Origin of the sequence: Amycolatopsis bartoniae, assembly GCF_014191255.1 — a bacterium.
Lineage (GTDB): Bacteria > Actinomycetota > Actinomycetes > Mycobacteriales > Pseudonocardiaceae > Amycolatopsis_E > Amycolatopsis_E bartoniae.
The window spans coordinates 170,662-225,210 of the sequence record NZ_JACHWH010000007.1 but is presented as its reverse complement, the minus strand read 5'-3'; the positions used below and the strand labels follow the sequence as shown (position 1 = coordinate 225,210).

58 protein-coding genes and 1 pseudogene (2 of these 59 cut by a window edge) are annotated in these 54,549 nt (G+C 71.6%); 23 read left to right on the top strand and 36 right to left on the bottom strand.

Annotation, left to right across the window (positions count from 1 at the left end; translation table 11 throughout):
• From aepX to FHX82_RS28030, 3 genes are all read right to left on the bottom strand, one after another.
• A protein-coding gene (aepX, locus tag FHX82_RS28035) for a phosphoenolpyruvate mutase (protein WP_221216630.1) crosses the window boundary here: on the bottom strand, positions 1-162 show its 5' portion. It extends 735 nt beyond the left edge of the window; only the first 162 of its 897 coding nucleotides appear in the window; its start codon is at positions 160-162; the stop codon falls past the left edge of the window.
• A gap of 587 nt (positions 163-749) precedes the next feature.
• A complete protein-coding gene (locus FHX82_RS37345) occupies positions 750-896 on the bottom strand; it encodes a hypothetical protein (RefSeq protein ID WP_229881118.1) in 147 nt (48 codons plus the stop codon).
• Positions 893-1,726, bottom strand: a complete 834-nt coding sequence (locus tag FHX82_RS28030; protein ID WP_229881120.1) for an Lrp/AsnC family transcriptional regulator — start codon at positions 1,724-1,726, stop codon at positions 893-895. Before FHX82_RS28030 ends, FHX82_RS37345 begins: the two co-directional genes overlap by 4 nt.
• An 83-nt stretch (positions 1,727-1,809) precedes the next feature.
• Here FHX82_RS28030 and FHX82_RS28025 point away from each other — a divergent pair, with 83 nt between their 5' ends.
• The gene (locus FHX82_RS28025; RefSeq protein ID WP_145934438.1) at positions 1,810-3,327 is read left to right on the top strand and encodes an FAD-dependent monooxygenase; all 1,518 of its coding nucleotides are present in this window, start codon (positions 1,810-1,812) and stop codon (positions 3,325-3,327) included.
• 9 nt (positions 3,328-3,336) lie between these two features.
• On the top strand, positions 3,337-4,437 hold the full coding sequence (locus FHX82_RS28020; RefSeq protein ID WP_145934439.1) for a DNA glycosylase AlkZ-like family protein: 1,101 nt from the start codon (positions 3,337-3,339) through the stop codon (positions 4,435-4,437).
• Between the two features lie 75 nt (positions 4,438-4,512).
• Here FHX82_RS28020 and FHX82_RS28015 read toward each other — a convergent pair whose 3' ends face one another.
• From FHX82_RS28015 to FHX82_RS27990, 6 genes are read right to left on the bottom strand one after another with little or no spacing between them, the layout of a single operon-like run.
• Positions 4,513-5,445 (bottom strand): 1-phosphofructokinase family hexose kinase, encoded by a 933-nt coding sequence (locus FHX82_RS28015; RefSeq protein WP_145934440.1) that lies wholly within the window; start codon positions 5,443-5,445, stop codon positions 4,513-4,515.
• A complete protein-coding gene (locus tag FHX82_RS28010; RefSeq protein WP_145934441.1) occupies positions 5,442-6,248 on the bottom strand; it encodes a DeoR/GlpR family DNA-binding transcription regulator in 807 nt (268 codons plus the stop codon). The genes FHX82_RS28015 and FHX82_RS28010 overlap by 4 nt, the downstream gene beginning before the upstream one ends.
• Positions 6,249-6,276: 28 nt before the next feature.
• Positions 6,277-7,257, bottom strand: a complete 981-nt coding sequence (locus FHX82_RS28005; RefSeq protein WP_145934442.1) for an ABC transporter substrate-binding protein — start codon at positions 7,255-7,257, stop codon at positions 6,277-6,279.
• Positions 7,258-7,287: 30 nt separating this feature from the next.
• Positions 7,288-8,304: an ABC transporter permease gene (locus tag FHX82_RS28000; protein ID WP_183176877.1), complete on the bottom strand. Its 1,017-nt coding sequence runs from the start codon at positions 8,302-8,304 to the stop codon at positions 7,288-7,290.
• Positions 8,301-9,062 carry an ATP-binding cassette domain-containing protein gene (locus tag FHX82_RS27995; protein WP_145934443.1) on the bottom strand — a complete coding sequence of 254 codons (762 nt, stop codon included), beginning with the start codon at positions 9,060-9,062 and terminating at the stop codon, positions 8,301-8,303. The genes FHX82_RS28000 and FHX82_RS27995 overlap by 4 nt, the downstream gene beginning before the upstream one ends.
• Complete coding sequence (locus FHX82_RS27990; protein WP_183176876.1) at positions 9,055-10,416, bottom strand: FGGY-family carbohydrate kinase; 1,362 nt, start codon at positions 10,414-10,416, stop codon at positions 9,055-9,057. The genes FHX82_RS27995 and FHX82_RS27990 overlap by 8 nt, the downstream gene beginning before the upstream one ends.
• Before the next feature lie 87 nt (positions 10,417-10,503).
• Between FHX82_RS27990 and FHX82_RS27985 the strand changes: the two genes are divergently transcribed.
• The gene (locus tag FHX82_RS27985; protein ID WP_145934445.1) at positions 10,504-11,349 is read left to right on the top strand and encodes a class II fructose-bisphosphate aldolase; all 846 of its coding nucleotides are present in this window, start codon (positions 10,504-10,506) and stop codon (positions 11,347-11,349) included.
• On the opposite strand, the gene FHX82_RS27980 is transcribed toward FHX82_RS27985, so the two are convergent.
• The 9 genes from FHX82_RS27980 to FHX82_RS27940 form a co-directional block, all read right to left on the bottom strand.
• On the bottom strand, positions 11,350-11,571 hold the full coding sequence (locus tag FHX82_RS27980; RefSeq protein ID WP_229881121.1) for an FAD-dependent oxidoreductase: 222 nt from the start codon (positions 11,569-11,571) through the stop codon (positions 11,350-11,352).
• 113 nt (positions 11,572-11,684) lie between these two features.
• Positions 11,685-12,416, bottom strand: a complete 732-nt coding sequence (locus tag FHX82_RS27975) for an SDR family NAD(P)-dependent oxidoreductase (protein WP_221216654.1) — start codon at positions 12,414-12,416, stop codon at positions 11,685-11,687.
• A 2-nt stretch (positions 12,417-12,418) separates the two neighbouring features.
• The gene (locus FHX82_RS27970; RefSeq protein ID WP_145934448.1) at positions 12,419-13,930 is read right to left on the bottom strand and encodes an acyl-CoA synthetase; all 1,512 of its coding nucleotides are present in this window, start codon (positions 13,928-13,930) and stop codon (positions 12,419-12,421) included.
• Positions 13,930-14,703, bottom strand: coding sequence for an SDR family NAD(P)-dependent oxidoreductase (locus FHX82_RS27965; protein WP_145934449.1), 774 nt, complete (start codon positions 14,701-14,703; stop codon positions 13,930-13,932). The genes FHX82_RS27970 and FHX82_RS27965 overlap by 1 nt, the downstream gene beginning before the upstream one ends.
• 11 nt (positions 14,704-14,714) lie before the next feature.
• Positions 14,715-15,458: an SDR family NAD(P)-dependent oxidoreductase gene (locus FHX82_RS27960; RefSeq protein ID WP_229881123.1), complete on the bottom strand. Its 744-nt coding sequence runs from the start codon at positions 15,456-15,458 to the stop codon at positions 14,715-14,717.
• Complete coding sequence (locus FHX82_RS27955; protein ID WP_145934450.1) at positions 15,455-15,856, bottom strand: carboxymuconolactone decarboxylase family protein; 402 nt, start codon at positions 15,854-15,856, stop codon at positions 15,455-15,457. The genes FHX82_RS27960 and FHX82_RS27955 overlap by 4 nt, the downstream gene beginning before the upstream one ends.
• Positions 15,857-15,867: 11 nt before the next feature.
• Positions 15,868-17,799, bottom strand: a complete 1,932-nt coding sequence (locus tag FHX82_RS27950; protein WP_145934451.1) for a hydantoinase B/oxoprolinase family protein — start codon at positions 17,797-17,799, stop codon at positions 15,868-15,870.
• Between the two features lie 11 nt (positions 17,800-17,810).
• The gene (locus tag FHX82_RS27945; RefSeq protein WP_145934452.1) at positions 17,811-19,841 is read right to left on the bottom strand and encodes a hydantoinase/oxoprolinase family protein; all 2,031 of its coding nucleotides are present in this window, start codon (positions 19,839-19,841) and stop codon (positions 17,811-17,813) included.
• A gap of 16 nt (positions 19,842-19,857) precedes the next feature.
• Entirely contained in the window at positions 19,858-20,085 is a 228-nt protein-coding gene (locus FHX82_RS27940; RefSeq protein WP_145934453.1) for a hypothetical protein, read from the bottom strand.
• Between the two features lie 232 nt (positions 20,086-20,317).
• Between FHX82_RS27940 and FHX82_RS27935 the strand changes: the two genes are divergently transcribed.
• On the top strand, positions 20,318-20,977 hold the full coding sequence (locus FHX82_RS27935; RefSeq protein ID WP_145934454.1) for a TetR/AcrR family transcriptional regulator: 660 nt from the start codon (positions 20,318-20,320) through the stop codon (positions 20,975-20,977).
• A gap of 5 nt (positions 20,978-20,982) precedes the next feature.
• On the opposite strand, the gene FHX82_RS27930 is transcribed toward FHX82_RS27935, so the two are convergent.
• Positions 20,983-22,953: an alpha-ketoacid dehydrogenase subunit alpha/beta gene (locus FHX82_RS27930; protein ID WP_145934455.1), complete on the bottom strand. Its 1,971-nt coding sequence runs from the start codon at positions 22,951-22,953 to the stop codon at positions 20,983-20,985.
• A 116-nt stretch (positions 22,954-23,069) separates the two neighbouring features.
• Between FHX82_RS27930 and FHX82_RS27925 the strand changes: the two genes are divergently transcribed.
• The 3 genes from FHX82_RS27925 to FHX82_RS27915 are packed head-to-tail and all read left to right on the top strand — an operon-like array spanning position 23,070 to position 26,054.
• Positions 23,070-24,122: a 2,3-butanediol dehydrogenase gene (locus FHX82_RS27925; RefSeq protein WP_221216629.1), complete on the top strand. Its 1,053-nt coding sequence runs from the start codon at positions 23,070-23,072 to the stop codon at positions 24,120-24,122.
• A gap of 1 nt (position 24,123) precedes the next feature.
• Positions 24,124-25,293 carry an acyl-CoA dehydrogenase family protein gene (locus FHX82_RS27920; protein WP_145934457.1) on the top strand — a complete coding sequence of 390 codons (1,170 nt, stop codon included), beginning with the start codon at positions 24,124-24,126 and terminating at the stop codon, positions 25,291-25,293.
• Positions 25,290-26,054, top strand: coding sequence for a crotonase/enoyl-CoA hydratase family protein (locus tag FHX82_RS27915; RefSeq protein WP_145934458.1), 765 nt, complete (start codon positions 25,290-25,292; stop codon positions 26,052-26,054). Before FHX82_RS27920 ends, FHX82_RS27915 begins: the two co-directional genes overlap by 4 nt.
• A gap of 29 nt (positions 26,055-26,083) precedes the next feature.
• Here FHX82_RS27915 and FHX82_RS27910 read toward each other — a convergent pair whose 3' ends face one another.
• From FHX82_RS27910 to FHX82_RS27895, 4 genes are all read right to left on the bottom strand, one after another.
• On the bottom strand, positions 26,084-27,010 hold the full coding sequence (locus tag FHX82_RS27910) for an aminoglycoside phosphotransferase family protein (protein WP_145934459.1): 927 nt from the start codon (positions 27,008-27,010) through the stop codon (positions 26,084-26,086).
• Positions 27,011-27,113: 103 nt separating this feature from the next.
• Positions 27,114-28,307, bottom strand: coding sequence for an amidohydrolase family protein (locus FHX82_RS27905; RefSeq protein WP_145934460.1), 1,194 nt, complete (start codon positions 28,305-28,307; stop codon positions 27,114-27,116).
• Positions 28,308-28,381: 74 nt separating this feature from the next.
• Positions 28,382-28,924 carry a DUF3455 domain-containing protein gene (locus FHX82_RS27900; RefSeq protein ID WP_145934461.1) on the bottom strand — a complete coding sequence of 181 codons (543 nt, stop codon included), beginning with the start codon at positions 28,922-28,924 and terminating at the stop codon, positions 28,382-28,384.
• Positions 28,925-29,062: 138 nt separating this feature from the next.
• A complete protein-coding gene (locus tag FHX82_RS27895) occupies positions 29,063-29,938 on the bottom strand; it encodes a LysR family transcriptional regulator (protein WP_145934462.1) in 876 nt (291 codons plus the stop codon).
• Between the two features lie 110 nt (positions 29,939-30,048).
• Between FHX82_RS27895 and FHX82_RS27890 the strand changes: the two genes are divergently transcribed.
• Positions 30,049-31,086 (top strand): amidohydrolase family protein, encoded by a 1,038-nt coding sequence (locus tag FHX82_RS27890; RefSeq protein WP_145934463.1) that lies wholly within the window; start codon positions 30,049-30,051, stop codon positions 31,084-31,086.
• 25 nt (positions 31,087-31,111) lie between these two features.
• A complete protein-coding gene (locus FHX82_RS27885; RefSeq protein ID WP_229881125.1) occupies positions 31,112-32,617 on the top strand; it encodes an alpha/beta hydrolase in 1,506 nt (501 codons plus the stop codon).
• 140 nt (positions 32,618-32,757) lie between these two features.
• On the opposite strand, the gene FHX82_RS27880 is transcribed toward FHX82_RS27885, so the two are convergent.
• Positions 32,758-33,783: an MFS transporter gene (locus tag FHX82_RS27880; RefSeq protein ID WP_183176875.1), complete on the bottom strand. Its 1,026-nt coding sequence runs from the start codon at positions 33,781-33,783 to the stop codon at positions 32,758-32,760.
• Positions 33,784-33,978: 195 nt separating this feature from the next.
• Between FHX82_RS27880 and FHX82_RS27875 the strand changes: the two genes are divergently transcribed.
• A complete protein-coding gene (locus FHX82_RS27875) occupies positions 33,979-34,575 on the top strand; it encodes a TetR/AcrR family transcriptional regulator (protein WP_145933315.1) in 597 nt (198 codons plus the stop codon).
• Here the strand turns inward: FHX82_RS27875 and FHX82_RS27870 are convergent.
• From FHX82_RS27870 to FHX82_RS27850, 6 genes and pseudogenes are all read right to left on the bottom strand, one after another.
• Positions 34,559-35,146, bottom strand: a complete 588-nt coding sequence (locus tag FHX82_RS27870; RefSeq protein ID WP_229881127.1) for an aromatic-ring hydroxylase C-terminal domain-containing protein — start codon at positions 35,144-35,146, stop codon at positions 34,559-34,561. The genes FHX82_RS27875 and FHX82_RS27870 overlap by 17 nt on opposite strands.
• 260 nt (positions 35,147-35,406) lie before the next feature.
• Positions 35,407-35,457: pseudogene (locus FHX82_RS37865) on the bottom strand (hypothetical protein); the annotation flags it as partial.
• Between the two features lie 96 nt (positions 35,458-35,553).
• Positions 35,554-36,756, bottom strand: a complete 1,203-nt coding sequence (locus tag FHX82_RS27865; RefSeq protein ID WP_145933316.1) for a cytochrome P450 — start codon at positions 36,754-36,756, stop codon at positions 35,554-35,556.
• Positions 36,753-37,967, bottom strand: a complete 1,215-nt coding sequence (locus FHX82_RS27860; RefSeq protein ID WP_183176874.1) for an NAD(P)/FAD-dependent oxidoreductase — start codon at positions 37,965-37,967, stop codon at positions 36,753-36,755. Before FHX82_RS27860 ends, FHX82_RS27865 begins: the two co-directional genes overlap by 4 nt.
• Positions 37,964-38,158, bottom strand: coding sequence for a ferredoxin (locus FHX82_RS27855; RefSeq protein ID WP_145933318.1), 195 nt, complete (start codon positions 38,156-38,158; stop codon positions 37,964-37,966). Before FHX82_RS27855 ends, FHX82_RS27860 begins: the two co-directional genes overlap by 4 nt.
• Positions 38,155-38,805: a VC0807 family protein gene (locus FHX82_RS27850; RefSeq protein ID WP_145933319.1), complete on the bottom strand. Its 651-nt coding sequence runs from the start codon at positions 38,803-38,805 to the stop codon at positions 38,155-38,157. The genes FHX82_RS27855 and FHX82_RS27850 overlap by 4 nt, the downstream gene beginning before the upstream one ends.
• 156 nt (positions 38,806-38,961) lie before the next feature.
• Here FHX82_RS27850 and FHX82_RS27845 point away from each other — a divergent pair, with 156 nt between their 5' ends.
• Together FHX82_RS27845 and FHX82_RS27840 are read left to right on the top strand one after the other, a co-directional pair.
• On the top strand, positions 38,962-40,038 hold the full coding sequence (locus FHX82_RS27845) for a sensor histidine kinase (RefSeq protein ID WP_229881129.1): 1,077 nt from the start codon (positions 38,962-38,964) through the stop codon (positions 40,036-40,038).
• Positions 40,035-40,673, top strand: a complete 639-nt coding sequence (locus FHX82_RS27840; protein ID WP_145933320.1) for a response regulator — start codon at positions 40,035-40,037, stop codon at positions 40,671-40,673. Before FHX82_RS27845 ends, FHX82_RS27840 begins: the two co-directional genes overlap by 4 nt.
• Positions 40,674-40,690: 17 nt before the next feature.
• Here the strand turns inward: FHX82_RS27840 and FHX82_RS27835 are convergent, their stop codons facing one another.
• Both FHX82_RS27835 and FHX82_RS27830 read right to left on the bottom strand, forming a co-directional pair.
• Entirely contained in the window at positions 40,691-42,142 is a 1,452-nt protein-coding gene (locus tag FHX82_RS27835) for a carboxylesterase/lipase family protein (protein ID WP_145933321.1), read from the bottom strand.
• 3 nt (positions 42,143-42,145) lie between these two features.
• Entirely contained in the window at positions 42,146-43,594 is a 1,449-nt protein-coding gene (locus FHX82_RS27830) for an MFS transporter (protein ID WP_145933322.1), read from the bottom strand.
• A 142-nt stretch (positions 43,595-43,736) separates the two neighbouring features.
• Between FHX82_RS27830 and FHX82_RS27825 the strand changes: the two genes are divergently transcribed.
• Together FHX82_RS27825 and FHX82_RS27820 are read left to right on the top strand one after the other, a co-directional pair.
• Positions 43,737-44,297, top strand: a complete 561-nt coding sequence (locus tag FHX82_RS27825; RefSeq protein ID WP_145933323.1) for a TetR/AcrR family transcriptional regulator — start codon at positions 43,737-43,739, stop codon at positions 44,295-44,297.
• Positions 44,298-44,358: 61 nt separating this feature from the next.
• Positions 44,359-44,994 carry a DUF6461 domain-containing protein gene (locus FHX82_RS27820; protein ID WP_145933324.1) on the top strand — a complete coding sequence of 212 codons (636 nt, stop codon included), beginning with the start codon at positions 44,359-44,361 and terminating at the stop codon, positions 44,992-44,994.
• A 32-nt stretch (positions 44,995-45,026) separates the two neighbouring features.
• Here FHX82_RS27820 and FHX82_RS27815 read toward each other — a convergent pair whose 3' ends face one another.
• Positions 45,027-45,920 carry an SDR family oxidoreductase gene (locus tag FHX82_RS27815; protein ID WP_145933325.1) on the bottom strand — a complete coding sequence of 298 codons (894 nt, stop codon included), beginning with the start codon at positions 45,918-45,920 and terminating at the stop codon, positions 45,027-45,029.
• Between the two features lie 79 nt (positions 45,921-45,999).
• Here FHX82_RS27815 and FHX82_RS27810 point away from each other — a divergent pair, with 79 nt between their 5' ends.
• Entirely contained in the window at positions 46,000-46,599 is a 600-nt protein-coding gene (locus FHX82_RS27810) for a TetR/AcrR family transcriptional regulator (protein ID WP_145933326.1), read from the top strand.
• A gap of 46 nt (positions 46,600-46,645) precedes the next feature.
• On the opposite strand, the gene FHX82_RS27805 is transcribed toward FHX82_RS27810, so the two are convergent.
• Positions 46,646-47,263, bottom strand: coding sequence for a TetR/AcrR family transcriptional regulator (locus FHX82_RS27805; protein WP_145933327.1), 618 nt, complete (start codon positions 47,261-47,263; stop codon positions 46,646-46,648).
• 94 nt (positions 47,264-47,357) lie between these two features.
• Between FHX82_RS27805 and FHX82_RS27800 the strand changes: the two genes are divergently transcribed.
• From FHX82_RS27800 to FHX82_RS27775, 6 genes are all read left to right on the top strand, one after another.
• The gene (locus FHX82_RS27800) at positions 47,358-48,350 is read left to right on the top strand and encodes a substrate-binding domain-containing protein (RefSeq protein WP_145933328.1); all 993 of its coding nucleotides are present in this window, start codon (positions 47,358-47,360) and stop codon (positions 48,348-48,350) included.
• A gap of 15 nt (positions 48,351-48,365) precedes the next feature.
• Entirely contained in the window at positions 48,366-48,953 is a 588-nt protein-coding gene (locus tag FHX82_RS27795) for a TetR/AcrR family transcriptional regulator (RefSeq protein ID WP_145933329.1), read from the top strand.
• Between the two features lie 17 nt (positions 48,954-48,970).
• The gene (locus FHX82_RS27790; protein ID WP_229881132.1) at positions 48,971-50,098 is read left to right on the top strand and encodes an epoxide hydrolase family protein; all 1,128 of its coding nucleotides are present in this window, start codon (positions 48,971-48,973) and stop codon (positions 50,096-50,098) included.
• A 123-nt stretch (positions 50,099-50,221) separates the two neighbouring features.
• Positions 50,222-50,413 carry a hypothetical protein gene (locus tag FHX82_RS27785; RefSeq protein ID WP_145933330.1) on the top strand — a complete coding sequence of 64 codons (192 nt, stop codon included), beginning with the start codon at positions 50,222-50,224 and terminating at the stop codon, positions 50,411-50,413.
• Position 50,414: 1 nt separating this feature from the next.
• Positions 50,415-51,452, top strand: coding sequence for an MvdC/MvdD family ATP grasp protein (locus tag FHX82_RS27780; RefSeq protein ID WP_145933331.1), 1,038 nt, complete (start codon positions 50,415-50,417; stop codon positions 51,450-51,452).
• Positions 51,355-51,948 carry a hypothetical protein gene (locus FHX82_RS27775; protein ID WP_145933332.1) on the top strand — a complete coding sequence of 198 codons (594 nt, stop codon included), beginning with the start codon at positions 51,355-51,357 and terminating at the stop codon, positions 51,946-51,948. The genes FHX82_RS27780 and FHX82_RS27775 overlap by 98 nt, the downstream gene beginning before the upstream one ends.
• Positions 51,949-51,982: 34 nt before the next feature.
• Here FHX82_RS27775 and FHX82_RS27770 read toward each other — a convergent pair whose 3' ends face one another.
• A complete protein-coding gene (locus FHX82_RS27770) occupies positions 51,983-52,585 on the bottom strand; it encodes a TetR/AcrR family transcriptional regulator (protein WP_145933333.1) in 603 nt (200 codons plus the stop codon).
• 91 nt (positions 52,586-52,676) lie between these two features.
• Here FHX82_RS27770 and FHX82_RS27765 point away from each other — a divergent pair, with 91 nt between their 5' ends.
• Positions 52,677-53,816 (top strand): alpha/beta hydrolase family protein, encoded by a 1,140-nt coding sequence (locus FHX82_RS27765; RefSeq protein ID WP_145933334.1) that lies wholly within the window; start codon positions 52,677-52,679, stop codon positions 53,814-53,816.
• Between the two features lie 12 nt (positions 53,817-53,828).
• On the opposite strand, the gene FHX82_RS27760 is transcribed toward FHX82_RS27765, so the two are convergent.
• Positions 53,829-54,380 (bottom strand): TetR/AcrR family transcriptional regulator, encoded by a 552-nt coding sequence (locus FHX82_RS27760; protein ID WP_145933335.1) that lies wholly within the window; start codon positions 54,378-54,380, stop codon positions 53,829-53,831.
• A gap of 91 nt (positions 54,381-54,471) precedes the next feature.
• Here FHX82_RS27760 and FHX82_RS27755 point away from each other — a divergent pair, with 91 nt between their 5' ends.
• Positions 54,472-54,549, top strand: partial view of an NADP-dependent oxidoreductase gene (locus FHX82_RS27755; RefSeq protein WP_229881134.1) — the beginning only. Its footprint extends 936 nt past the window's final position; 78 of the gene's 1,014 nt are visible here — the first part of the coding sequence; it begins with the start codon at positions 54,472-54,474; its stop codon lies beyond the right edge, outside the window.

Genomic DNA, 54,549 nt, shown 5'->3' with positions numbered 1-54,549 from the left:
CCAGAAGCCGTCGAACTCCAGGCTGCGCGAGGAATCCTGGTCCAGCGCGTTCGCGTACTCCGCGATGATCGCGGAAACCGGGTTGTGCACCTCGATGAGCCGGAGCCGCCGGCCTGCCGCAAGAAGCTCACGCAGTCTTCCCCTGCGGAATTCGTTGGACACGGCATTAGTCCACACGCGGCCTCCTCTAATTGGGATGGGGCGGCTTTCCGGGAAATACCGAAAAATGCGCAGAACTCGCAGTGCGAGTGTTCGCCCCAGTTTCCTGTGTGAGTGCCGAGATCAACGTAATGTGGCTGTTGATCTCATGAGGAACGATTCAATCAGCCGCAGTTTCCGGTGTCAAGACGCGGCGGTGCGAGAAACAACCATCACTCGGATGGACCATGTCGATTATTCACGGGGGAAGTGTCCGGTTTCGTCCCTTGCCGGTGCGCTCGCATTGTCGCGGAGATCTTCGAAGGCGTCCGCGTACTGGGCTGTGTTGCGAACCCGTCGCAACTGTCACGAATTGACGATTCGGGTCGTCGATCTTGTTCCGGCCCGTCGATAAGGGGCTCATGATTCGTTCCGAGCTACGTTCCGTGGCCGTTTTTGATCTTTTCCCCTGAATGGAGTCGCGGAACTGGCGGTTGTGCGAAAAAGCGAACAACGAGAAATATGAGCAAAAGTGGAGGTGCGTGCGCCGTCTTTGCCAGTCGATCGCGGCGGCGATTTCCCCTGTCTTCGGCGTGGCGTGGCGTTGCGGTTCAGCGGGCCGGTTCTGGAATGCGGATTCCGGGCGGCCCTTTGACGGTGTGCACGACCAGCGAGCTTTCCAGATCCTGCACGTCCGGGAGCGTGGCGAGCTTTTCGGTCAGGTAGGCGTAGAGCCCGGCGACGCCGGGCGTGATCACCGACGCGTACAGGTTGCGGTTGCCCGTGATCGCCGCGCGAAGGCCACCTCCGGGTGCGTGGCCAGTGCGGTGCCGGTGGCCTGGAGCCGTGCGGGTGTGGCGGTCAGCCAGAGCAGCGTGCGGATGTGCAGGCCGAGCCGGGCACGTTCGGTGTCGACGTCGAAGTAGAGCACGCCGGTGTCGCGCAGCTCCGTGATCCGGCGTTGCACCGTGGAGTGCGAAACCCCGGCCTCGGCGGCGAGCCGCGCGATCGGGGCCCGGCCGTCGGCACGCAGCCGGGCGAGGATGCGGCGGTCGACGTCGTCCAGCTCGACCGGTTGTGCCCGGTCAGGGGCGGGCGGTCGCAGCTGCGCGACCTGGTGCGGGGACAGCGCGGCCAGTTTGGTGACCACGCCCCCGGCACGGCCGCAGAACGCGTGCAGCAGGCAGTGCGCGGTGACGTCGAGGATGCGCGCGTTGCGGGGCAACGACTTCAGCAGCAGCTCGTCGGCCGGGGTGGGGGCCTGGGTGACGCAGACCAGTTCGGTGCCGCCGGAGGTCCGGCTGATCCACGAGGTGTCCGTCCGCCGGGCCAGGGCGGCCGCCACGCCGGCGGCGGAGTCCGGGGTGCACCGGATGCGCACCACCCATTCCATGTGGCCCAGCCGGGCCGGGTCGACCAGTCCCCAGATGCGCAGCGACCCCTCGCTTCGCAGGCGGGTGTAGCGCCGGGCGACGGTCTGGTCGGAGACGCCGATGGTGGACGCGATCCGGGCGAACGGCGCCCGTGCGTCCAGGTGGAGGGCGTGGAGGATCTGAAGATCGGTGGCGTCGTACCGGGCAGATTCCATCACAGCACCTCGACTCGTGTCGGATTTACGCGGTCCAGGATGCCTGAGCGGATCCAGTCCCGGTCGGCGGACACGATCGTGCCATGAACGTCGAACACACTCCGGTGCTGATCGTCGGCGGCAGCATCGTGGGCGCGTCCGCCGCGCTGTTCCTCGCCGCCCGTGGCATCACCCCCGTCCTGGTCGAGAAGCACCCTGTGGTTTCCACCAGGTTGCGCGCCAAGCTGTTCTACCCGCGGACCATGGAGGCCTACCGGGCCGTCGGAGCGGATCGGGACGTCTACGCCCTGCAGCGCAGCCTTCCGCCGGCCGACCAAGCCGCGGTCGTCGACTCGCTCGCCGGGCGGGAACTCCGGCGTTGGCGGTTGCCGGCCGCCGAGGACTTCGGCGAAGTCTCGCCGTGTCCCAGCGCTCTGGTCAAACAAGCCGACCTGGAGGAGATCGTGCGGAAGCACGCCCGCGCCGCCGGTGCCGATCTGCGGTTCGGCCACCGTTTCCTCGACCTGACCCAGTCCGGCGACCGGGTGGTGGCCCGGGTGCTCGACGCGAACGGCGAACCGTACACAGTGGAGGGTGACTACCTGCTGGCCGCCGACGGGAACGGCAGCACCATCAGGGAGGGGCTGAGGATCGGCCGCGCCGGCGAGGAGGTGCTCTCGCACGTGCGGGAGATCGACTTCGAGGCCGACCTGCGCCCGGTCCTCGACGGCCGTCGGCTCGCGATGGCATGGGCGGGGGAGGTGTTCATCTCGTGGCACACCGCACGGACTCGCGGAGCCGTGTCCTTTCCCTGCGACCCCGGCACGACCATGAACGCCGAGGAGTCCCGGGAGCTGGTCTGCCAGGCGCTGGGACTGCCCGCGACCGGCGTCGCGATCACCGGGAGCCGGGCGTGGCGGATGAGCGGCTGGGTGGCCGACTCCTACCGTGCCGACCGGGTTTTCCTGCTCGGGGACGCCGCGCACGTCACTCCGCCGGTGGGCGGATTCGGTGCCAACCTCGGCATCCAGGACGCCTGGAACCTCACGGCCAAACTGGTGTCCGTCCTGCGCGGCGACGCTCATCCGCGGCTGCTGGACTCCTACGAGCCCGAACGCCGTGCGGTCGGTGAGCTGACGGTGGACCAAGCGGTGCTCCGTGTCCGCGACCGCGCGGGGGCCCGCCCGCGGCTCAGCGAGGCGGCCGTGGCCATCGGCTACCGCTACCCCGCGGGCAACCACGATTCCGGCCACCCGGTGGCCGACGAGCCGAGCCGCTGGCACGGCGAACCGGGAACCCGGCTGCCGCACCTGGGGCTCCTCGGGATCTCGACCCTCGACCTGGTCCGCGACGGCCGCTACCTGCTGCTCACCGGCCCCGGCGGAAATGCCTGGACGCGGGCCGCACGCGAAGTCGATCCCGCGGGCGCCTTCCTCGACGTAGCAGTCCTTCCCGGCCGGACCGATCACTACGGCATCGGCGAGCACGGCGCCCTGCTGGTCCGGCCCGACCACGTCATCGCCTGGCGTGCCACCCACCCCACCCCGCACGCCCTGGCCGATGCGGTAGCCCGGGCGACTGCCCGGACGGTTCCGGCTGACGCACCGGGCGGTGTCGGCTAGCGTCGGGCGATGGGCGTTCACGAGCTTTCCCGGGTTGATGCGCGGCGGATCGCGGTACGCGCGCAGCTGCTCGATCGCGTGCGCCCGGCGGGACTGCTCGATGTGGTGAGCGGGTTGACGTTGCTGCAGATCGACCCGACCGCGGCGGTGGCGCCCAGCGCTGACTTGGTGGCCTGGAGCCGGCTCGGTGCGGCGTACACGCCCGCCCAGCTGGTCACCGCTCTGGAGGAGCGCTCGCTGATCGAGCTGCGGGCGATGATCCGGCCGGCTGCGGACGTCAAGCTCTACCGCGCGGACATGGCGGCCTGGCCCTGGTGTGGTGAGTTCCGGAAGTGGCGGGTGGCCTACGACGAGTGGGTCAAGGCCAACGACGTGTGCCGGCGGCACATCCTGCGGGTGCTCGGCGACGAGGGGCCGTCGCGGTCGCGGGAGCTGCCCGACAGGTGTGTGGTGCCGTGGGGGTCGACGGGCTGGACCAACAACCGCAATGTGACGCAGCTGCTGGAGATCATGGTGCTGCGCGGGGAGGTGGCGGTCGCCGGGCGGCGCGGGCGCGACCGGCTGTGGGACCTGGCGGAACGGGTGTATCCGGACGAGCCCGCGGTGCCCGCCGACCAGGCGCGGCGCGTCCGTGACGAGCGGCGGCTGTGCGCGCTGGGCATCGCCAGGGCACGGGGACCGGAGTACCCGGTGGAGCCGGCGGACGTCGGCGAGGCGGGCGAGCCGGCCGTGGTGGCGGGTGTGAAGGGCGAGTGGCGGGTTGATCCCGCCGCGCTGGGCCAGCCGTTCTCCGGGCGCGCGGCGTTGTTGTCGCCCTTCGACCGGCTGGTCCACGACCGGGCGCGCACCGCCGAGCTCTTCCAATTCGATTATCAGCTGGAAATCTACAAACCGGCGGCGAAACGGCGATGGGGGTATTACGCGCTGCCCATCCTCTACGGCGACCGGCTGGTGGGAAAGCTGGACGCCACTGCCGACCGCAAGGCCGGTGTGTTCCGGGTCGCCGCGATCCACCGGGACACCGAATTCACCAAGACGATGAGCGCCGCCGTCGACCGGGAGATCAGAGACCTGAGCCGCTGGCTGGAGCTGGACTTGGTGCTGCCTTAGGCTTTCGGGGCAGGCATGCGGCGTCACCGGTGTGTCCAGCTGCGCTCTGTCAATACATTGATCGGGCCCGGGGGTTCAGTCCGCCAGCCGCCGGTGGACGTCGACCTCATCGTGCAGGACCACCGGGCTGTCGCCACCGGTCGCGGTCAGCAGGGTTCCGGCGTGCTGCACGGAGGCCGCCGCCCAGCGGAGGCCTTCCGCGAGCGCCTCCCGCCCCGCCCCGCCGGCGGCCAGGAAGCCGGCCAGCAGCGCGTCTCCCGCCCCGACGGCGGACACCGCCTGCTCGACGGGCGCTTCTCCGTGCACGGCACCGTTGTCGTCCACCAGGACGGCGCCGTCCGGCCCGAGACTTGCCAGCACCGACCGCGCGCCCCGCTCACGCAGCTGGCCGGCAGCGGCGAGGACGTCGCCGAGCGTGGTGAGTTTCCGCCCGATCGCCTCGGCGAGCTCCTCCCGGTTGGGCTTGACGACGTCCGGTCCGGCCTCGATCGCCCAGCGCAGGGCGATCCCGGACGTGTCGACCGCGACCCGCAGGCCGAGCCGGCGGGCTTCGCCCAGCAGCTCGATGTAGAACCGTTCGTCCAGCCCTTCCGGCAGGCTGCCGCAGGCGGCGAGCCACCGGGCGCCCCGGCCCGCGGCCAGCGTCGCCTCACGCAGCGCCCGCACCTCGTCCCGGCTCAGCGCCGGACCGTGCTCGTTGATCTTGGTGACGGTGCCGTCCGGTTCGGCGAGGCTGACGTTGCTGCGCGTGGTGCCGTGGATGGGCACCTCCCGGAACGACAGGCCGGTGCCGGTCAGCATGCGCGACAGGTCGGTTCCGGTCGCGCCGCCGAGCGGGAGCACCGCGGTGGTCGGGCACCGGTGTGCCTGGAGCGCGAGGCTGACGTTGACGCCCTTGCCGCTGGGTTCGGACAGGGTGCGTTTCGCACGCGTGACCGCGCCCCGGGTGAGGGCGTCGACGAAGAGCGTGCGGTCCACGCTGGGGTTGGGGGTGACGGTGACGATCACACTTGCTCCACGGTCAGGCCGGCGGAGCGGAGCGCCGTTGCATCCGCCCGGGAGATACCGGTGTCGGTGATGAGATGGTCGATGTCGCCGAGTTCGGCGTGGCGGCACAGGCTGACCCGGCCGATCTTGCTGCTGTCGGCGAGCAGGACGCGCCGCTGCGCACTGGTCGTCATGAGCCGTTTGACGGCCGCTTCGGCCGGGTCCGGGGTGGTCAGCCCGCGTTCCAGGGAGATCCCGTTGGTGCCCAGGAACGCGACGTCCGCGTTCACCTCGCCCAGCGCGCGGGCGGCCCAGCCCTCCACGGTGGCCAGCGTCCGGCCGCGCAGGCGGCCGCCGAGCGTGTACACCGTGAGGTTCGGCCGGGTGATCAGCGTGAGCGCGATCGGCAGGGCGTTGGTGAACACCGTGAGCTCGCGGTCGGCCGGGAACACCTCCGCGAGCTTGGCGGTGGTGGACCCGGCGTCGAGCAGGACCGAGCCGCCCATCGGCAGGTGTGCCAGCGCCGCGCGGGCGATGCGGGTCTTCTCCTGCGCGTAGTCCAGGCGCGCGCCGACCTCCGGCTCGAACGACAGGCCCTCCACCGGCAGCGCGCCGCCGTGGACGCGCCGCAGCAGGCCCTGCCGTTCGAGCACGATGAGGTCCTTGCGGATCGTTTCCCCGGTGACGTCGAGCTCCTCGGCGAGGCCGGCCGCCGTGACCTCCCCGGTCGACCGGAGCAGCTGCAGGATCGCCTGCTGGCGCTGCGCGGCGTAGCGGAAGCGGCCCTGGCCGGCGCGCGCCTCCTCCGGGTTGTGGGTGCTCATGGCGACGTCCCCCTCGTGTCGGGCCGGGTCAGCAGGTCGTTTTGTACAGGGCCTGCTGGCTGGCCGGCTGCGCGAGGGTGTCGCGGGTGATGGTGACGGTGCCGCTCGGGATGGTCTTGGTGACCGGCTTCCCGGTGAGCCCGTTCGCGATCTGGTCGACCGCGCTGACCCCGATCTGGTAGGGCTGCTGGGCGATCAGCGCCTGCACCGCGCCCTGCTGCAGCTGCTCGACCTGCACGGGGCCCGCGTCGAATCCGACGACCTGTACGGCGCCGACCTTGCCGGAGTTGCGCAGCCCGGTCGCGGCCCCCTGCGCCGCGAACTGGTTGGTGGCGAAGATCCCGGCGAGGTCGGGGTGCGCGGCCAGCGTCGCGCTGACGATCGAGGCCGCCTTGGCCGGGTCGTTGTTGTTGATCTGCGCGCCCACGTCCACGATCCCGGGGTACTTCTTGATCTGCTCCTCGAACCCGTGCTGGCGCTGGTCCGAAGTGGACGCTCCGGCCTGGAAGGCGATCACCAGCACCTTGCCCTTCTCCCCGATCAGCTTGGCCAGCGCGTCGGCCGCGGCCGCACCCGCCGCGGTGTTGTCGGTGGACACGGCCGTCGTCGCGATCGAGGTGTCCTGCAGCGTCGTGTCGACGAGGCCGATCGCGCTGCCGGCCTGCTTCGCCCGCAGCAGCGGCGGGAGCATGGCGGTCGCGTCGGTCGGCGCGACGAGGATCGCGTCCGGGCGCTTCGCGGCGGCGGCGTTGACGATCGGGGTCTGCAGCGAGGGGTCGAACGACTGCGGGGCCTGGGTGTCGACGGTCATCCCGAGTTTCCGGGCCTCGTCCTGGATCCCGCACTGCATGGTGATGTAGAAGCTGTCGCCGGACACCCCGGGGATGAAGGTGATCTTCTTGCCGGAGACGGTGTCCGAGACCGGGGTGGTGCCGGTGCCCGCGGTGCTGCAGGCCGCCAGGACCGCGGTCGCCGCGACCAGCGCGGCGGCGAGGGAGGTGGTGCGCATGGTGCTGCCTTTCGGGGGAGGAGGGGTTTTTCAGCCGCGGTCGCGGGCGCGACGGCGGAGCTGGTCGAGGAAGACGGCGACGATCAGCACGGCGCCGACGGCGACCTGCTGCCAGAACGGCTGGACCCCGAGGACCACGAAGCCGTTCTGCAGGACGCTCGGGATGAACACCCCGATCACCGAGCCGACGATCGTGCCGACCCCGCCGAACAGGCTGGTGCCGCCGATCACGACCGCCGCGATGGTCTGCAGGTTGTCGGTCGCGTGCCCGTTGAGGGTCGTCGTGGCGAACTGCGCGACCGACAGGTAACCCGCGAGCCCGGACAGCAGCCCGGCCAGCGCGTACACCTTGACCAGGTGCCGGTCGGTGTTGATGCCCGCGCGCCGCAGGGCTTCCTTGTTGGACCCGGCGGCGTAGGTGTGCCTGCCGAACCGGGTCATGGCGAGCACGACGCCACCGACGATCGCCACGCACGCGGAGATCACCACCAGCACCGGGACCCCGGCGATGCGCCCGGAACCCACGTACAGCGCGAGGTCGAGCGGGACCTCCCGGACGTCGACGCCACCGGTCACCAGCAGGGCACCTCCGAGGGACATGCCCATGGTGCCGAGCGTGACGATCAGCGCGGGAATGCGGGCCTTCGCGACGAGGACCCCGTTGAGCAGGCCCCACACCAGACCGGTCAGCACGGCCACGACCAGGCCGAGCAGGAGCGCCCACACCCCGGCGCCGGCCAGGTGCGCCATCACCTCGGCGGACACGACGCTGGAGAACACCAGCACACCGCCGACGGACAGGTCGATCCCGGCCGTGATGATCACGAACGTGCTGCCCACGGCGAGCACGAGCAGGATCGACGCGTCGTTGGCGATGTTGCCCAGGTTCGCGCCGGTGAGGAAGCTGTCCGGGGCGAGCGCGGTGAACACCACCAGCAACAGCAGCAGGACGCCGAAGATGCGGGTGGCCGGTGCGGCGAGCAGCCGGCGCGCGGGCGGGCGGCGGATCGCGGGCTTCGGCTGCACGGGGGTCGAGGTGGTCGTCACTGGTGCTCCTTCACGGTCCCGCCGGTCATGGCGGCGACGAGGTCTTCGACGGAGGTGCCCGCCGTGTCCAGCCGCGCCACCCTGGCTCCCAGGCGGAGCACCTCGACGCGGTCGCAGATCTGGAGCACCTGCTGCATGTTGTGGCTGATCAGCACGACGGTGATGCCCTGGTCGCGCACCCGGCGGATCAGGTCGAGCACCCCGCGCTGCTGCACGACGCCCAGCGCGGCGGTCGGCTCGTCCATGAAGATCACCTTCTGGGCCCACATCGCCGCCCGGGCGACCGCCACGCTCTGCCGCTGGCCGCCGGACAGGTCGGCGACCACAGCGGCATCGTCCTTAAGCGACACTCCCAAGCGGACGATCGCCTCGCTCGCCTCGCGCGCCATCGCCTTCTTGTCGAGGAAACCCAGCCGGCCCCAGAAGCCGCCACGCAGGATTTCCCTGCCCAGGAACAGGTTCGCGGACGGATCGAGGTCCGCGGCGAGCGCGAGGTCCTGGTACACGGTTTCGATGCCGTGTTCGCGGGCGACGTGCGGGGAGTCCAACCGGACCGGTTCGCCGTCGAGCAGGATCTGGCCCTCGTCGGGCTGGTCCGCACCCGAGAGGATCTTCACGAGCGTGCTCTTGCCGGCGCCGTTGTCGCCGATGAGCCCGACGATCTCGCCGGGGTAGGCGGTGAAGTCCGCGCCGCGCAACGCTTCGACGTGACCGAAGCGCCGCACGACACCGCGGGCTTCGAGCAGGGGTTCAGGCATGGGAGGCCTCCGAGGGGGACAGGAGTTCCGGGCCGGGCAGTTCGCCGGGTCCGGCGTAGTGGCCGGCGGCGATTCCGGCCAGCAGCGCGGCGCCGCGGGCACCGGCCTCGCCGACGTCGGGCCGGTGCACGGGCCCGAGCAGGCGGGTCTTCACGGCGAGCAGGGCTTGGCTGCGGGCCCAGCCACCGGTCACGACGAGCCGGGAGTGCGCACCGCTGAGGCGGCTCATCGCCTCGTGCAGTTCCGCGACCTGGCCGGTGACCGCTTCGAGCGCGGCTCGCCACACCGCGGCGGGCCCGATGTCGCCGTCGAAACCGCGCAGGGCGAACCCGTCCTGCTCCACCGTCATCCGCAGCGGATCCGGCGCCAGGCCGGCGACCTCGCGGTCGAGCCGCGGGACCGCGGTGCCGTCCAGGCCGAGCATCCGCAGGACCCGTTCCAGGACGAGACCTCCCTGGGTGGCGCCGAGCAGGCACCACCGGCCCGCCAGCACGTGCCAGCCGACCGTGACGCCCGCTTCGGCCAGCGACAGCACCGCCTCGGGCGGCAGCCCGGCCGGCACCGTGCGGACGAGCGCCTCGGCGGTGCCGCACGAGTCGAGCTGGTCGCCGTCGCCCGCCGCGCCGGCGCCGACCGCCGCCGCCTGGTGGTCCTGCCCGGCCAGCGTGAGCACCGCGCCCCGCAACCGGTCCGGAACGTCCACTCGCGACACCCTGCCCACCGGCTCGCCACCGGTGACCAGCGGCGGGAGCAGCGAGGGCCGGAGCCCGGACCACTCCAGCGCCTCCGGCCACCACTGCCGGGTCGCCACCTCCAGCCAGCCGGTGCGCGAGGCGAGGGACTGGTCGCTCGCCTCCTCACCGCCCAGCTCCCGGACGAGCCACTCGGCCAAGTTGAACCGGCGCACCGCCGAGCGGGCCGCGGGCAGGTTCCGGTCGAGCCAGCGGTGTTTGGTCAGCGACCACTGACCGCGCAGGGGCAGACCGGTGCGGGTCGAGAACTCCGCCGCTCCGAGGTCTTCGGCGAGCTCCCGCACCTGGCGGTCGTCCCGGGTGTCGTGCCAGGCGATGACCGGCGCGACGGGGGTGCCGTGCCCGTCGAGCAGCACGCCCGACTCGCCGATGCCGGTGATGCCGAGGCCGAGCACGGGCCCTTCCGGGGCGCCGGCGAGCGCTTCGCGCAGGGCGCGCAGCACCGCGTCGAGCAGGAGAGCCGGGTCGAGGTCCGTGCCCTGCGGGCCGGTCCGCCACGGGGTCGCGGCCCTGCCCGTGGCGAGCTCGCGCCCGTCCACGGTGAAGACCGCGGCCTTGCTCGCCGTCGTGCCCACGTCCAGGCCGGCCAGGAGAGGTTGCACCGTTGCGCACCTTGCTTTCAATCTTGGACTTGGTTGGTTATCGTGGGACATCGTTGGAGTTCTGTCAAGCTCGATCAAGGAGGCCGGATGCCGCTCGCCGCTACCGGAGAGCTCGTGGGACAGGCGCGAGAACGCCGCACGGGCATCGCCGCGTTCAACGTCATCACGCTGGAGCACGCGGAGGGCGTCGTCAGGGGTGCCGAATCCGTCGCGGCGCCGGTGATCCTGCAGATCAGCCAGAACGCGGTGAAGTTCCACAATGGACACCTGGCCCCGCTGGCGGCGGCCTGCGCGGCGATCGCCCGCACGGCGGGCGTGCCGGTGGCGCTGCACCTGGACCACGTGGAGGACACCGGTCTGCTGCACGAGGCGGCTCACACCGACCTGTCCTCGGCGATGTTCGACGCGTCGGCGCTGGACTACGACAGCAACGTGGCCGCCACCCGCGCGGCCGCCCGCTGGGCGCACGACCACGGACTGTGGCTCGAAGCCGAACTCGGCGCCGTCGGCGGCAAGGAAGGCGCGCACGCGCCGGGGGTGCGGACCGATCCCGCCGAGGCGGCGGCCTTCGTGGCGGCGACGGAGGTCGACGCGCTCGCGGTCGCCGTCGGCAGCACGCACGCCATGACCACCCCCACCGCGCGCCTGGACCACGACCTCATCGCACGCCTCGCCGGGGCGGTGCCGGTCCCCCTCGTCCTGCACGGTTCCTCGGGGGTGGCCCGGGACGAGCTGGGACTGGCGGTGACCCGGGGCATGGTGAAGATCAACATCGGCACCGCACTCAACGTGGCGCTCACCGGCGAGGTCCGCGAATGGCTCGCCGCCAACCCCGCCGCGGTCGACCCGCGCAAGTACCTCGCCCCCGCCAGGGACCGGATCGCCGAAGTCACCTCGGCCCTGCTGACCGCGATCACCACCCCGTCCCGCTGATCACCTCCGGCCGCGACGTGGTCCGCGGGCCGGTTGACCGACGCGACCGAGCCGTGCCACCGCCCTGGTCGAGGTGCGACGCGTCGGAGCGGAGACCCACCGCGGCAGCAGCCGAGGAGCCGCCTCGATGACGGTGACGCGCGTGCCACCCGCCGCTGCGACCGCGGCGAACTCGAGACCGATGAGGCCGCCGCCGATCCATCGGACGACGCAGAAGGTCACGATGCCGCGCCCGGGTGGTCGAGCACGCGGTCGGCGAGTACGTGCGGGATGCCGCGCTCGGCGAGCCGGCCACGGACCGCGTCCGCGTCTCTTTCCCGCCGGCCGGCCGGATTTCAATGCGCGGTCCACCCGCCGTCCACGCGCAGGGTGGCGCCGGTCATGTACGACGACGCGTCGCTGGCCAGGAAGACCACCGCGCCGGCCAGTTCGCTCGCGGCACCGATGCGCCGCTGCGGCACGGTGTTGACGATGACCTCGCCCCAGCGGCTGTTCACCAGGCCGTCGGACAGGTCCGTCGCGAAGTACCCGGGCGCGAGCGCGTTCACCCGCACGCCGCGGTCGGCCCACTCGACCGCGAGTACCCGCGTGAGGGCCTCCACCCCGCCCTTGCTCGCGGCGTAGGCGGCGATCCGCGGGAAACCGGTGGCGGCGTGCACCGAGGACACGTTGACGATGCTGCCCGACCCCTGTTCGAGCATGCGGCGGCCCGCGGCGCGGCAACAGAAGTACGTGCCGTCGAGGTTGACCCGCAGCACCCGGTGCCAGTCTTCGTCGCCCAACGACTCGCTGCGCGTGAAGACCGGGCTGATCCCGGCGCAGTTGACCAGGACGTCGACACGTCCGAGGCGCCGCACGCAGTCCTCGGCGAATCCGGGCTCGTCCACGGATCCCGGCAGCACCACCGTGTCCGGCCCGGCCTCCTCCGACAGCGTGCGCAGATCCTGCTCGGTCCGGGAGGTCACGGCGAGCCGCGCACCCGCCCGCGCCAGCGCCAGGGACATCGCGCGGCCGAGACCCTTGCCCGCCCCCGTCACCCACGCCGTCTTCCCCGTGAGGTCGAACATGGTCACGCGATCACCGGCAGGGACCGCAGGTCGCGCTTGAGCACCTTGCCCGAAGGGGTGCGCGGGAGCTCGTCGAGGAACTGGATCTCCGCGGGCACCTTGAACTTCGCGAGGCGTTCCCGGCAGAACGCGACGAGCCCGGCGGCGTCCACGGCGGCGCCCGGCCGCAGCACCACGAAGGCTTTCGGCACCTCGCCCCACCGCTCGTGGGACATGCCCACGACCGCGGCCTCCACGACCTCGGGATGCTCGTAGAGGACCCGCTCCACCTCGGGCGTGGCGATGTTCTCCCCGCCCGAGACGATCATGTCCTTCTTGCGGTCCTCCACGTAGAGGTAGCCGTCCTGGTCGACCCGGCCGATGTCGCCGGTGTGGAACCAGCCGTCGCGCAGGGCCTTGGCCGTCGCCTCCGGGTCGCGCCAGTACCCGGCGAACACCTTGGGCCCGGAAAGGGTGATCTCACCGAGCTCACCGCGCGGTACCTCGCGGCCGGTCTCGTCGACGACGCGCACCCGCAGGTGCACGACCGGCCTGCCGACGGAACCGGCCTTCGACAGCATGTGCGCGGCGTCGTTGAAGGTGTCGCCGGAGACGGTCTCGGTGAGCCCGTAGGCGTCGGCGAACCAGGCGGAGGGGAACGCGGCGCGGATGCGCTCGATGAGCGGCACCGGCATCTTCTCCCCGCCGCCTATGACGAACCGGATCGAGGAGGTGTCCCGTTCGGACAGTCCCGGCAGGTGCAGCAGGGCGTTCATCATCGAGGGGGCGAGCCAGATGTTGGTCGGACGCTCCCGCTCGATGGTGTCGACGACCTCGGCGGCGTCGAACTTCCGGGTGAGGATCAGCGAACCGCCGGCGTGCAGGGTGGCCAGCGCGGGCAGGTCGAGCCCGCCGACGTGGTAGAGGGGACCGCACACCAGCGTGGTGTCGGCGCTGGTGATGCCGAACTCCACGATCTGCCCGAGGTTCTTGTACAGCAGGTTGCCGTGGGTGACGCACACGCCTTTGGGGCGGGAGGTGGTGCCGGAGGTGTACATCAGGCGCTGCAGCGTGTCCGGGCCGACGTCCTCGATCGGCACGACCTCGCCGAGGTGCCGCGCCACCAGGTCCTCATAGGACGACCAGCCCTCCCGCTGCCCACCCAGCAGCAGCCGGTCGCGGACCGGGACCGCGGCCGCGGCGTCGGCGAACTCCGGCTCGGTGAGGAGCGCCGCCGCCTCGGCGTTGCCGATGATGTAGTCCCATTCGGCGGGGGAGAGCCGGTAGTTCAACGGCAGGAACGCCGCGCCTAGGTGGTTGAGCGCGAGCACGGTCTCGATGAACTCGATGTGGTTGTACAGCAGCAGCGCGACGATGTCGCCGCGGCCGATGCCCAGCTCCCGCAGACCCGCGGCGAGAGCGTGCACCCTGGCCGCCAGCTCACGGTTGGTCAGGCCGCGCTCGCCCTGGGACAGCACGACCTTGTCGGGGTAACGGCCCAGGTTGTGTTCGAGCACGCCGGCGAAGTTGTACATCAGCGCTCCTCCGTGTGGAAGCTGTGCAGTTGCGCCCCCGCCTCGCCCCAGTGGATCGTGCTGATCATGCCGCCGTCGGCGACCAGATCGGCGCCGGTGACGAAGGCGGCCTCGGGGCCGGCGAGGAAGGCGACGACTCGGGCGATGTCGTCCGGCTCGCCCAGCCGCCCGAGCGGGATGTTGTCCACAGTGGCCGATCGGATGGCGGGGTTGCCCAGGGTGTCCCGGTTCAGCCCGCTGGTGACCACACCCGGGCTCACCGAGTTGATGCGGATCCCGTGCCCGGCCAGCTCGGCGGCGAGCTGCCTGGTCAGTGCGAGCACTCCGCCCTTGGCCGCGGTGTAGGAGGAGAACCCGTACCCGGTGTGCCCGGCGATCGAGGCGATCTGCACGATCGAACCCCCACCCGCCCCGCTCATGGCCGGGATGACGTGCCGCAGCAGGATGAAGTACCCGGTGAGGTTGACGTCGACCACGCGCCGCCACTCCTCGACCGAGCACTCCAGCAGCTTCTTGCGCACGATGATGCCGGCGGCGTTGACGAGTACCGTCGGCGCCGCGGGCAGCGCGGCGACGACCTCCCGCACGGCGTCGTCGTCGGTGACGTCGACCGCGTACTCGGTGGCCTCGCCGCCGCGGTCCTCGATCTCCTGCCGGGTACCGCCCGCCCCGTGGATGTCCAGGAGCGCGACCGCCGCTCCCGTCGCGGCCAGGCGCAGCGCGCAGGCCCGCCCGATACCGGAGGCGGCGCCGGTGATGACAGCGCAGTTCATGTGGTTCCCTCTCAGCCCATCGCGTATCCGCCGTTGACGTCGACCACGGCGCCGGTCATGTAGCTGGCCGCGGGGGACGCCAGGAACGCCGCCACCCGCGCGATCTCCTCCGGCCGGGCGAGCCTGCCCAGCGGGCAGTAGTCCGGCCGGTAGCCGCGCCCGGCGACCATCTCGGTGTCCACCACCCCGGGAGCCACGCCGTTGGCGGTGATCCCGTTCGCGGCCTCGGTCTTGGCGAGCCACTTGACCATCGCGTGCACGGCGCCCTTGCTCGCCACGTAGTGCGGCCCGGCGAGCACCCCGCCGACCTTGCCCGCGACCGACCCCATGCACACCACCCGGCCGCCGTGGCGCCGCAGCAGCGGCAACGCCGCCTTGATGGTCCACAGGGTGCCCTTCACGTTGACCCCCAGCACGTGGTCCACTTCGGACTCGCCGAGGTCGTCGAGGGACACCGTGTCGCCGTACACCGCCGCCGAGGTGACCAGCGCGTCGAGTGCGGGCAGGCCGGAGAGAACCGCCCGCACCGCGGCCAGGTCGGTGACGTCCACCGCGTGCCCGGTGGCGGTGCCGCCCTCGGCCCTGATGGTGTCGACCGTGGCGGCGGGATCATTGACGTCGAGCACCGTCACCTCGGCGCCCGCGGCGGCCAGCTCGCGGGCGATGTGCGCGCCGATGCCGCGGGCGGCGCCGGTGACGACGGCCTGCCGGCCGCGCATCCCGGCGGCGCCGCCCGCGGCGAGCACACCGGTCACGAGTTCTCGCCGGTGCGGCGCTCGTGGGCTGCCAGTTCCTCCATCAGCACCGGAACGCCGAGGGTGCAGGTGTGGATGCCGAGCACACTGGTCAGCTCCAGGACCTCCATGATCTCCTCCTTGGTCGCCCCGTAGCCCAGCGCGTTGCGGATGTGCTGGCGCAGCCCGGGTTCGTAGAGGTGCGTGGTGGAGGCGTCGATCGCGGTGTAGATCAGCTCCCGCACCTTCGGTTCGAGGACACCCTTGCGCCACGGCACCGACGAGAAGGTCAGGTAGGCCTCGAAGAACTCGGGGTCCAGGCTGAGCAGCCCCTCCCAGAAGGGGTTCCAGTAGCCCCGTTCCGACACGAACCGCTCACGCAGCTCGCGCTGGCGCTCGTTGAGCTCGATCGAAGTCATCCTTGTCTCCCTTACTGAGCGGCCAGTTCGGCACGGCGGCGGCGGGTGGCTTCCTCGTCGACGCGCAGCCCCTCCGGATCGGTGCGCGGGTCACCGGTGACGACGACGCCGTAGTCGCGGTAGGCGCCCTCGACGGTCACGTACTCGTCACGCACGTCCCGCTTGACCCGTTCCGGGTCGCGTTCGAGCGGGTTGCCCCAGCCGCCACCACCGTTGGTGAGGTAGCGGAACACCGCGTGCGGTTGGGTGTGCCACACCGGGGTGCTGGCGAAGTAGAAGTACTCCCCGTCCGGGTCGACGCGCTTGGTCTCCGGGTCGAGCATCCCGGCCACCGGGGTGGCAAGCGCGTACACGTCGTCGGAGGTGGCGAGCAGTTCCCTGGTGCGCACGACGTCGCGGTCCTCGGCGTGGAACAGCCACGTCGCGCCGAGCGCGCCGCTCTTGCCGCCGTACACCCCGAGACCGCTGGGGCTCTTCGTGTGCAATGGACTGGACCAGTGCTCGGCCGCGGTCAGGTACAGGGTGTCCTTGAGCACCGCCGCGCCACCGCGGTGGGCGCCCGCGCCGGAGCTGTCCGGCACGTATTCCTTGCGCAGCACCACCGCGGGCAGCTCGGATTCGATCGCCTCGGTCGCCGGGTCGAGGTTGTTCGCCTGGTACACCACGGAGTAGCTGTCCGCGTCGCCCGCCTCGGTCGCGCCCCACGGCCCGTGCTCGCCGCCGCACTGTGCGGTGGTCACCCACGGTGTCCCGTCTTCGAGCACGCCGTTGGCGTTGTGGATGTTGAGCGAACCGTAGTCACCGCCGACGGCCTTGCGGCCCAGTGCCTTCTCCAGCGCGCGGAACACCGCCAGCAGGACCGGTCCGGTGCTCTCCCAGTACAGGAACACCGCGCCGTCCGGTGGCGTGGCGCTGATGAACGTCCCGGCGGGCAGCACGATGTCGATGTCCCGGTAGGCGCCCGAGGTGAACGGGGTCGCCGGGTCGATCAGGAACTTCAGCGCGACACCGACGGCGGTCTTGGTGTCCAGGATGCCGGCGTTGATGCTGGTGCGCGCCTGCGGCGAGGTACCACTGAAGTCGAGCTCCATGCGGTGCCCCGCCTTGGTGATCCTGACCTTGATCCGGTACTCCACCGAGTCGTCGACGCCGTCGCAGTCGATGCCCTCCTCGGCCTCGTACACGCCGTCGGGCAGCGCGGCGAGCGCGGTGCTCATCGCCTCGGCGGAGACGTCGGTGCTGTACCGGATCGCCCCGAGGTAGGCCTCGGCGCCGTAGCGTTCGACGCTTTCCTGGATCAGCCGCTCGCCCAGCAACAGGTTCGCGTAGATGGTCTTGATGTCGGGCAGCAGCAGTGCGCAGTAGCGCGCGTTGTCGAAGATCAGGTTGAACGCGGACTTGATCGGCTTGTCGTCCCGGTAGAGCAGGGTCGGGGCGATCACCAGGCCGTTCTCGTACACGTTGCGCTTCGTGCCGCTGAACCCGGCAGGAACGACACCACCCATGTCCAGCTGGTGGGCGCGCAGCGTGACGAAGGAGATGACGCGGCCGTCGACGAACACCGGGCGGATGAAGCAGACGTCGTTCACGTGGTTGCCCGCCCGATACGGGTCGTTGCAGATCACCACGTCACCGGGACGCAGGTTTTCCGGCCCGTACTCCTCGATGGTGTTGCGCACCGCCTCGGACATGGTGCCGAGGAACATCGCGAGGCTGTTGCTCACCGACGACATCGGGTAGTTCAGCTCCGGCGGACCGGAGATGGTGGCCGCGAAGTCGTACCAGTCGCGCAGGATCAGCGAGAACGCGTTGTTGAGCAGCCCGGTGCACATGTGCTGCACGATGTAGCGCATCCGGCTGGACAGCACCGTGGCGGTGAACCGGTCGGCGCCGTACCGCTCGGCGAACTGCGCGTCGTCGAGGTCCTTGAGTGAAACAGTCATGGTCTTCCCCTTCACGCCTTGCGGATGCGCAGCTCGCCGTGGGAGCCGACGTGGGCGGTCTGGCCTGGCACGAGGAACGTGGTGGACAGCGGTTCCCTGATCACCGCCGGCCCGTCGATCGCGTCACCGGCGCGCAGGCCGGAGCGCTGGTACTCGTGTGCCGGGAGGTCTTCCCCGGTGAGGTAGCGGATGGTCAGGGTGCGCGTGGGTTCCGGGCGCTCGCCCGCCGGCCGCTCCGGCAGCACCGGGTACTCGACCTTGTCGGCGTGCACGACGGCCTGCACCCGGTAGGTCACGCCCTGCACCGGCAGTGCCTCGAACTTGTTGCCGCTGCGCTCGGCGTAGGCCTCGTGGAAGTTGGCCACCATCCGCTCGACGCCCTCGGCGGTGATCTCGCCCGCGGGCACCGCGATGAACGGTGTCTCCCAGGTCTGGCCCGCCAGCCGCCCGTCGAAGCTGCGGACGAAGGTGACCTTGCCGCGGTCCTTCTCCTTCAGGCGTTCGGACAGGCGCTGTTCCATCGAGCGGTAGACCTTGTCGATCGACTCGGCGGCCTCGGCGGTGAGCAGCGTGTAGGCGCTGCGGCTGTCGGCGTAGACGAGGTCGGTGCTGACCAGCCCCAGCGCGGAGAACAGACCGGGGTGCGGCGGCACGATCACCTCGGCGGCGTGCACCAGGTCGAGCACGGCGGGCAGCAGCATCGGACCCGCGGCGCCGTAGGCGACCAGGCTGTAGTCTCGCGGGTCGACACCGTGCTGGATCGCGATGTTGGTGACGCCCTCGGCGATGTTGTTGATGCCGATGTTGAACGCGTAGGACACGCGCTGCTCGAACGACAGCTTCGTGTCCAGCGCCTCGAAGGCCCGCCGGGACAGCTCCGGATCGAGCTTCATCCGTCCGCCCGCGAAGCCGTCCGGGTCGATGATCCCCATGAGCAGACAGGTGTCGGTGGTCGTGGGCTGCGTGCCGCCGATGCCGTAGCAGGCCGGTCCCGGATCGGCGCCCGCGCTGCCCGGCCCGACCTTCAGCTCGCCCGCCGCGTTGATCGTGACGAGGCTGCCGCCGCCCGCGCCGATGCTGGAGATCTCGTTGGACAGCGCGTTGACGATGAGGTCGTGTTCCAGCTCGAACGTGGTGTTCACGAACGGTTTGCCGTCGGTGACCATGCTGATGTCGCAGGAGGTGCCGCCCACGTCCGCGCACAACAGGTTCGTGGCACCGATCAGGCCGCCGAAGTGTGCGCTGGAGACGGTGCCCGCGGCCGGGCCGGCGAACACGATCCGGAACGGATGCTCCATCGCGACGTCCGAGCGCACCAGTTGCGCGGCGCAGTCGGCGAAGTTCAGGTCGCCGGCGAACTTCAGGTCGCGCAGCCCGGCGTCGAGGCGACGGGTGTAGTCGCCGTAGATCAGTCGCATGAACACGTCGACCACCGTCGTGGACGCGCGGGCGAACTCCTTGGCCAGCGGGGAAACCTCGCTGGAGATCGACACCGGGACGTCGCCCAGTTCCTCCCGCACCAGCTGCCGCAGGCGCTCCTCGTGGTGGTCGTTGACGTAGGCGTTGAGCAGGCAGATCGCCACGCCCTCGACGCCGCAGCGGCGCAGCACCGCGAGTTCGGCGCGGGCCTGGTCCTCGTCGAGCGGGATCAGCACACCGCCGTCGGCGGTCAGCCGCTCCCTGATGCCGCGGCGCAGGTAGCGGGGCACCAGCGGCCGGTCGGCGTCGCCGTAGGAGCGGCGCCACGCCGGGTTCATCAGGCCCTCGACCGGCCGCCACGTGCGCCCGACGTCGAGGATGTCGCGGTGGCCCTCGGTGGTCAGGAACGCGATCTTGGGCAACCTGCGGGTGATCACGGCGTTGAGGCCGTGGGTGCTGGCGTGGTTGAAGACCTCGGCGGCCTCGACGCCGATCTCCTCGGCCCCCTTGAGCACGCCGCGTTCGGTGGTGCGCACGTCCGTGGCGACCTTGACGGTCTTGATCCGGCCGTCCTCGATGGCCACGACGTCCGTGAACGTCCCGCCGACATCGACTCCGATCATGGTGGCTTCTCCTCTCTCAGTTCACGTCGAGGCCGTCGGAGGCCAGCACGATCGGGCCGAGCAGCGGGCCCGGCTCGCGGGCGACCGACTCGAGCGTCTTCTGGTGTTTCACGACGACGAACCAGCCGCCTTCGGACAACACCGGGTAGCGCCGGAAGTCGGCGGCGGTGCTGCCGGGGAAGTCGCGGGCGAGGTCCACACCCAGTGCGCGCAGGTCCTCTTCGGAAACTTCCTCCCGCGGCACGGAAAGGCCTTGCGGAGCAGGGGACTTCACATCACTCACGGGCCATCACTCCAGTGTGCTGCCGGTGGATTTGTTTCGTGTACCAGTCGGTCTACGAAACGGTGACGGGAAGCACTCTAAGGCGCGTGCCGGAGCCTGACAAGCCCGGACCGGGTGAGGTTCGTGCGATCGGTGTGGACGTTCCGTGCGGGTCGGCGCGCGACGAGGCGCAAGCGGAATAGGCTCTGGAGCCATGCCAAGACCACCAGGGCACGGGCCGGGTTACGAGATCAAGCGGCAGGAGATCATCGACCAGGCGGCGCGACTGTTCGCCAAGCAGGGTTACGCGGCCACCGGGATCGCCGAGATCGGTCAGGTCGCCGGCCTGGCCAAGGGCGCGTTGTACTACTACATCGGGTCCAAGGAGAACCTGCTCGTCGAGATCCAGAACCGCGTCCTGAACCCGTTGCTGACGGCCGCCCGGCGGATCGCGGCCCTGGACGAGGACCCGGTCCTGCGCCTGCGCCTGCTGTCCCAGACCCTGCTGGAGCTCATTCTGGCGCGGCTGGACCACATCTGGGTCTACGAACACGACTACCGGCACCTGCGTGGCGCGAACCGCACCCGGCTGCTCCGCCAGCGGCACGAGTTCGAAAAGATCGTGCGGGAGCTGCTCGTGGAGGCGATGGAGTCGGGTGCGTTCCGCAAGATGGACGCGCGGCTGGCGATGCTGCAGTTCCTCAACATGCACAACCACACCTACCAGTGGGCCAAACCCGGCGGTGAGTGGGACGCGGAGTTCCTGTCCCGGGAGTACTGCGCCACGCTGATCTCCGGCTTCCGCAGCCCGTCCTACGACGCCGGCGACCTCGACGAGCGGGTGCGGCGGTTCCGGGAGCGCGAGCAGGGCTGACCGCGTCAGCCGAGCACGGACTTCCGCACGGCGGCGGCGATCCGCTCCCGGTCCGGGAGCCACTCGCGCTCCAGCGACGGCGCGTAGGGCGCGGGGGTGTGGGCGGCGCCGACCCGCAGGACCGGCGCGTCGAGCGTCCAGAACCCGCGCGAGGCCGCGACGGCGGCCAGTTCCGCGCCGACCCCGAAAGGCTCCACCGCCTGGTGCGCGATCACCAGCCTGCCGGTCTTGGCCAGTGACCGCAGCACCGTCTCGGTGTCCAGCGGCGCGATCGTGCGCAGGTCGATCACCTCGACGCTGATCCCGTCCCGCGCGAGGTCCTCGGCCACCGCGGCACAGTCGTGTACCAGCTTCGAGTACGACACCAGCGTCACGTCGGTGCCCTCGCGCCGGATCGCCGCCTTGCCCAGCGGCACCAGGTGGCCGGGGTGCGGCCGTGGGCCCTTGCGCCCGTAGAGCAGCCGGTTCTCCACGAACACCACCGGGTTCGGATCGCGGATGGCGGCCCGCAGCAGGCCGTAGGTGTCCGCCGGGGTCGAGGGCATCACCACGGTGAGCCCGGGGATGTGCGCGAGCATCGCCTCCAGGCTCTGGGAGTGCTGGCTGCCCGACGACTTGCCCGCGCCGAACTGGGTGCGCACCACCAGCGGCATGGTCACCGCACCGCCGGTCATGAACCGCAGCTTCGCGGCCTGGTTCATCAGCTGGTCCAGGCACACGCCGAGGAAGTCGAAGTACATCAGCTCCACCACGGGGCGCAGCCCGGCCATGGCGGACCCCACGCCCGCACCGATGATGGCGCTCTCCGAGATCGGGGTGTCCCGCACGCGGCCCGGATAGGCCTGCGCGAGCCCGCGCGTGAGACCGAAGACGTTGCCGCCCGCGCCGACGTCGATCCCGGCCAGGAACACGTCCTCGTCGGCCGCCAGCTCGTGTTCGAGCGCCTCCCGGACGGCGTCCATGGTGCGGAAGACCTCGCCGTCCGGTTCGGGCGGCTCCGGGACCGGCTCGCGGGGCACGCCCACGAAATGGTGCAGGGTCTCCGGTGCCGGCTCGTCCGCGGCCTGCGCCTGCTCGACCGCGGCGTCGATCACCGCGTCGACCTCGCGGTCGATCTCGGCAACCCGGTCCGGGTCCAGCCGGGCGGCGAGCACCGTCAACGGGTCGCGCGTCTTCCACTCCGTGAGTTCGGCCGGCTCGCGGTAGCGCTCCGGGTCGCCCTCGTAGTGCCCGTGCCAGCGGTAGGTTTCGGCCTCCACCAGCACCGGTCCCGCGCCCGCCCGCAGGCCGCGCACCAGGTCGCCCACGGTGTTCGCCACCGCGACCACATCGTTGCCGTCGACGTGGGCGAAGTCGATTCCGTACCCGCGGGCGCGGTCGGCCAGCGTCGCGCGGTGCTGGTCCTTGGCCGCGGAGAACTCGGCGTAGTGGTTGTTCTCGCAGAGGAACACGATCGGCAGCTGCCAGACCGCGGCCAGGTTCACCGCTTCGTGGAACATGCCCTGCGCCACCGCGCCGTCGCCGAAGAAGGCGACGACCACGCCGCCGCGGCCGCGCAGCTGCGCCGCCGTCGCCGCGCCGGCCGCGATCGGCAGGCCGGCCGCCACGATGCCGTTGGCGCCGAAGATTCCCTTGCGCGGATCGGCGATGTGCATCGAACCGCCTCGGCCGCGGCACGTCCCGGTGCTGCGCCCCATCAGCTCGGCGAACATGCCGGTGACGTCGAGCCCCTTGGCGATGCAGTGGCCGTGGCCGCGATGGGTGGAGGTGACCACGTCCCGGTCGTCGAGCGGCCAGCAGGCGCCCACGGCCGTGGCCTCCTGGCCGATCGACAGGTGGAGGAACCCGGGGATCCGGTTGACGCGGTAGAGCCGTGAGGCGCGGTCCTCGAACTGGCGGATCAGCCGCATCCGCCGGTACATCTCGGTTTGTGCCACAACGTCGGCGCCGACGTCGCTCGCCTGGGTGGAAGTCATCTCGATCTCGCCCTTGTCCTGCTGGGGTTTCGGCCCGCCCCCTTGACATCTGGCGGGGAACCACGATTCTTGTACCGATTGTTCGAAAAAACAACTCTGACGCGAAGGTGGGTCGGATGCGAGCCTTGCGGTGGCACGGCCGGGGTGATCTACGACTGGACGAGGTGCCCGAGCCGTCCGATCCCGGCCCCGGCGAAGCGCTGGTGGCGGTCACGTACGCGGGCATCTGCGGTACCGACCTGCACGAGCACACCCACGGGCCGAACCTGATCAGGACGGAACCCCACCCGCTGACCGGACTGCGCCCGCCGGTGACCCTCGGCCACGAGTTCAGCGGCCGGGTCGTCGCGCTCGGCTCCCCGGTGCCGGGCATCGAACCCGGCACCAGAGTGGCCGTGGACCCCTGTCTGCGCTGCGGCACCTGCCGTTGGTGCCGCCACGGCGAGTACCACATCTGCGCGAAGGGCGGCTCCGTCGGCCTCGCCTCGCCGGGCGCCTTCGCCCCGCTGGTCACCGTGCCCGCCTACGGGCTCGTCCCGGTCCCGGACGGGGTGAGCGACCAGCTCGCGGCACTGGCCGAGCCACTCGCCGTGGGACTGCACGCCGTGCGCCGGGCGGGCGTGCAGCCGGGTGACAACGTCCTGCTCCTCGGCGCGGGCCCGATCGGCATCGCGGTGCTGATGGCGCTCGAACTCGCCGGTGCGGCCGGCATCTACGTCAGCGAACCCGCCCCCGAGCGGGCCAAGCGGGCCGCCGAAATCGGGGCGACCGAGGTCTTCGACCCGGCCGTCACCGACGTGCGGCGCGAGGTGTTCCTGCGCACCGGGCGGATCGGGCCGGACGTCGTCGTGGAGGCCACCGGACGGCCCGAACTCGCCGAGCTCGCGGTGTCCACGGTCCGCCGGGGCGGCCGGGCGGTGCTCGCCGGAATCAGCGGTGGCGCCGCGTCGTTGCCGCTGAAGCAGATCGTGCCGTTCGAGCGGACCGTGCTCGGCACGCTCGGCTACAACTTCGACATCCCCCGCGTGCTCGACCTGGTCGCCGCGGCCCGGTTCGACCCCTCGCCCCTGCTGACCGGGGTGTACCCGCTGTCCCGGGGACTCGACGCGTTCCACGACCTTGGTTCGGGTTCCCATCTGAAGATCCTGCTCGACCCCGAGGAGCACTGAGATGGATTTTGATCTGCCCGCGGAAACCGTTGCGCTGCAACGGATGTGCCGCGACTTCGCGGCGAAGGAGATCGCCCCGTACGCCGCGGAATGGTCCGAACGGTCCCACTTCCCCGTGCAGGTGTTCCGCAAGCTGGGCGAGCTGGGCCTGATGGGCATGCTCGTCGACGAGTCCTACGGCGGCGCCGACGCGGGGTTCGTGTCCTATGTGGCCGTGATGGAAGCGCTCGGCGAGGCGGACCAGTCGGTGGCGTCGGCGTGGAACGCCCACTCCACGATCGCCACCCTGCCGCTGGCGCGGTTCGGGACCGAGGAACAGAAGAAGCGCTGGCTCGTCCCGCTCGCCACGGGCGAGAACCTCGGCGCGTTCGGGCTCACCGAACCCACCGCGGGCTCGGACGCCGCGGGCATCCGCACCACGGCGCGGCGCACCGAGGACGGCTGGGTGCTCAACGGCACCAAGATGTTCATCAGCAACGCCGGCACCGAGATGAGCCTTGGCGTGACCGTGCTGGCCGTCACCGGCACCGACGACAACGGCAAGAAGCGGTACGGCACGTTCTTCGTCCCCGACGGCACCGCCGGTTACGAAAAGGGGCAGCCGCTGCGCAAACTCGGCTGGCACGCGCTGGACACCCGCGAGCTGGTGTTCACCGACTGCTGGATCCCCGAGGACCACCTGCTGGGTGAGGAGGGCAACGGGCTGCGGCAGTTCCTGGAGGTGCTGGACGCGGGACGGATCAGCGTCGCCGCGTTGTCGCTGTCGCTCGCGCAGGCCGCGCTCGACCTCGCCGTCCGGCACGCGGGTGACCGCGAGCAGTTCGGCCGTCCGATCAACAGGTTCCAGGCCGTCGGCCACAAGCTCGCCGACATGGCCACCGAGGTCGAGGCCGCCCGCTGGCTCGTGTACCGCGCCGCGTGGCTGGGCGACCAGGGCCGCCCGTTCGCCAAGGCCGCGGCCATGGCGAAGCTCTACGCCTCCGAGGTGGCCAACCGCGCCGCCAGCGCCAGCGTGCAGATCCACGGCGGGTACGGGTTCATCCGCGAGTCGGCCATCTCGCGCTTCTACGCCGATGCCAAGATCCTGGAGATCGGCGAGGGCACGAGTGAGGTGCAGCGCAACGTCATCGCCCGGTCCCTCGTCCCCACGGGCAGGGAGCTGCCGCGATGAGCGATGAGGTGCTGGTCGGGGAACAGGACCGGGTCCTGGTCATCACCATCAACCGGCCGCGAGCCCGCAACGCCGTGAACGCCGCGGTCGCCACCGCCGTCAACGCGGCGCTCGAACGGCTGGCCGAGCGCGACGACCTGCTCGCCGGTGTGCTGACCGGCGCCGGCGGCACGTTCTGCGCGGGGATGGACCTCAAGGCCTACCTGCGCGGTGAGACCGTCGTGCTGCCGGGACTCGGCCTGGCGGGGCTGACGCAGCGCCGCCTGGCGAAACCGATGATCGCCGCGGTCGAGGGGTACGCGCTGGCAGGCGGGTGCGAGCTCGCGCTGGCCTGCGACCTGATCGTCGCGGCGGACAACGCGTGGTTCGGCATCCCCGAGGTCAAGCGCGGGCTGGTGGCCGCCGCGGGCGGGCTGCTGCGGCTGCCCTCGCGCATGCCCTACCAGCTGGCCATGGAATACGCGCTCACCGGTGACCCGTTCGACGCGACGGTGGCGCACCGCCACGGCATGGTCAACCGCCTCACCGAGCCCGGCGGCGCTCTCGACGCGGCGATGGCGCTCGCGCGCCGGATCATCGCCAACGCGCCGTTGGCCGTGCGCGCGTCCAAGGCGGTCGTCAGCCTCGCGCCGGGCTGGAGCGCCGACGAGGCCTTCGACCGGCAGGAGGAGCTGGTGCGGCCGGTGTTCGCGTCCGAGGACGCCAGGGAAGGCGCCCGGGCTTTCGCGGAGAAGCGGGATCCGGTGTGGCGGGACGCCTGACCGCGGTGGCCCGGTTCAGCCGATCGCGGCTATCGTTCGTCGGCGTCGAGCCGGGCCAGCGCGGCGCTGAGGAAGGCGTCCCGGCGTTCCCCCAGAACGCCGGCGTCGAGGTCCGGCCGGCCCTGGTCACGCAGGACCGGGACGCAGAACGCCATGTCGGCCAGGGTGCAGGTCGCCGCCACGACGTCCCAGTAGGCGAGCCGGTCCGCCCGTCGCCCGGCGGCCCGCTGCCAGCCTTCGAGCACGTGGCCGGCGGCGGGGAGCCCGAACATCAGGGCCGCGTCGAAGCGCGCCCCGCCCAGGTCGATTCCCGCCGAGCCGGCGCCGGCGCAGTCCCAGTCGACTAGACCGGTGCAGCGGTCGCCGGACCACAGGGTGTTCCCGTGCCACAGGTCGCCGTGGACGAAGACCGTCGGGCCTTCGGGTGCGGGTAGCCGGTCCAGCCGTTCCTCGGCTGCCGTCAGCAGCGCGGTGGTGCCCTTCTCGCGGCGGCGGGCCGCGAAGTCCACATCCGCTATCGAACGGGTCCGCAGCGGCAGAGCGGCCCGAGGCGTCAACGGGACCGCCTGCAGTGCGGCCGCCGCGGCCCCCAGGTCGCGCAGCCGCTCGGCGGAGGCGACCGGCGGGATCTTGCTGTCGCCGGGCAGGACCGTGGTCAGCACCGCCAACGCACCTGCTTCGGCACCGTCGAGGTCCGCGGCGATCAGCCGTGCGGCGGGCAACCGGTGGTCACCGGCAATCCGCAGCGCCGCCACCTCGGTGCCGAACCGCAGGCAATGGTCCGGGTCGTCCGGGTCGCCGAGCCGCAGCACAGCCGCCTCGGCGCGACCGGCCGGTTCGAACCTCAACAGCCACGGGTTCGCGTCCTCCCGCAAGCCGGCGACAGCGGCCACCCGGACGCCGCCTCCCACCGCGCCGGCCGCCCAGCGCAGGGTTTCCTCGGACAGCTCTGACATCGCGATCACGACCCCGCGTCATCCGGTGAGCACCGGCCGAACTGAGGTGGCACAGACTAACGCGCGAACCGGCGTCGTGGGCCCGCCCGCTCGTGACGGCGGTTCAGTGCACCCGTACGCCTGCCTGCCAGACCTCGGCGACCTCTCGAAGCGCCCGGATGTCGGCGAGGGGATTCTGGTCCAGCACGAGGAAGTCGGCGGTCCTGCCCGCTTCGATGGTGCCGACCTTGTGCGCCGCGCCGACTGTGGCGGCGGCGTTGACGGTGGCTGCGCGCAGGGCGTCCAGTGTGCTCAGTCCCAGTCCGACCATGAGTTCCAGCTCGCGCACGAGGCCGGTCAGCTCGCCGGCTTGTTCGATGCCGAGGTCGTGGGGGCCGCGGCGGGGCAGGTTGTCCACTCCGGCGCAGACGGTTCCGCCCAGCTCGGCCACCGCGGCGAAGAGCTCGTGGTGCCCTTCCCGGGTCGCCTCGGCGTTGGCCGCCATCCAGTCCGGAAGTCCTTGTGCCGCAAGGCTTTCCGGGGTCCAGGTGGCGGTGACGACGAGGGTCGGGCAGAAGGTCAGGCCGTCCCGGACGAAGATCTTCGCCAGCTCGGGCGAACACGCGAAAGCGTGCTCGATGGTGTCGGCCCCGCACTCGATCGCCATCCGGACCGCCTCGTCACCCATGGCGTGCACCGCGACGGGACGGTCCCAGGCGTGGGCTTCGGTGATGGCGGCTTCGAGTTCCTCCCGGCGCATGGTCAGTGTGGTCACCGGCCCGGGGTAGGGGATGCCGCCGGTGAGCAGGAGTTTGATCTGGTCGGCGTCGGCGAAGACGCGTTCCCGGACGTGGCGCCGGACGTTGTCCACTCCCGCTTCGAGGCTGGACCACTGCACGTCGCCGCTGGCGTAGACGCGGGGACCGCGGACGACGCCGGAGGCGATCAGGTCGCGCAGGAGGAGGTCCGTGCCGTCCTGTTCGCCGAGCGACCGGACCGAGGTGACGCCGTGCCGGAGGTTGTCCTGTGCCTTCGCGATGCACCGCGCCATCTGGTGGCGGGGGTCGGCGGCCTGCGCGAGCCCGTCGTGGGGCGGCACGAGGCCGCCGAGATGGACGTGCGCGTCCCACAGCCCGGGCATCAGGTAGCGGCCTCGAAGGTCGTGCCGGGTCGCACTGCGCGCGATTTCGAGGTCGCCCACGCCGACGATCACGTCCCCGTTGACCTCGACGGTGGCGCCGGCCAGGACGGCTTCGGTCTCGGTGGCCCCGGGCACGCAGGTCACGACCGTGCCACCGGTGAAGTAGACCGACTCCACATCGCTCCTTCTCGCGCGTCCCGGCCGTTGACCGGTCCGATCTTAACGGACCGCCGCCGCGCGGGCTGGCGGTCCTAAGTGGACGCCTCGTAGAAGCGGTACTCGGCGTAGTAGGGAACGGCCTGCAGCGCACCCTCGGTGCACTGGCCCGCCGGCGCGACGCCGCCGTTGGTGTTCAGCCGCTGGATGTAGTCCACGCTTCCGAACAGCCCGGTGCCGCGGTTGGCGGTCGACTTGAGCAGCAGCTGCGGTACGGCGCCGGTGACGGGCACGCTCGCCACCGCGGTGCCGGTGACGGCGCTGCCGTCGGCGGGGGAGATCCACTGCGGTCCCTTGGTGTGCAGCACCACGGTGCCACCGGAACGCAGCACCGCGGCGGGTTCCAGCAGTGCCCACGCCCCGCCGGCGCAGGTGTAGACCTGGGCACCCTGCTCGACCCGCGCGGTCAGGACGAGGTCCTGGCCGTCGGGGACGCGCAGTTCGCCGGGTACCGGGGTCGTGGTGCTGCTGACGGTCCGCGGCAGCTCGCTCGCCGGCTCGGCGGGAGCGGCGCTCGCGGTGGACGCGGTCACCAGCCCGGCGGCGAGCAGGGCGACGACCGGCAGTGCGTTTCTCATGCGGTTACCTCCGAAATCGGCTCGTGCACCCTGCGATACGGCACTGCCGGGGGAGGAGACTCACCGCCCGAGGCATTCGGGCGCGCCGTGTGCACCTTCAGGCAAGGACACGGCGAACGGAACCGCCACTGTGGACGCTCAACCGTGCTGGGCGGTGGCCAGGAAGGCGGTCACCGCCGGGTCGGTTTCGGCGGCGCGGTGCAGGAGGTGGAAGCCGACGGTGAGGCCGGGTTCGGTGAGCGGCCGGTACACGACGTCCGGCACGGCCGCCCCGTCCACCCCGGCCGGGACCACGGCGAGGCCCACCCCTGCCGCGACCAGCGCGAGCACGCTCAGCGTGCTGTCCGCGCGAAACCGGGCCGGCGAAGACCACAACTGGCGCAGCCCGTGGAACGCCGGCTCGTCCCGGTCGTCGCCGGTGGCGTACTCGATCAGCTCCGCGCCGGTGAGCTGCCCGGCGCTCAGCGTCTCGTGCCCGGCCAGCGGGTGCCCGGCGGGCAGCGCGACCAGGAACGACACCGAACTGGCCGGGGTCGACGCCAGCCGGGGTTCACCGGCCGGCGCCGCGAGCGCGCTGTAGCCGACATCCAGTTCTCCGGCCAGGATCGCGGCCCGCTGCGTCCGGGGTCCCGCCTCCCGCAGTTCGATCCGGACCAGCGGCCTGGCCTCGTGGAACGCGCGGATCCGGGCGGTCAGGATCCCGCCGAACACCGCCGCGCCCGCCACGCCGATCCGCACACTGCCGGTCTCCCCGCGCAGCGCCGACCGCGCCGCGGCCTGTGCGTGCTCGGCCTGGGCGAGTACCCGCCGGGCCTCGGTCAGGAACGCCCGGCCCGCCGGAGTGAGCCGCGTGCGCCGCGTGCCCCGGTCGAACAGCGGACCGCCCAGTTCGGTCTCCAGGTCGCGGATCTGCATGCTCAGCGTGGGCTGGACCACGTGCAGGCGGCGGGCGGCCCGGCTGAACCCGCCCTCCTCGGCCACGGCGACGAAGTAGCGCAGGTGCCGCAGCTCCACCCCGGCCTCCTATCAGCAGTACTGATCGATGCATCAGTAACAAGTGTTGGAGCCTATCGCCCGGCAGGGCCAGGGTGGAGGTGAGGATTTCCGGACGAACAGGGGTAGCGATGCGGATCGTCACGCTCGAAGAACACTGGTCCGACCCGGCGGTGTCCGCGGCCGGTGCGCCGGCCATGACCGAACTCGTGCCCGGCCACGCGGCGGTGTTCGACGTGAGCGCCGGGATGCCCTACACGGAGCGGCTGGACCTGCTGGCGGACCTCGGCGCCGCCCGGATCGCCGACATGGACCGCAACGGCATCACCACGCAGGTGCTGTCCTGCCTGAACACGTTCCTGCCCGCCGATGTCGCGCCGGCGCTGACCACGGCGGCCAACGACACCGTGGCCGAGGCGGTCAAGGCACACCCGGGCCGGTTCGCCGCCTTCGCCACCCTGCCCACGGCCGTACCCGATGCGGCCGCCGGCGAACTGCGCCGCTGCGTGGGCGAACTGGGCTTCGTCGGCACGATGATCATGGGCCGCACCGACGGCGAGTTCCTCGACCAGCCCCGGTTCGATCCCATCCTGCGCGCCGCGAGCGAGCTGGCCGTGCCGATCTACCTGCATCCGGCCCCGCCGCCGTTGGCGGTCAGCGACGCCAACTACGCCGGCGGGCTCTCGCCCGCGGTGTCCGCGGCCTTCCGGCTGGCCGCGTGGGGCTGGCACCAGGAAACGGCCGTGCACTTCCTGCACCTGGTGCTGGCCGGGGTGCTCGACCGCTACCCGGACCTGCAGTTCGTCCTGGGGCACTGGGGCGAGTTCATCCCGTTCTACCTCGACCGGCTGGACGAGGCCATGCCGCGGCGGCTGACCGGATTGGACCGGACCTTTCGCGAGTACTTCCGGGACAACGTGTTCATCACGCCCAGTGGCATGTTCAGCCAGGCCCAGCTGCGCTACTGCGTGGACACCGTGGGCGTGGACCGGATCATCCACGCCGTCGACTTCCCCATGCTCGGCAACGAGGGCGCGGTGTCGTTCCTCGCCGACTCGGATCTGTCCGAAGAGGACAGAGAAAAGATCGCCCACGGCAACGCCGACAAGCTGCTCGGATTTCGGCTTGGGGATGGCCTCGGACGGGGTGCTGGTCCTAGTCTGGGGTGACTTGAACCACGTCAGGGGGTTGGACGTGCAAAAGGCTGTCTCGATCGTCGCCGCTGTGGTCCTCGCGGTTCTCCTGGTGTCCAGTCCGTCGTCGGCGGCCGAGGGCTCCGATTCGTTGCGGTGGGGGCCGTGCCCCGACCTCGGTACCCCGGCGAACGGGTTGGAATGCGCCACCCTCGCCGTGCCGCTGGACTACCGCCGGCCCGCCGGGCCGACGATCGAAATCGCCGTGTCCCGCCTGCCCAGCACCGATCCGGCCAAGCGGCGGGGGGTGCTGCTGATGAACCCCGGCGGGCCGGGCGGCCCCGGTCTCACGCTGCCCCTCGCGCTGGTCGGCTCCGGCGCTCCGGCGAGCCTGCGTGAGTCCTTCGACCTGATCGGCTTCGATCCACGCGGTGTCGGCCACAGCAGCCCGGTCACCTGTGACCTCCCGGCCGATCGGCTGACCAGCGACCTTCCGCCGTACGCGCGCACCCCGGCGGAGGTCGTCCAGCAGGCCCGGGTGGCGCGGGACACGGCGCACCGGTGCGCCACCTCACCGACCGCCGCCCTGCTGCCCTACATCACCACTGCGAACACGGCCAGGGACATGGACCGCATCCGCGCCGCCCTCGGCGAACCGAAGATCTCGTACTTCGGTCTGTCGTACGGGACCTACCTCGGCTCGGTCTACGCGACCTTGTTCCCGGAGCGGACCGACCGGGTCGTGCTGGACAGCACGCTCGGGCCCACCGGCCTGGACGTGACCGCCGCGCGCCGGTTCGCGCTGGGCTTCCAGGATCGGTTCCCCGACTTCGCGGCGTGGGCGGCCGAGCGTGACAGCACCTACGGGCTGGGCGCGACCCCGGCCGCGGTGACCGCCGAGTACTTCGAGCTGGCGAACCGGCTCGACGAGGTTCCGGTCGGCGGCGTGGACGGGAAACTGTTCCGCCTCACCACGTTCGGCGGGCTGTACAACGACCGGAACTTCCCGGCCCTCGCGCAGCTGTGGCAGGCATTGCAGGCGGGGACGCCACCCACGAACGTGGTGGCAGCCGAGGAACCGGACGTGCAGAACCTGCTGTCCGCCCAGCTCCACGTCGTCTGCAACGACTCCGACTGGCCCGAATCGGTCGCCACCTACCAGCGCGACGTCGCGCACGACCGGATCCGGTTCCCGATGTTCGGCGCGGCCGCGGCCAACATCTGGCCGTGCGCGTTCTGGCCGGCCGACCCGATCGAGCCGCAGGTGCGGATCACCGACCGCGGCCCGTCCGACATCCTGATGGTGCAGAACCTCCGCGATCCCGCGACCCCACTGGCCGGAGCGCTCGAGACGCGCGCCGCGCTCGGGCAGCGGGCCCGGCTCGTCACGGTCGACAACGGCGGGCACGGCGTGTACCTGGGAACGAACACCTGCGCCAACGACGCGGTGACCGACTTCCTCACCCGAGGACAGCGGCCCCCGTTCGACTCCTTCTGCGCCAAGGAGCCCCTGCCCGCCCAACCCGGGGCCGACCTGTCGAACCGGACCCTTGTCCCCGTCCCGTAGCCGCCCACCCTGCCGGGGAGTGGCACCAGGCTCGACCGGGGCGAACGCGCGCATCCGCAGCTACCCCGATCCCGCGCACGCCTTCCGTTGCCTGCAAGACATCGAGGTGTCCCCGACGTGAACGCGGTCGTCGCCGTCGCCTACCACTCCGGGCCCGGAGTCTTGCCGTAGCGCAGCAGGGTTGGGGTGGCTACCAGGACGCCGACTCCCACGACGATGGTGAGCGCTGTTTTGAAGACGGCGCAACCACCGCCGCCGATGACGGCCCCGCCGGTGAGGAAGACGACCAGGCTGGGCGCGGGTAGCCACGCGGCGACGACCACGAGAGCCAGGCCGGCGAGCATGAGCGCGACGCCCAGCACGAGGAGACGTCGAATGGGCCAGGTGTTCGTGCCCGCCAGCACGACGACGCCGACGGCGAACACGAGGAAGACGGTGCCACCGGCCAGTGCCAGCGAGGTGTGGTGCAACGTGGCGGAGAGGAAGGTGCCTGCCAGTCCGACGAACATCCCCAGGACCGCGAACGCTACGACGACACCGAGGAGAGCGGCGGCGAACTGGGCGCGGGAGTGGTGCGGGACGGCCATGCGCTGGGGGCGGTAGGCGGGCAGCGGATCGGGCCGGAACCGGGTTTCCGGGGCCAGGAGGATGGCGGCCGTGGCGATGATGATCAACGCGAGGAACACGAGGTAGGGCACGGTGAGCGCGTGGCCCGCGTGCTGCGCCAGGAGTCCCGCGGCGAGTGCGCCGAAGCCGAGACCGCCCACGTTCGCGGCGGAGGCGGTGAGTTGCGCGCGCCGGACGGGTGCTGTGGGGCGGTGCGCCGCGTGCAGTTCGGTCAGGTAGGCGGTCGCGGTGGATGCGGTGACCCCCACCGAGAGACCGGTGAGGACCCTGGCCACGAACAGGCCGGGCAACTCGGGCCAGCTCAGGAAGACCACCGCGCTCGTGGCGGCGGCGGCCAAGGCGGCGAGCAGCAACGGGCGGCGGCCGTGCAGATCGGAGAGATGACCGGTGAAGAACAGGCTCGCGGCGACTCCGAGGGTGTAGGCGCCGTAGATGAGGGTGATGACGAACGACGAAAAGCCGTCGCGGTGGGCATACAGGCCGTAGAGCGGGCTCGGGACCGTCGAAAAGCCGACGAGGACCAGGAAAGCGAACGTCACGGACCAGTATCCGAACCGATGTCGGCGTGCGCCGAACGGTGCCGTCGCGCCCTTGTCCGGTGTCGTTTCGCGGGTCGTCATCCTGCTCCCGTGTCCTCGCGCGGTCGTGGTGGAACCGACCTTAACGAGACTGGTAACCAGTGGTCAATAATTCGCGTCCGGAGGTGCGGACAGGGGGTGCTTACGATGAACACCATGACCACTTCGGCACGCGGGCACCGGCATCCCGGGCGACCGGCGCAGATCAGCCGGGAGCGGATCGTGGCCGCCGCGCTCGATGGCGGAAACCTCGACACCCTCACGATGCGGGAGCTGGCCGCCCGGCTGGGGGTCACGCACGGGGCGCTGTACCGGTGGGTGCCCAGCCGGGACGCCCTGTTCGACATGATCAGTGAGGTGGTCGTCGACCGTATCCTGCCCGCCGACGAACCGACGGGCGCGAGATGGCGTCCCTGGCTGGCCCGGCTCGCCTGGGCGATGCACGACGAGTTCCTCGCCGTGCCGGGCTACGCGACCCGCGTGGCCCGCCCGCATCGGCACAACCCCGGCTCGTTCGGACGCCTTCGTGAAGCGGTCATCGGTGCGTTCACCGCCGCCGGCGTCGGTGGCGAGCTGGCCGAGCAGAGCTGGTACATCTTCGCCACCTCGACCGTCAGCTGGCTCGCCGCCCAGGAGAGCTCGCTGAACCTCGGGCACAGCGAGCCCCGGTTCGAGTTGTTCCTCGATTCGCTGCTGCGCGGCCTGCCTGCCCGCGCACCCGGAGCGGTCCGGCCGGTCACGCGCCGGCCCTGATCCGCCTACCACGAAGCTCGCCGAACCATGCCCGGGTCCATTCGGAACCCACTGGTCCGTCTCGTGTGGACGGTGCGCGCCGTCCGCGGTGCTGGACCTGACCCGCCGTCCGCCCCGCAACCTCCCTCGAGCCCTGCCCGGACGATCCGGCGTTTGAAAACCAGCGAGTGACGGCTTTTTCGAACGAAGCACGGTCCGGAGCGCGGTCGCCCGCCCAGGCGACGATGCCGTCCGGGCGGACGAGCACGGCGCCGAAGCCGAGGTCGTCCAGCGCCGGGCCGGCCGCGTACCGGATCCGGTCACCGTGGTGCGCCGCCACGTCGCGCAGACACCCGTCAGCGCTGAAGTCGAGGGCGACGCCGCGGCCGTCCCGCATCAGCTCGCCGAGGCGCGTGCCGTCAGCCAGGTGGAAGTCCGGTGCGTTGCGGCCGACCAGCGGCTGCTCGTCGCCGAGGTCGTAGCGAAGCGAGATACCCGACGTGCGCTCGAAGACGTACGTGGTGCCGTCACGGGTTGCCAGCAGGTCACGCACCACGGCCTGGATCGCCCGGGAGTGCGGGTCCGGCCGCATGACCGCCACCTGGGCGCGCGACCAGTCGAGCACCCGCGCGCCGACCGGGCGAAGTGCCCGGCCGACCGCGGACGTACCGGCTCGTCCGCGCCGGTCGTCTGCTCCACGCCCGACGCGGCCAGCAACGCCGGCAGCATCCCGCGGCGGTGGAACGCCTCGACCGGGCCGCCCGACAGCCCGCGCATTCCGAGCGGGAAGTTCCGCCACGGGGAATGCGGCTCCGGCTCCCGTTCGAGGACCAGCACCGAGCAGCCCGCGAGGCCGAGTTCGCAGGCGAGGAACAGACCGACCGGGCCGCTCCCCGCGATCACCACGTCATGCACGACGGATTCCCTTCTCGAAGTACGCCTTGGTACGTCGAGACTCACCGCCGCCGCTTACAACTCACGCACATCTCGCGCGCACCGTCAGCCGATCGCCACGCGCAGCTCCGCCGGGCCGCGCAGGATCGTGTTCGGCCGGTACGGCGGGGGATCCGCGACCAGCCGCGGTGCCGCCAGCTGCGTCGCGATCGCGGTGAGTACGGCCTCGCCCTCCATGCGGGCGAGCGCGGCGCCGAGGCAGTAGTGGACACCGCCACCGAACGCGAGGTGCCGGTTGTCCGGGCGTTCCGGCCAGAACCGGTCCGGGTCTGCGAACCGCCGCGGATCGCGGTTGCCGGCGGCCAGCAGCAGGAGCACGTGATCGCCCTCGGGCACGGTCGTGTCGCCGATGCGCACCTCCGCCGTGGTGAGGCGGCTGGTCAGCTGCACCGGCGGGTCGTAGCGCAGCACCTCCTCGACGACGGCGGGCGCGAGGCCGGGGTCGGCGCGCAGCCGAGCGAGGGCAGCCGGGTCGCGCAGCAGCGCGAGCGTGCCGTTGGCGATCAGGTTCACCGTCGTCTCGTGCCCCGCGATGAGCAGCAGGCCCAGCGTGGTCGCCAGTTCGAGCATGGTCATGCGCTTGGCCGGGTCGCCGTCGGCGAGCAGGCCCGACACCAGGTCGTCGCCGGGTTCGGCGAGGCGCCGCACGATCATCGGGGTGAGGTAGGCGCGCCAGTCCTCGCGGGTCTTCGCGACGTCCGCCAGCTCCTCCTCGGTGAACGACTCCTGCGGGTCCAGCGCGCGGGTCAGGCGCGCGGCGAAGTCGTGGAACACCGGCTCCTCCGAGCGCGGTACCCCCAGCAGTTCGCAGATCACCGCGACCGGCAGCGGGTAGGCGAGCGCGGACACCACGTCGAGCTCGCCGGCGCCGTCGAGACCGTCGAGCAGCTCCGTGACCATGGCCTCGATCTTCGGGCGCAGGCCGAGGATCCTCGGCACGAACTGGTGCATCGTCCGGGCGCGCAGGGTGTCGTGGTGCGGTGGGTCCTGCCGGAGGAAGGGGCCGCGGAACGGTTCGCCGTCCGAGCCCAGCGGCGTGTCCGGGCCGAACACCGCGGGTTCCTGCACGGACAGCCGCGGGTCGCGCAGCAGCCGGCTGATGTCGGCGTGGCCGCTGACGGCCCAGACGTGCTCGTCGATCCTCTGCACGGGTTCGCGCGACAGTTCGGCGAACACCGGGTAGGGGTCGGGGCGCTGCGCGGGGTCGAGCAGGCGGCCGTAGGAAAGGGCTGCGGGATAGGGGTTCATGCCGGTCCTCCGGAAACGGTGGTGAGCGCGGGCGAGTCCGTGGCGCCGATGGCGGGCGGGAACGGGGCACGTTCGGTGATCAGGGCCGCGTAGCCGTCCAGCACCCGCGGCGAGTCGACCGCCATCGCGCCGACCGTGACGCCGCCGCGGCCGTATGCGGCGACGAACGAGCGGCGCTCGAAGGAGCCTTGGGTGAGCATGACGTCGTCGGCGAGGTGCGGCAGGCCGATCGCCTTGATGTTGAGACCGAACTGGTCGGACCAGAACGCGGGCAGCGTGGTGACCTCCCGGCGGGGGCCGCCGCACAGGTTGTGCGCGGCGACCTCGGCCTGGTCGAGCGCGTTGCCCCAGTGCTCGAAGCGTTGTGGCGGCGCCTCGAACCGCGGATGCCGCCACCGCGCGACATCGCCCGCGGCGTACACCTCGGGGATGACGTCGCCGTGGGTGTCGAGCACGCGGCACGCGGCGTCACAGTCCACTCCGGACGGACCCGCGGAGACCCCGCTGCCGGACAGCCAGGCGGTGTGCGGCACCGAACCGGTCGCCACGACGACCACGTCCGCGTCCAGGCGGGTGCCGTCGGAGAGCGTCGCGCGGCCGCCGTCGAGTCCGGTCAAGGTCGTGTGTGTCCGCAAGTCGACTCCGTGCGCCCGTTGCCGGGCCCCGAGGACCGCACCGACGGTGTCGCCGAGCGCGCTTCCCATCGGGGTGGCACCGCGGTGCACGACGGTGACCGGCAGCCCGAGATCCACGCAGCTGGACGCCACTTCCGAGCCGGTGAACCCCGCGCCCACGACGAGCACCCGGCGCGGCCCGCCGGCGAGGGCCCGGCGCAACCGGTCGGCGTCGTCACGCGTGCGGACCACGTGCGTGCCCGGCGGGCCGGGCCGGGCGCCGGCACCCGTGGCGATGACGAGGCCGTCGAAGCCGATCCGGTCGGCGCCGGCCCGGACCTCGCGGCTGGTCAGGTCGAGCCCGGTCACCGGGCGGCCGAGCCACCAGCCGGCGTCCAGGCCCCGGGCGACCGGGAGCTGGAGGTGGTCCGTGCCCAGCCGGCCGGCGAGCACGGCCTTCGACAGCGGCGGCCGGTCGTAGGGCTCGTGCGGTTCGGCGCCGATGATGAGCAGCTCCCCGGTGAACCCGTTGGCCCGCAACGATTCCGCCGCTCGCAGTCCGGTGAGCGAGGCGCCGGCCACGACGATCCGCTTCACCGGTCCTCCCCGAGGGTGACCGCGCCGACGGGGCACGCGAGCGCCGCGCGGCGCACCTCGGGGGCGGCCGTCTCGTCCGGCACGTGGTCGTACTCCAGTGACTCCTCGCCGCGGAACCGGAACACGCCGGGGGCGGCGAACACGCACTGGCCGTAGCTCTGGCAGCGGTTGAGGTCGACGAGCACCTTCACGACCGCACCGCCGGCGGCGCGGACTTGCGCCGGGAAGCCGTCACGAACAGGGTCCACGGCACGAGCCCGGCGTACACCGCGACCATCAGCACCTGCGACAGGTTGGCGGCCAGGTCCACCGGCAGCAGGTAGATCGCGGCGACCCGCACCAGCGAGTCCACCAGCAGCCCGACGCCCCAGACCAGGGAGACCCGGTACCAGTGCGCCCGCTCCCCGGGCGCGTTCGCCGTGGCCCGGAACTGGTCGATCCGCCCGGCGGACCGGGCCATCCGCTCGGCCGCGTAGTAGGCGAACGGCTTGCGGACCAGGCAGCTGCCCGCCATGACCAGCCCCGCGAGCAGTGACGTCGCGGCGTCCTTGGCCAGCAGCAGCCGCGCGTCGCCGCTGACGAACGCCAGCGCGAGGCCCACGCCGAACAACACGAGCAGGAACAACGCGAACGGCTCGATCCGCCGCTGGCGGGCCACGACCCACAGCACCCGTACGCCGGCGACGAGGGTGCCGGTCAGTAGCGCCTGGTAGCTGCTCGCGCCGGCCAGTTCGGCGACGAAGTACGCGGCCACCGGCAAACCCACGTCGAGGGCCAGCGTGCTGATCAGGGTGCGCGCGGCTGACGCTCCGGGGACGGTCTCGGTGGTTTTCTGCACTGTTTTCTCCTCGCTGGACAAGGTTTCCGGGTGGTGAACCCAAGCTACGAAGCGCGCGGCGCCGGGTCGTGCGCCCGAGGTGCCAATCCCGGGTGGAGACTTTCTCCACCCGGGAGCCCACGACAGCCGGACGCCGGGAATGGAAGACTCAGTGCCGTGCGCGCCGCTGACGAACCAGACCAGGCCACGCGCCCCGGCGCCTCCCGCGACCAGCTGTTGCGGCGGTTCCTGCTGCTGTTCGCGATCGGCGGGACCGCGGTGCAGTGGCCGTCGATGCTGTGGCCCGGCATCGCGCTGCCGGTGTTCGCCGTGGCCTGCGCGTCCGCGATCGCGGCGCTGTTCCCGTTGCGGCGGCTCCCCACCGGGTGGTTGGCCGCCCTCCTGTCGGTCGCGATGCTGGCGGGCGCGGCGCTGCTGCCGCTGACCGAGCAGACGACGAGCGGGCCGTTCTTCGCCTACCTCGCGGCCGGCGCGGCGGGCTACCGGCTGGCTTCGCGCAAGGCGGCGGTCGGGATCGCGGTGGGCGGCGCCGTGGTGGCGGCGGTGCTCGCCGCGGTGACCGGAGCGCTGGCCCCGGACGCCAGTCCGTGGCCGTGGTGGCTGGCGCTCACCGTCGCGCTGCCGGTGTACCTCGGCATCGCGCAACGGGAGCGCAGCGTGGCGCTCGCGCTGGCCGAGCGCGGCCGCATCGCGCGGGAGATCCACGACGTCCTCGGGCACTCGCTGTCCGGGATCGCGCTGCAGCTGGACATGGCCGACGCGCTGCGGGAAAGCGGCCGCGGCGAAGAGGCGGACGCCGCCGTGCGCAAGGCCCGCGCACTCGCCGTCGACAGCATGGCCGAGACGCGGCGCGCGGTGCACGCCCTGCGGGAAGGAGCGTTGCCGCTCGCGCAGTCCCTGCGTGCACTGACCGAGGACGTCACGATTTCGGGTTCGACCCGGGACATCGGCACCGAGGCGGCCCACACCGTGCTGCGGACCGCGCAGGAAGCCGTGACGAACGCGGCGAAGCACGCGCCGGGCGCGCCGGTGTCCGTGCGGCTGGAGTGCCGCGGGAACGGCCTGCGGCTGACTGTGCACAATGGACTCGCCACCGAGAAACGCGCCGACTTCGCCGACGGCACCAGCCTGGGGCTGGTGGGTATGCGCGAACGCGCCGCGCTGCTCGGGGGAACTCTCGAAGCCGGGCCGGACGGCGACGGCTGGACCGTGGAACTGGAGCTGCCCCGATGAACCCCGCACCGATCACCCTCGTCGTGGCCGACGACCAGGCCACCGTGCGCGAGGCGCTCGTGGTGATGCTCGATCTCGCCGCCGACGTGCACGTGGTGGCGGGCGCGGCCGACGGCGAGGCGGCGGTGCGGGCGGTCGAGGAGCACCGGCCGGACGTCGTGCTGATGGACCTCAACATGCCGGTGCTGGGCGGGGTCGGGGCCACCGAACGCATCCGCGCGGCCGCGCCGGGCACCGCCGTGCTCGTGCTCACCACGTTCGACGACGACGAGTCCATCCTGGCCGCGCTGCAGGCCGGCGCCACCGGTTACCTGACCAAGGACGCCGACCGCGCGACGATCCTCAACGCCGTGCGCACCGCGGCGCAGGGGCAGACCGTCCTGGCTCCGGAGGTCCAGCGCCGCCTGCTGACCCTGGCCACGCGCTCGCCCCGGCGCGCACGGGACGAGTTCGGCCTCACCGCGCGGGAACGCGAGATCCTCGGGCTGATCGGCGAGGGCCTGCGCAACGCGGAGATCGCGGCCGAACTGGTGATCTCCGAGGCGACGGTGAAGACGCACATCAACAACCTGTTCGCGAAAGCCGGGTTCCGCAACCGCGCCGACGCCGTCCGGTACGCGCTGAACTCCCGTTGAACCCGGGGTGTGTGCTGCTACGCCCGCCGTAGCTGGTGGGGCGGGAGGTTGAGGGCGTCGGGGATCTCGCGGATCTCCTCGTCGAACACCATGACCGGGCGGGTTTCGGTGCGATAGGGGCTCCAGCCGGGACTGCCGTCGCGCGCGAAGCGCACGAGTGCCTCGTGCAGGGCGGTGGCCAGGTGAGCCGGTGCGCCCGGTCCCAGCAGGTCGGCTGCTCCGGGAGCGTCGAGGTGGTCGAAGACGAACGGGAGGTCGGCGCAGTGCGCGGCACCGAACAGCGGCGTGGGCCAGGCGAACTGGTAGGCGTACGTGGGAATCCCCGCCTTCGCGGCCGCGTCGGCGAGGTCGCGGGCGGGCGTGCGGAAGGTGCGGTCGGTCAGAGCTTGCGCGAGAGCGTGACCGGGGTTGTCCGTTGCCAAGGCGCTCAGGTAGTCCGCGAGGTCCTGGCCGGTGAACCCGAGGTTGGCGAATCCCTGCCGGCACGCCTCGGCGGAGGGGGCGGGTTCCAGCTGACCGAGCATGAAGTTCCACTCCTCGACCGTGGTGCCGATCATGAGCGCGTCGATGGTTCCCGCGGTGAGAGCGTCGTGCGGCGAGGCGGAGACGACGGTTCCGTCCAGGGTGGGCTGCCAGCGCAGGGATTCACGCCGGACGCGCCGGGCACGGTCGCCGACGTCGGCCGGGGGTGTCCGGACCTCCGCGGGCAACCAGGTGGCCTCCAGCTCCAGGCGCTTCCGCACCGGTGCGCCGGTGAGCGCGGAGCGGGTGCGGGGCGTGCCGAGCAGCGCGGCGAAATCCTCGGACAGCAGCTGGGTCCGGGTGAGGGAGGAGAGCAACGGCGTGCCGGCGCTCATCGCGGCCAGGCGGCGGAACAGTCCTCGTGCGCCGGGGCAGCCGGAGAGGGCGAGGGTGGCGGTGGCTCCGGCGGACTGCCCGGCGACGGTGACGTTGGCCGGGTCCCCGCCGAAGGCTCCGATGTTGTCGCGGACCCACTGCAGCGCCATCGTGATGTCGAGCAGGGCACGGTTGGCGATCCCGTCGTCCAGGAGCATGAACCCTTCGGCGGCGAGGCGGTAGTTCGGCACCACGAGCACGATGCCGTCCCGGGCGAAGGACTCCCCGGTGTACCAGGGGCTGGCGTTGCCTCCGCTGAAGAATCCGCCGCCGTGCAGCCACACCAGGACCGGGTGGCGGCCGTCGGCGTCCGCGGGCGCGTACACGTTCAGGTTCAACGGGTTGGGGCCCTCGACGACGGGATCGGGGAACAGTTCCTGTGCGACGTGGGGATGTGCCGCCGTCGCGCCGGGCGCGGTGGCCTCGAACACGCCGTCCCAGGGTTCGAGAGGCCGGGGAGGGTCGAACGCGTGCTGGGGATAGGGCGCGGCGGCGTAGGGGATGCCGAGGAACTGCCTGCAGCCGTCGCGTTCCAGGCCCTGAACGCGACCCTGTCTGGTGTGGACGGACATGATTTACCGCTTTCCCTTGAGCAGCAACGAAAGCAGGGCGGTGACGATGCTCGCCGCGGCGATGATGTAGAACGCGACGCGGTAGCCGTCCACGACAGCCGCGGAACCCGCCGCGGGACTGTCGTGGGTCACGGTGGCGGCGACGGTGACCAGCGCGGCCAGGCCGAGGGCCGCGCCGAGCTGGCGGCACATGTTCAGCAGGCCTGAGGCGACCCCGGCGTTGCGTGGGGCGACCCCGGTGGTGGCGGCGACGATCGCCGGCATCATCGTCAGGCTCGTTCCCGCCCCGACGACCACGGTGGGGAGCAGGATGTGGCTGACGTACCCGGCGTCAGCGGGGAGCCGGCCCAGCCACACCAACCCCGCGGCGGCGACCAGGCAACCGGCGACCACCATCGGCCGGGGGCCGAGCGCGGGGATCAGCTTCTGGGAGACGAGGACACCGATGCTGATGACGGAGACCATCGGCAGCAGCGACACCCCGGTCCTCAGCGCGCTTTCGCCGAGCACCTGCTGCAGGTACAGCGAGAGGAAGAACAGCGGCGAGGTGATCACCACGCCCATGCACAGGGTCAGCAGGTTGCCGATGCGCACGTTGTGGACGGAAAAGATGTCCGGCGGGATGAGCGGCTCGCCGGTGCGGCGCTCGATCGCCACGAACGCGGCGAGCAGCACGATCCCGGCGGCCAGCAGCGCGAGGACCTGGCCGGACCCCCAGCCGTGGTCCGGAGCGATCGACACGCCGTAGACGAGTGCGGCGGCGGCCAGGGTGACCGTCACGGCACCCGGCACGTCCATCCGGGACCGTGTCACGGAGGACGCCGAGGGCCGCAGGCAGAACAGGCCGGCCACGAGCAGGCCGGCGCCGATGGGCACGTTGACGAGCATCACCCACCGCCAGCTCAGCGAGGCGGTCAGCAGGCCGCCGAGCACGATGCCGGCCGCACCGGCGCTGGAGGCGGCGACACCCCACCACGTCATCGCGCGGGTCCGTTGCGCGGGTTCGGTGTGGCTGGCGGTGATCAGGCTCAGGCTGGACGGGGCGAGCGCGGCGGCACCCGCACCCTGGACCACGCGCGCCGCCAGCAGCATCCACCCCTCGGTGGCCAGGCCCCCGAGGAGGCTGGCGGCCGTGAACACGACCAGGCCGAGGTGGAAGACCCGGCGGCGGCCGAACAGGTCGCCGGCGCGCGCGGCCAGCAGCAGCAGACCGCCGAAGGCGACCAGATAGCCGTTGACCACCCACTGCTGCGCGGTGGCCGACAGGCCGAGCCCGGTCTTCATCGACGGCAGTGCCACGTTCACGATGCTGGAGTCGAGCACCACCATGAACTGCGCGACGCACGCGATCGCGGCGACGGCCGCCAGGGGCACGCGGGGTCTGGCGACCTCCTGCGCGGCGGGAGGGCCGGACGGCGTGACCGTCGTTCCTCGGGAACCTTCGTGAGGCATGGGGACGCTCCTCTGCACTGACCAATGCCGGACAGCCTATCCGGCAAAGGTACGCCGATGCCGGATAGGCTGTCCACCGAGGGGGTCGGACGCGCCGGGCCCCAGAGTGAGCACACGGGGCGATGTGGATCGGAGAAGAGTGATGACAGCGGACAAGACGGCCTTCCCCACCCGGCGGGCCGCCGCCGAGCGCAACCGCGACAAGATCCTGGCCGCCGCCCGCGCGGCTTTCGCCGACGGCGACACCGGCATCTCCATGGCCGAGGTCGCCCGGCGCGCGGGCGTCGGGATGGCCACGCTCTACCGCAACTTCCCCGGCCGGCGGGAACTGCTCGAAGCCCTCTACGCCGACGAGGTCGACGCCATCTGCGAAGCTGCGGTGATCGAAGACGGTCAGTCGCCGGGAGCGGCGCTCATCACCTGGCTGCGCCTGCAGTTCGACTTCATCTCCCACAAGCGCCTGATCGTCTCCGAACTGCTGGAGCACACCGGCGGGGACGGCCCGGCCAGCCGCCGTGCGCAGGCACTCGACGCCGGGCGCCCGCTGCTGACCGCCGCGCAGCAGGCCGGTGAGGTCCGCGACGACGTCACGCTGGAGCAGGTCTTCGACCTGATCGTCGCCATCGCCAAGATCCACGGCACCCCGGACTACCTCGAACCGATCATCCAGGTCATGCTCGACGGGCTCGTGGCCGGGCGTTGAGCTCAGAAGATGGTGTTTCCTGGTGCTCGCACCGGATCGGACAGAACCTCAAGGAGGCGGGATGACGGAGTCGGCGGGTGCCGGCTACTCCTCGGACTGGGTGGGCGAGGCCGGACTCGCCCTCGACGAGGGTTACTGCATCACCCTGGTACGGGGAGTGGAGCCACGCGAAGCGCTGCACCGCCTGGGCGTCGATGGCGCGGCTCTCCGGACCGCGACGTGGCCCGAGTTCGCGGTCGAGCTCCGTGCACAGGCGCCCGCCCGCTTCGTCATCGGGGTCGCCGCCGCGTTCGGCCTGGGGGAGCACGTCGTTCTGGTCGAGGATCTCGGATACCGGGGGCGCCTGCCGGAGTGGGCCGGGCCGGTGTCGCGGGGCACGGAGGCCGTCAACGTCTACCTCAGCCCCACCAGTCTCAAGGAGGAGCTGACCGTCTACCGGGACGGCGGCAAAGCGGCGTTCATCGACGGTGACGAACCGGAGGTCGTCGAAGGTGGCGACGGCGAACTGGCCGGACGGCTGATCGAGCTGACCTACGACGCCCTCAAGCCCTGGACCGAGGACGACCCGGCGCCCGCGGACTTCGGCGACGGGCGCGTCGACCTGCTGCAGGTCGCCTGCGACTACCTCGGACTGGAACCGCGGGTGCCGGACATCAGCGGCCCGGTGCTGGGGGCGATCGTGGAATACCGGGCTTGAGTGAACCGTCCGAAGTGGATGGTGCGGCCGGCTCACTCCGGATAGTTCCCGGCCGCCAGGTCGTCGAGCAGGCTCGGGTGGGTGGGCTGCCACCCGAACTTCTCGCGGGTCAGTTCGCTGGACGCCGGCTGGTCGATCGCGTAGACGGCGCCGACGGGGCCGAACTGCTCGGCGGGCACGGACTCGACGGGCACGCCGAGTTGCTCGCCGATGACCGTGGCGAGGCTGCGCATGGGGTCGCCCTCGTTGGCGACCGCGTGCACGACCGTGCCCGGCCCGGCCTGTTCCAGGGCCAGCCGGAACAGCCGGACCGCGTCGAGGTGGTGCACGGCGGGCCAGCGCTGGGTGCCGTCGCCCACGTAGCCGGAGACCCCGGTGCGGCGGGCGGCCGCGATGAGCGAGGAGGCGAACCCGTACCGGTGGCCGCGGTAGTGCACCGAGCGAGGCAGGCGCACGACCACGGACCGGACGCCCTTGCCGGCGAGGTCGAGGGTGTACTGGGCGGTCCGGCCGCGCCTGCCCAGCGGGGTCGCGGCCAAGGGTCCGGTGTCGACGGACGGATCCTCTTCCGTGGCAAGGCGTCCGGGCACGATCGGGGTGCCGGAGGCGATGAGCAGCGCCTTGCCGGTCCCTTCCAGCGCGGCGCCGAACGTCTCGATCGCCCGGGCCTCGTCGGCGACCGACCGGGAGAGGTCAGGGCTGTGGTTGAAGGCGACGTGGACGACCGCGTCCGCCTCGGCGGCCCCGGTGCGCAGGGTTTCCGGGTCGGTCACGTCGCCGCGGAGCACGCCGGCACCCGAGTCGGTGATCTTCTTCGCCGAGGCGTCGGAGCGGGCCAGGCCCAGCACTTCGTGCCCGTTGGCGAGCAGTTCGGGCACGAGCAGGGAACCGATCCCGCCGCTGGCGCCGGTGACGAACACCTTCATGTCGAACCTCCGTGATAGCAGTGACTGCTATGACTCTAGCACCGCGATAGCAGTCACTGCTATCGCCTAGACTGGGGGCATGGGTCGATGGGAGCCGAATCCGCGCGGCAGACTGGCCAAGGCCGCGGTCGAGCTGTTCGCCGCCCAGGGTTTCGACCAGACCACGGGGGCACAGATCGCGGCCCGCGCCGGGATGCACGAGCGGTCGTTCTTCCGGCTGTTCCCCGACAAGCGTGAGGTGTTCTTCCACGCCGTGGAGACGGCGCAGCGGGAGGCGGTGGTGGCCATCGCCGAGGCGCCAGAGGGCACGTCCCCCATCGACGCGGTCGCCGCCGCGCTGGAACAGCGCTGCGCGATCATCCAGCAGCACCCGGACGCGGCCCTGACGCGGCACGACCTCCTGGCGGCCCACGTCGAACTGCGCGAGCGGGACCTGAGCAAGCACGCCGAACTCGCCGCCGGAATGGCCGAGGCCCTACGCGAACGCGGCACCCCGCAGCCGGCGGCGACGCTGGCCGCGGACACCGCCATGGCCGTGTTCCGCAATGCGTTCGACCGCTGGATCGCCGACCCCCGGCACCAGGACCTACCGACCCTGTTCCGCGACGGCCTCAGCGAACTGGCGTCGATCCTGAGCGGCCTCGGCGCGGGCGGCACGCAGCACGGGTCCGGCCGTTGACCTCGACGGTGGCGCCGGGCACGCAGGTCACCACGTGCCGCCCGTCTCAGCCTTCGAGCAGCATCCTGATGTCGTCGGTGAATCCGGTCGTGTCGGTGAGGTCGAAGGCCACGCGCTGGAGCAGGAACCCGTGCAGCAGGCCCATCACCACGCGTGCGCCACGCTCGGGCTCCACAGTGGACAGCACCGCGCCTGCTTCTTGCCCCCGGCGCAACGCATCGGCGATGCCACGGCGTACGGACTCGAAGCCTTCGACGGCGCGAGCGCGCACGGCCTCGTTGCGCAGCAGCTCCGACCACGTCTGCACCGCGCAGCGCAGCAGTTCCTCGACCGGCACCGCGCGCCCCGCGGCGTCGGTGACCGTCTCGGCGCTCAGTGCGTCGAGCGCGGCCGCCACCAGGTCCCCGACGGAGGCCACCTCCGTGGTGGCGGCCAGCCGTTCGACCGGTCCGAAGACCAGCCGGAACGCGTCTCCGGCGATGGCGAGGATGATCTCCTCCTTGCTCGCGAAGTAGCGGTACGGCGCGCCCGCCGAGACGCCGGCCTCGGTGGCGATGTCGGGCATCGAGGTCTGGTGGAAACCGTCGCGGGAGAAGCAGCGGCGCGCCGCCGCCACGATTTCCGCGCGCCTCGCCTCGCGGTGCTCGGGTGTTATCCGCGGCATGGCCGCCCCCTTCCGTAAATGGTCATTCACCTTGACAGATGGTCCCTCGCGGGTTGACCCTAATAGTGAAAGGTCATTCACGAAAGGAAGCCGGATGAGCGCGGCACTGAGGATCGCCACCTCCGTCTACGAGCACACCGAGGCCCTGTTCGACGGCCGCGTGCGGATCGACGGGGCGGAGGCCACCTTCGAGTCGGCACCGCTGGTGTCGGACATCTTCCGGCGGATGGCCGAGGGGCACTACGACGTCGCCGAGTACGGCCTGACGTACTTCCTGCGGACCTTCGACCTGGCGGATTCGCCGTTCCTCGCGCTGCCGGTCTTCCCGAACCGCAACTTCCGCCACTCCGCGGTCTTCGTGAACACCGCGGCGGGGATCGAGCGGCCGGAGGACCTGGCGGGCCGGACGATCGGCGAGTTCGCCCTGTTCGGGCACGACCCGGGGGTGTGGATCAAGGGCATCTTCTCCGACGAGCACGGCCTGGATCCCGGGCAGGCCCGCTGGGTCATCGGCGGCACGGACCACCCGATTCCGGCATTCGACTGGGTTCCGCAGCCGGTGCCGGACGGCGTGGACGTGCGGCACGCGGGGGAGGGGGAAACCCTGGGCGCGATGCTGGAGTCGGGCGAAATCGACGCGCTGATCTCGGTCGACGTCCCGCGGGCGCTGCTGAACGGCTCGCCGAAGATCGCCCGGCTCTTCCCCGGCTACGAGACCGTGGAGCGCGACTACTACCGGCGCACGGGGATCTTCCCGCCGATGCACGTCGTCGCGGTCCCGCGGGAACTGGCGACGCGGACCGGCCTGATGAAGTCGATTTATCGCGCCTTCTGCGACGCCAAGGAGATCACCCAGCGGAAGTACCGCCAGGGGGCGCTGAAACAGCACATGGCCGTCGTCACCCCGTGGTTCAGCAAGCACTTCGAGGAGAACAGGGCGTTGCTCGGCGAGGACTGGTGGCCCTACGGCGTGGCGGCGAACCGCAAGGCTGTCGACACCTTCCTGCGGTACCACCACGAACAGGGCCTCTCGAAGCGCCTGCTGACCAGCGAGGACATCTTCGTCCCGGCACTGCTCGACACCTAGCGTACATTTGTTCCTATGGGTGCGGCGGGCTCTCCCGGGGCGGCGCGACGGGTGCGCAGGCACGATCCCGAGCGCCGGGAACGTATCCTCGACAGCGCTCTCGACGTGCTCGTCACGGACGGGGCCGCCGGTATCACGCACCGGAAGGTGGCCGCGCGGGCCGACGTGCCGCTGGGGTCGGTCACCTACCACTTTTCGAGCCTGGCCGAGCTGCAGGCGCAGGCGTTCGCCCGGTACGTGGCACAACGGACCGTGGAGTTCGAGGACCTGTTCAGCGGGGTGGGCACGCGCGAGGAGCTGGTCGACGTCCTGGTGGAACTCGTCCGGCAAGGACCGTCGCGGCACCGCAGTGCGGTCCTCGGCTTCGAGCTGCACCTGGCGGCGCTGCGCAACCCCGGGCTGCGTGCGCTCACCCAGGAGTGGACCCGGCACAGCCGGGCCGTGCTCGCCCGTTTCACCGGGCCGGAGGTCGCCGCCCGCCTGGACGCCTTGCTCGAAGGGCTGATCCTGCACGCCCTTCTCGCGGCGGAGCCGGAGCCACCGCAGGCGACGCGGGCGGCGATCACGCAGGCCCTCGGCACGGTCGCCGGACCCGAGCAGTGAACAGCAAGGAGAACATCGTGCCGAACACCCCGCCCGTGCTCGCTGTCAGCGACGCCGAACTGGCCGACCTTCGCGCCCGGCTGCGCAGTACGCGATGGGCTGAGCGCTGGCCGGTCGGCGGCTGGGAGGCCGGGACCGACCCTGCCGAGCTCCGCCGCCTTGTCGCGTACTGGGCCGGTGACTACGACTGGCGCGCCCACGAAGCCGCGCTCAACGCCCTTCCCTCGTTCTTCGCCGACCTCGACGGAACACCGGTGCACTACCTCCGCTTCGACGGCGAACGCCCGGACGCGCTCCCGATCGTCCTCACGCACGGCTGGCCCAGCTCCGTCCTCGAACTCACCGCGCTGGCCGACCGGCTGGCGTCCCCGTCCCGGTACGGCGGAGCCGCCGAGGACGCCTTCACCGTGATCGTGCCTTCGCTGCCCGGCTTCGGGTTCTCACCCCAGCGGCCCGCCCTCACCGAGCAGACCCATGAGCTGTGGCACCGCCTGATGCGCGACGAACTCGGCTTCGACCGGTACGCGGCGCACGGCGGAGACCTGGGTGCCGGTGTCACCTCCCGGCTCGCCGAGGCGCATCCCGAGGCCGTCGTCGGCATCCACCTGCTGGCCGTGGCCGCCCCGGCCGGCTACGACCCGGCCGCCCTCACGCGGGAGGAACGGGACCACCTCGATTCCGTGGCGGCGTGGCAGGCCGACGAGGGTGGCTACCAGCACCAGCAGAGCACCCGCCCGCTCACGCTGAGCCAGGGCCTGGCCGACTCACCGGCCGGCCTGCTCGCCTGGCTCGTCGAGAAGTACCGCGCGTGGAGCGACTGCGGCGGCGACCTGTCCACCCGCTTCAGCGACGACTTCGTGCTCACCCAGGCGTCTCTCTACTGGTTCACCGGCACGATCTCAACTTCCTTCCGGCCCTACTACGAGTACGCCCACGGCCTGACCCACCGCGTGGAGCGGGTGACCGTGCCCACGGCGGTCGCCCTGTTCCCGGCCGACCTGAGCCGCCCGCCCCGGAGCTGGGCCGAGCGGACGTACAACGTCGCGCGCTACACGCATATGCCCCGCGGCGGCCACTTCGCCGCCCACGAGGAACCCGGCCTGCTCGCACACGACATCACCGAGTTCTTCCGCGCGTTCCGTTGACCACCATCCTCTTCGGGCTGCTGACCGTCCTTTGTGGCGGCGATCGGGTGATGCCGTGTAACGAGGCCGGCCGGTGTCGCGATCCTTCGCCGGAGAGGCGACCCCGCGACGAGGAGGACCACGATGCCCGCGAGCCCGCTCGACGAGTTGCGCGACTCCGGGCCGGCGTTCGCCGGTCTCACCGAACTCCGCGTGGCCGCGGAACCGGGGCACTACTCGGCCGGCCTGCAGGTGTGGGTGCACGAGAGCCGGCCGGTGGCGCTCTCCGCGCTCAGCCACCTGAAATCGGACACCATCGAGGGAAACGAAGACTGAGATGCCGCCCGGGGCGGTGTTCCTGATCAGCCGGACGACGGACCGCGCCGACGACCTCGTCGCCCTCGAACTGCACCGCCGGGCGGTGCCGTTCCGGCGGTTCAACGTCGACCTGTTCCCGCGGCAGGCCTCGGTCGTCTTCGATCCCGTGGCCGGGACACTGGCGCTCGACGGCGAGGACGCCTCCGCGCTCCTGCGCGGGGAAGCGCGGGTCTGGTGCCGCGGGCTCCGCTTTCCGCGGCAGGCCGGGAACGACGCGGACCGGTACGTCCTCGACGAGTCCGCCGACCTCCTGACCGGTGTCCTCGCCTGCGCACCACCGGTGAAGTGGATGAACCATCCGGACGCGGTCACCGCGGCGTCGGGCAAGGCCCGGCAGCTGCGGCTGGCGGCCCGGCTCGGTTTCGCGGTGCCCGCCACGGTCCTGACCAACGACCTGCGGGCCGTCCGCGACCACTGCCGGGCGCATCCCGACTCGGTCGCCAAACCGGTCACCGGTCGCCGCTTCACCGTCGGCGAACACGCGGTGTCGGTGTACACCGCCGCGTTGACCGCCCCCGATGCCGGCGCCCCGGCCATGACGACGCCGTTCTGCGCGCAGGAACGCCTGACCGGCGAAGACGTCCGGGTCACGGTGATCGGCCGCCGGTGCCACGCGGTGGCGATCACCACCCGGTCGGACGCGGTGGACTGGCGCCTGGCCCGGGACGACGACGTCGGGTACCGGAAGGCCGAGCTGCCGCCGGACGTCCGAAACCGCGTGCTCGACCTGGTCGCCGCCTTCGGCCTGCGGTACGCGGCGGTCGACCTTTTCCGCGCCGGGGACCGCTACCACTTCCTGGAGCTCAACCCGGGCGGGCAGTGGGCCTGGCTGGAACACGCGTGCGGCCTGCCCCTCACGCGCCTGATCGCCGACGAGCTGCTCAGCGAGGAGTCGCACCATGATCCGGTTCGAGCCGAGCCGGCTGCTCCGGCACGTGGTGCCCGTGCCGCGCCGGGACCGCACGATCAACCCGCCGCACCTGTTCGAGCGGTATGAGACGCGGATCGCCGAACTGCGCGACGATCCCCGCATCCCGGACGGCGAACTGCTGGAGCAAGCCCGGAAGATGTGGGCGGACCAGGAGGCCCGGCTGTCCTCCATCGACAGCCGCGCGGGCCAACTCATGGCGGCCGCCGGCATCGCCGCGTCGCTGACGACCACGGCCGTCGGGCAGAAGGGCCTGTTCGGGTCCGGCGGGAGCTCCCTGCTGGTCGTCGCCTACCTGCTGGCCCTGGCCTACTTCGCGTACTGCATCCTGGTCGCGCTTCGCGTGCACGGACGGCGGCGGCGCTACAAGATCGGGCCGGACGACCTCGTGCCGTCCCGCGCCCCGTCCTACGCCCGGCATCTGGCGCTCGAACTGCTGGCTTCGCTGATCAAGAACTACCAGAGCGACAACCGCCAGGTCGAGGCGCTGCACATGGCGCAGTGGGCGTTCCGCAACGCGGTCATCCTCCTCGTGCTCGGCGGGATCGCGGCCGTCTGGTCCTGATACGACAGTCCATTGAGGACAACGGCGGCTCCGCTCAGCACACGGCGGCCTGCAGCGCCGCCTCGATCGCGGCGGCCAGTCGTGCCAGGTATCCGTCGTCGCTGTGGCCCCGCACGACCAGCATGCGGAAGGCGAGCGGGGCGATCAGCAGGTCGGTGCCGAGCTCCAGGTCCAGCCCGGGTGGCAGCTCGCCGCGCTCGATGGCGTTCTGGAGTACCGCGCGCGCGGCGGCCCGCCGCGGGGTGCTGACCCAGGTTTCGAGGATCTCCGCGAGCGCGGGGTCGTGGCCGGCCTCGGCGAGCAGCCCGGCCCCGATCCGGGTGAGGTGGGGGCTGGTCAGCTGGCCGCGGAAGGTGGTGAGCAGCTCCCGCAGGTCACCGCGCAGCGAGCCGGTGGCCGGGGTGGGCGGGAGCGTGGCGGTGACCTTGTCGCGGATCAGCTCGGTGAGCATCGCCTGCTTCGAGGGCCAGCGCCGGTAGAGCGCGGCCTTGCCCACCCCGGCCCGCCGGGCGACCGCCTCCATCGAGGTCCGCGCGTACCCGGTCTCGGCCAGTTCCGCGAAGGCCGCCTCGGTGATCGCCTCGGTCACCTGCTGCCGCAGCACCGCCCCGCCGCTCGCCTCGCGCTTCGTCGCCATGCTCCCGAGCGTAGCGAACGGAACGGGCGCGTTCCCTGTGCTACCGTGAAACGGAACGACAACGTTCCGTTCCATCCAAGGGAGGCTAGAAATGAAGTTCCTCTTCGACGACGGGTCCTTCTCCTTCGAGGCGCTGCGCGCGGCGGGCTACGCCGTCTACAGTGGCGCCGACCTCGGCGAGGTGCTGGTCACCTGCCGGGAGATCCCGGAAGGGGACGAGGAGGCCTGGTCGGCCCGGTGGGCCGCGACGGCGGCGCGGATCGAGCGCATCGGCCGGGACGCGCTGGCCGCCGGGCACCGGGTCAGTGCCCGCGAGGCGCTGCTGCGCGCGTCCAACTACTACCGGACCGCCGACTTCTACCGGCGCGAGGATCCCGCCGCGGACGCCGAGTCGGCGCGGCTCGCCAAGGCGTCCCGACAGACGTTCGCCGACGCGGCCGCCCTGCTCGACCCGCCCGCTCGCGCCGTGCGCATCCCCTACGAGGGCACCACGCTGCCCGGCTACCTGTTCCTCGCCGACGACTCGGGTGCCCCGCGCCCGACGGTGATTTTCCACGGCGGGTACGACTCCACGCTGGAGGAGGACTACTTCGCACTGGCCGCCGGTGCGTTGCGGCGGGGCTACCACGTCCTCGCGTTCGACGGTCCCGGCCAGGGCAGCACGGTCCGCGAGCAGGGCCTGCACTTCCGGCCGGACTGGGAGGCCGTGGTCACCCCGGTCGTCGACTTCGCGCTCACCCTGCCCGAGGTGGACCCGGGGCGGCTCGCGTTGGTGGGCATGAGCCTCGGCGGTTACCTGGCCGCGCGGGCGGCCGCCTTCGAGCACCGCCTCGCCGCGTGCGTGCTGCACGACGGCGTCTACGACGTCCACGAGGTCATGGCCGCGGTCGCCGGCCGTGCCGCCGGTGGGGCGCAGGACACCGAGGCGCGCTGGCTGGTGCGCAACGGCCGGTGGACCTTCGGTGTCTCCGGTCTCGACGAGCTGGTCAAAGCCAGCAGGGCCTACACGGTGGCGGGGATCGTGGACCGCATCACCTGCCCGACGCTCGTGCTCGACGCGGAGAACGACCAGTTCTTCGCCGGGCAGCCGCGGCGGGTGTTCGACGAGCTGACCTGCCCGAAGGAACTGGTCGTCTTCCGGGAGGCCGAAGGCGGGGGAGAGCACTGCCACGAAGGCGCGATGCTGCTGTTCCACCAGCGCACGTTCGACTGGCTCGACACCGTCCTCTGACCCCGCTGCCGGTCAGCCCCCGTTCGTCAGGATCGCGCTCAGGACCACCTCGAAGAGGTGCTCGGCGCGGGCCTCGATCCCGGGCTGGTCGTAGAGCCAGGCGAGCGACGAGGCCAGCGCGAACAGGTCGGCACCGTCGAGGTCGGTCCGCGCCACGCCCGCCTCCTGGGCGCGGGTGAGCAGCCGGGTGCCGGACGCGCGCATGTCCACGCAGGAGGTGTGCAGCGCGGACTCGTCGTCCTCGATCGCCCGCATCATCGCCGTCACCACGCCGCGGTAGTTCGCCGTGCACGCCACGAACTCGCGCAGCCACAACCGCAGCGCTCCGGCGGGGGTGCTCGACGCCTCGACCTCGGCCGCCCGTGCCGTCAGCTCGTCGAACCTCGTGCGGAGCAGGGCTTCGAGCAGTGCCTCCCGGGTCGGGAAGTGCCGCAGCAGCGTCGCCAGGCCGACCCCCGCCTGGCGGGCGATGTCGCGCATCGACGCGTCGACACCCTGTTCGGTGATGACGGTGGCGGCGACGACCAGCAGGCGGTCGCGGTTGGCCCGGGCGTCCGCTCTCATGTACCCCTCCCTGGAACAAGTGGACCACTGATCCATATAATCGGATCACTGGTTCACTTAGTTTAACTTCCCGCAGGTGAAGGAGAGCACTGTGCCCACACAGACCATGAACGCCATCCGGCTGCACGAGTTCGGCGGCCCCGGAGTGCTGCGGTACGAACAGGTACCC

What these genes read in the sequence shown, in the direction of transcription:
- FHX82_RS28030 (WP_229881120.1), bottom strand. Translation starts at nt 1,726, where the DNA reads ATGGAATCTGCCCGGTACGACGCCACCGATCTTCAGATCCTCCACGCC.
- FHX82_RS28025 (WP_145934438.1), top strand. Translation starts at nt 1,810, where the DNA reads ATGAACGTCGAACACACTCCGGTGCTGATCGTCGGCGGCAGCATCGTG.
- FHX82_RS28020 (WP_145934439.1), top strand. Translation starts at nt 3,337, where the DNA reads ATGGGCGTTCACGAGCTTTCCCGGGTTGATGCGCGGCGGATCGCGGTA.
- FHX82_RS28010 (WP_145934441.1), bottom strand. Translation starts at nt 6,248, where the DNA reads ATGAGCACCCACAACCCGGAGGAGGCGCGCGCCGGCCAGGGCCGCTTC.
- FHX82_RS28005 (WP_145934442.1), bottom strand. Translation starts at nt 7,257, where the DNA reads ATGCGCACCACCTCCCTCGCCGCCGCGCTGGTCGCGGCGACCGCGGTC.
- FHX82_RS27995 (WP_145934443.1), bottom strand. Translation starts at nt 9,062, where the DNA reads ATGCCTGAACCCCTGCTCGAAGCCCGCGGTGTCGTGCGGCGCTTCGGT.
- FHX82_RS27985 (WP_145934445.1), top strand. Translation starts at nt 10,504, where the DNA reads ATGCCGCTCGCCGCTACCGGAGAGCTCGTGGGACAGGCGCGAGAACGC.
- FHX82_RS27975 (WP_221216654.1), bottom strand. Translation starts at nt 12,416, where the DNA reads ATGTTCGACCTCACGGGGAAGACGGCGTGGGTGACGGGGGCGGGCAAG.
- FHX82_RS27970 (WP_145934448.1), bottom strand. Translation starts at nt 13,930, where the DNA reads ATGTACAACTTCGCCGGCGTGCTCGAACACAACCTGGGCCGTTACCCC.
- FHX82_RS27965 (WP_145934449.1), bottom strand. Translation starts at nt 14,703, where the DNA reads ATGAACTGCGCTGTCATCACCGGCGCCGCCTCCGGTATCGGGCGGGCC.
- FHX82_RS27955 (WP_145934450.1), bottom strand. Translation starts at nt 15,856, where the DNA reads ATGACTTCGATCGAGCTCAACGAGCGCCAGCGCGAGCTGCGTGAGCGG.
- FHX82_RS27950 (WP_145934451.1), bottom strand. Translation starts at nt 17,799, where the DNA reads ATGACTGTTTCACTCAAGGACCTCGACGACGCGCAGTTCGCCGAGCGG.
- FHX82_RS27945 (WP_145934452.1), bottom strand. Translation starts at nt 19,841, where the DNA reads ATGATCGGAGTCGATGTCGGCGGGACGTTCACGGACGTCGTGGCCATC.
- FHX82_RS27935 (WP_145934454.1), top strand. Translation starts at nt 20,318, where the DNA reads ATGCCAAGACCACCAGGGCACGGGCCGGGTTACGAGATCAAGCGGCAG.
- FHX82_RS27930 (WP_145934455.1), bottom strand. Translation starts at nt 22,953, where the DNA reads ATGACTTCCACCCAGGCGAGCGACGTCGGCGCCGACGTTGTGGCACAA.
- FHX82_RS27925 (WP_221216629.1), top strand. Translation starts at nt 23,070, where the DNA reads ATGCGAGCCTTGCGGTGGCACGGCCGGGGTGATCTACGACTGGACGAG.
- FHX82_RS27920 (WP_145934457.1), top strand. Translation starts at nt 24,124, where the DNA reads ATGGATTTTGATCTGCCCGCGGAAACCGTTGCGCTGCAACGGATGTGC.
- FHX82_RS27915 (WP_145934458.1), top strand. Translation starts at nt 25,290, where the DNA reads ATGAGCGATGAGGTGCTGGTCGGGGAACAGGACCGGGTCCTGGTCATC.
- FHX82_RS27910 (WP_145934459.1), bottom strand. Translation starts at nt 27,010, where the DNA reads ATGTCAGAGCTGTCCGAGGAAACCCTGCGCTGGGCGGCCGGCGCGGTG.
- FHX82_RS27900 (WP_145934461.1), bottom strand. Translation starts at nt 28,924, where the DNA reads ATGAGAAACGCACTGCCGGTCGTCGCCCTGCTCGCCGCCGGGCTGGTG.
- FHX82_RS27890 (WP_145934463.1), top strand. Translation starts at nt 30,049, where the DNA reads ATGCGGATCGTCACGCTCGAAGAACACTGGTCCGACCCGGCGGTGTCC.
- FHX82_RS27875 (WP_145933315.1), top strand. Translation starts at nt 33,979, where the DNA reads ATGACCACTTCGGCACGCGGGCACCGGCATCCCGGGCGACCGGCGCAG.
- FHX82_RS27870 (WP_229881127.1), bottom strand. Translation starts at nt 35,146, where the DNA reads ATGCGGCCGGACCCGCACTCCCGGGCGATCCAGGCCGTGGTGCGTGAC.
- FHX82_RS27865 (WP_145933316.1), bottom strand. Translation starts at nt 36,756, where the DNA reads ATGAACCCCTATCCCGCAGCCCTTTCCTACGGCCGCCTGCTCGACCCC.
- FHX82_RS27840 (WP_145933320.1), top strand. Translation starts at nt 40,035, where the DNA reads ATGAACCCCGCACCGATCACCCTCGTCGTGGCCGACGACCAGGCCACC.
- FHX82_RS27835 (WP_145933321.1), bottom strand. Translation starts at nt 42,142, where the DNA reads ATGTCCGTCCACACCAGACAGGGTCGCGTTCAGGGCCTGGAACGCGAC.
- FHX82_RS27830 (WP_145933322.1), bottom strand. Translation starts at nt 43,594, where the DNA reads ATGCCTCACGAAGGTTCCCGAGGAACGACGGTCACGCCGTCCGGCCCT.
- FHX82_RS27825 (WP_145933323.1), top strand. Translation starts at nt 43,737, where the DNA reads ATGACAGCGGACAAGACGGCCTTCCCCACCCGGCGGGCCGCCGCCGAG.
- FHX82_RS27820 (WP_145933324.1), top strand. Translation starts at nt 44,359, where the DNA reads ATGACGGAGTCGGCGGGTGCCGGCTACTCCTCGGACTGGGTGGGCGAG.
- FHX82_RS27815 (WP_145933325.1), bottom strand. Translation starts at nt 45,920, where the DNA reads ATGAAGGTGTTCGTCACCGGCGCCAGCGGCGGGATCGGTTCCCTGCTC.
- FHX82_RS27810 (WP_145933326.1), top strand. Translation starts at nt 46,000, where the DNA reads ATGGGTCGATGGGAGCCGAATCCGCGCGGCAGACTGGCCAAGGCCGCG.
- FHX82_RS27805 (WP_145933327.1), bottom strand. Translation starts at nt 47,263, where the DNA reads ATGCCGCGGATAACACCCGAGCACCGCGAGGCGAGGCGCGCGGAAATC.
- FHX82_RS27800 (WP_145933328.1), top strand. Translation starts at nt 47,358, where the DNA reads ATGAGCGCGGCACTGAGGATCGCCACCTCCGTCTACGAGCACACCGAG.
- FHX82_RS27795 (WP_145933329.1), top strand. Translation starts at nt 48,366, where the DNA reads ATGGGTGCGGCGGGCTCTCCCGGGGCGGCGCGACGGGTGCGCAGGCAC.
- FHX82_RS27785 (WP_145933330.1), top strand. Translation starts at nt 50,222, where the DNA reads ATGCCCGCGAGCCCGCTCGACGAGTTGCGCGACTCCGGGCCGGCGTTC.
- FHX82_RS27780 (WP_145933331.1), top strand. Translation starts at nt 50,415, where the DNA reads ATGCCGCCCGGGGCGGTGTTCCTGATCAGCCGGACGACGGACCGCGCC.
- FHX82_RS27775 (WP_145933332.1), top strand. Translation starts at nt 51,355, where the DNA reads ATGATCCGGTTCGAGCCGAGCCGGCTGCTCCGGCACGTGGTGCCCGTG.
- FHX82_RS27770 (WP_145933333.1), bottom strand. Translation starts at nt 52,585, where the DNA reads ATGGCGACGAAGCGCGAGGCGAGCGGCGGGGCGGTGCTGCGGCAGCAG.
- FHX82_RS27765 (WP_145933334.1), top strand. Translation starts at nt 52,677, where the DNA reads ATGAAGTTCCTCTTCGACGACGGGTCCTTCTCCTTCGAGGCGCTGCGC.
- FHX82_RS27760 (WP_145933335.1), bottom strand. Translation starts at nt 54,380, where the DNA reads ATGAGAGCGGACGCCCGGGCCAACCGCGACCGCCTGCTGGTCGTCGCC.